Annotated in this window: 46 protein-coding genes and 1 tRNA gene (1 of these 47 cut by a window edge); 18 read left to right on the forward strand and 29 right to left on the reverse strand. The window is 53.5% G+C overall.

The features are described 5' to 3' along the window. Window positions 1-628: the 5' portion of a pyridoxal-phosphate-dependent aminotransferase family protein gene (locus ACQ4M4_RS15575; protein ID WP_430685355.1), read on the reverse strand. It extends 521 nt beyond the left edge of the window; 628 of the gene's 1,149 nt are visible here — the first part of the coding sequence; the start codon lies at window positions 626-628; its stop codon lies beyond the left edge, outside the window. A 274-nt stretch (window positions 629-902) separates the two neighbouring features. Between ACQ4M4_RS15575 and ACQ4M4_RS15580 the strand changes: the two genes are divergently transcribed. After that, the gene (locus ACQ4M4_RS15580) at window positions 903-1,268 is read left to right on the forward strand and encodes a hypothetical protein (RefSeq protein ID WP_430685356.1); all 366 of its coding nucleotides are present in this window, start codon (window positions 903-905) and stop codon (window positions 1,266-1,268) included. Window positions 1,269-1,543: 275 nt separating this feature from the next. On the opposite strand, the gene ACQ4M4_RS15585 is transcribed toward ACQ4M4_RS15580, so the two are convergent. Continuing rightward, window positions 1,544-2,014, reverse strand: a complete 471-nt coding sequence (locus ACQ4M4_RS15585) for a KGK domain-containing protein (protein ID WP_430685357.1) — start codon at window positions 2,012-2,014, stop codon at window positions 1,544-1,546. Window positions 2,015-2,723: 709 nt separating this feature from the next. On the opposite strand from ACQ4M4_RS15585, the gene ACQ4M4_RS15590 reads away from it, so the two are divergent. Further along, window positions 2,724-3,200 (forward strand): DUF4383 domain-containing protein, encoded by a 477-nt coding sequence (locus ACQ4M4_RS15590; RefSeq protein WP_430685358.1) that lies wholly within the window; start codon window positions 2,724-2,726, stop codon window positions 3,198-3,200. A 154-nt stretch (window positions 3,201-3,354) separates the two neighbouring features. On the opposite strand, the gene ACQ4M4_RS15595 is transcribed toward ACQ4M4_RS15590, so the two are convergent. The 3 genes from ACQ4M4_RS15595 to ACQ4M4_RS15605 all read right to left on the reverse strand — a co-directional run bounded on the left by ACQ4M4_RS15595 (window position 3,355) and on the right by ACQ4M4_RS15605 (window position 7,039). Further along, complete coding sequence (locus ACQ4M4_RS15595) at window positions 3,355-4,446, reverse strand: hypothetical protein (RefSeq protein ID WP_430685359.1); 1,092 nt, start codon at window positions 4,444-4,446, stop codon at window positions 3,355-3,357. 240 nt (window positions 4,447-4,686) lie between these two features. Continuing rightward, entirely contained in the window at window positions 4,687-6,717 is a 2,031-nt protein-coding gene (mnmG, locus tag ACQ4M4_RS15600; protein WP_430685360.1) for a tRNA uridine-5-carboxymethylaminomethyl(34) synthesis enzyme MnmG, read from the reverse strand. A gap of 10 nt (window positions 6,718-6,727) precedes the next feature. After that, window positions 6,728-7,039 (reverse strand): YkvA family protein, encoded by a 312-nt coding sequence (locus ACQ4M4_RS15605; protein ID WP_430685361.1) that lies wholly within the window; start codon window positions 7,037-7,039, stop codon window positions 6,728-6,730. A 390-nt stretch (window positions 7,040-7,429) separates the two neighbouring features. Here ACQ4M4_RS15605 and ACQ4M4_RS15610 point away from each other — a divergent pair, with 390 nt between their 5' ends. Further along, on the forward strand, window positions 7,430-7,768 hold the full coding sequence (locus tag ACQ4M4_RS15610) for a P-II family nitrogen regulator (RefSeq protein ID WP_430685362.1): 339 nt from the start codon (window positions 7,430-7,432) through the stop codon (window positions 7,766-7,768). 338 nt (window positions 7,769-8,106) lie between these two features. Here ACQ4M4_RS15610 and rdgB read toward each other — a convergent pair whose 3' ends face one another. The 7 genes from rdgB to ACQ4M4_RS15645 all read right to left on the reverse strand — a co-directional run bounded on the left by rdgB (window position 8,107) and on the right by ACQ4M4_RS15645 (window position 14,827). Beyond that, the gene (gene rdgB, locus ACQ4M4_RS15615) at window positions 8,107-8,688 is read right to left on the reverse strand and encodes an RdgB/HAM1 family non-canonical purine NTP pyrophosphatase (RefSeq protein ID WP_430685363.1); all 582 of its coding nucleotides are present in this window, start codon (window positions 8,686-8,688) and stop codon (window positions 8,107-8,109) included. Between the two features lie 283 nt (window positions 8,689-8,971). Continuing rightward, complete coding sequence (locus ACQ4M4_RS15620; RefSeq protein WP_430685364.1) at window positions 8,972-10,432, reverse strand: phosphoglucomutase/phosphomannomutase family protein; 1,461 nt, start codon at window positions 10,430-10,432, stop codon at window positions 8,972-8,974. Between the two features lie 398 nt (window positions 10,433-10,830). Then, window positions 10,831-12,444, reverse strand: a complete 1,614-nt coding sequence (locus tag ACQ4M4_RS15625; RefSeq protein WP_430685365.1) for a diguanylate cyclase domain-containing protein — start codon at window positions 12,442-12,444, stop codon at window positions 10,831-10,833. Between the two features lie 66 nt (window positions 12,445-12,510). After that, the gene (locus ACQ4M4_RS15630; protein WP_430685366.1) at window positions 12,511-12,717 is read right to left on the reverse strand and encodes a hypothetical protein; all 207 of its coding nucleotides are present in this window, start codon (window positions 12,715-12,717) and stop codon (window positions 12,511-12,513) included. Window positions 12,718-13,067: 350 nt separating this feature from the next. After that, complete coding sequence (locus tag ACQ4M4_RS15635; protein WP_430685367.1) at window positions 13,068-13,568, reverse strand: hypothetical protein; 501 nt, start codon at window positions 13,566-13,568, stop codon at window positions 13,068-13,070. Between the two features lie 222 nt (window positions 13,569-13,790). Beyond that, on the reverse strand, window positions 13,791-14,543 hold the full coding sequence (locus ACQ4M4_RS15640) for a hypothetical protein (protein ID WP_430685368.1): 753 nt from the start codon (window positions 14,541-14,543) through the stop codon (window positions 13,791-13,793). A gap of 210 nt (window positions 14,544-14,753) precedes the next feature. Further along, a tRNA-Pro gene (locus ACQ4M4_RS15645) sits at window positions 14,754-14,827 on the reverse strand. A gap of 158 nt (window positions 14,828-14,985) precedes the next feature. On the opposite strand from ACQ4M4_RS15645, the gene ACQ4M4_RS15650 reads away from it, so the two are divergent. Then, window positions 14,986-15,462, forward strand: coding sequence for a DUF4332 domain-containing protein (locus tag ACQ4M4_RS15650; RefSeq protein ID WP_430685369.1), 477 nt, complete (start codon window positions 14,986-14,988; stop codon window positions 15,460-15,462). Here the strand turns inward: ACQ4M4_RS15650 and ACQ4M4_RS15655 are convergent. Next, a complete protein-coding gene (locus ACQ4M4_RS15655; RefSeq protein ID WP_430685370.1) occupies window positions 15,434-15,955 on the reverse strand; it encodes a GNAT family N-acetyltransferase in 522 nt (173 codons plus the stop codon). The two genes, ACQ4M4_RS15650 and ACQ4M4_RS15655, sit on opposite strands and share 29 nt — an antisense overlap. Window positions 15,956-16,175: 220 nt before the next feature. Between ACQ4M4_RS15655 and ACQ4M4_RS15660 the strand changes: the two genes are divergently transcribed. From ACQ4M4_RS15660 to ACQ4M4_RS15685, 6 genes are all read left to right on the forward strand, one after another. Next, entirely contained in the window at window positions 16,176-16,916 is a 741-nt protein-coding gene (locus ACQ4M4_RS15660) for a hypothetical protein (RefSeq protein WP_430685371.1), read from the forward strand. 161 nt (window positions 16,917-17,077) lie between these two features. Beyond that, complete coding sequence (locus ACQ4M4_RS15665) at window positions 17,078-18,520, forward strand: phospholipase D-like domain-containing protein (RefSeq protein WP_430685372.1); 1,443 nt, start codon at window positions 17,078-17,080, stop codon at window positions 18,518-18,520. A gap of 255 nt (window positions 18,521-18,775) precedes the next feature. Next, window positions 18,776-19,969, forward strand: coding sequence for an NAD(P)/FAD-dependent oxidoreductase (locus tag ACQ4M4_RS15670; protein ID WP_430685373.1), 1,194 nt, complete (start codon window positions 18,776-18,778; stop codon window positions 19,967-19,969). A gap of 247 nt (window positions 19,970-20,216) precedes the next feature. Continuing rightward, window positions 20,217-20,879, forward strand: a complete 663-nt coding sequence (locus ACQ4M4_RS15675; protein ID WP_430685374.1) for an HAD-IA family hydrolase — start codon at window positions 20,217-20,219, stop codon at window positions 20,877-20,879. A gap of 50 nt (window positions 20,880-20,929) precedes the next feature. Beyond that, entirely contained in the window at window positions 20,930-21,325 is a 396-nt protein-coding gene (locus ACQ4M4_RS15680; protein ID WP_430685375.1) for a VOC family protein, read from the forward strand. A gap of 180 nt (window positions 21,326-21,505) precedes the next feature. Beyond that, entirely contained in the window at window positions 21,506-22,150 is a 645-nt protein-coding gene (locus tag ACQ4M4_RS15685) for a class I SAM-dependent methyltransferase (protein ID WP_430685376.1), read from the forward strand. A gap of 122 nt (window positions 22,151-22,272) precedes the next feature. Here ACQ4M4_RS15685 and fni read toward each other — a convergent pair whose 3' ends face one another. Continuing rightward, a complete protein-coding gene (gene fni / locus ACQ4M4_RS15690; RefSeq protein WP_430685377.1) occupies window positions 22,273-23,367 on the reverse strand; it encodes a type 2 isopentenyl-diphosphate Delta-isomerase in 1,095 nt (364 codons plus the stop codon). A 213-nt stretch (window positions 23,368-23,580) separates the two neighbouring features. Here fni and ACQ4M4_RS15695 point away from each other — a divergent pair, with 213 nt between their 5' ends. The 3 genes from ACQ4M4_RS15695 to coaE all read left to right on the forward strand — a co-directional run bounded on the left by ACQ4M4_RS15695 (window position 23,581) and on the right by coaE (window position 27,149). Then, on the forward strand, window positions 23,581-24,384 hold the full coding sequence (locus tag ACQ4M4_RS15695; RefSeq protein ID WP_430685378.1) for an E3 ubiquitin ligase family protein: 804 nt from the start codon (window positions 23,581-23,583) through the stop codon (window positions 24,382-24,384). Between the two features lie 504 nt (window positions 24,385-24,888). Beyond that, entirely contained in the window at window positions 24,889-26,496 is a 1,608-nt protein-coding gene (gene cobA, locus ACQ4M4_RS15700; RefSeq protein WP_430685379.1) for a uroporphyrinogen-III C-methyltransferase, read from the forward strand. Next, window positions 26,493-27,149, forward strand: coding sequence for a dephospho-CoA kinase (coaE, locus tag ACQ4M4_RS15705; protein WP_430685380.1), 657 nt, complete (start codon window positions 26,493-26,495; stop codon window positions 27,147-27,149). Before cobA ends, coaE begins: the two co-directional genes overlap by 4 nt. Before the next feature lie 144 nt (window positions 27,150-27,293). On the opposite strand, the gene infB is transcribed toward coaE, so the two are convergent. The 5 genes from infB to ACQ4M4_RS15730 form a co-directional block, all read right to left on the reverse strand. Continuing rightward, window positions 27,294-30,290 (reverse strand): translation initiation factor IF-2, encoded by a 2,997-nt coding sequence (gene infB / locus ACQ4M4_RS15710; RefSeq protein WP_430685381.1) that lies wholly within the window; start codon window positions 30,288-30,290, stop codon window positions 27,294-27,296. Window positions 30,291-30,836: 546 nt separating this feature from the next. After that, window positions 30,837-31,106 carry a YlxR family protein gene (locus ACQ4M4_RS15715; protein ID WP_430685382.1) on the reverse strand — a complete coding sequence of 90 codons (270 nt, stop codon included), beginning with the start codon at window positions 31,104-31,106 and terminating at the stop codon, window positions 30,837-30,839. Between the two features lie 115 nt (window positions 31,107-31,221). Then, on the reverse strand, window positions 31,222-32,643 hold the full coding sequence (gene nusA, locus ACQ4M4_RS15720; protein ID WP_430685383.1) for a transcription termination factor NusA: 1,422 nt from the start codon (window positions 32,641-32,643) through the stop codon (window positions 31,222-31,224). A 190-nt stretch (window positions 32,644-32,833) separates the two neighbouring features. Then, complete coding sequence (rimP, locus tag ACQ4M4_RS15725) at window positions 32,834-33,301, reverse strand: ribosome maturation factor RimP (protein ID WP_430685384.1); 468 nt, start codon at window positions 33,299-33,301, stop codon at window positions 32,834-32,836. 97 nt (window positions 33,302-33,398) lie between these two features. Then, window positions 33,399-33,665, reverse strand: coding sequence for a hypothetical protein (locus tag ACQ4M4_RS15730; protein WP_430685385.1), 267 nt, complete (start codon window positions 33,663-33,665; stop codon window positions 33,399-33,401). Between the two features lie 45 nt (window positions 33,666-33,710). Here ACQ4M4_RS15730 and ACQ4M4_RS15735 point away from each other — a divergent pair, with 45 nt between their 5' ends. Further along, complete coding sequence (locus ACQ4M4_RS15735) at window positions 33,711-34,856, forward strand: hybrid sensor histidine kinase/response regulator (RefSeq protein WP_430685386.1); 1,146 nt, start codon at window positions 33,711-33,713, stop codon at window positions 34,854-34,856. On the opposite strand, the gene ACQ4M4_RS15740 is transcribed toward ACQ4M4_RS15735, so the two are convergent. Further along, the gene (locus ACQ4M4_RS15740) at window positions 34,837-36,300 is read right to left on the reverse strand and encodes a RecQ family ATP-dependent DNA helicase (protein WP_430685387.1); all 1,464 of its coding nucleotides are present in this window, start codon (window positions 36,298-36,300) and stop codon (window positions 34,837-34,839) included. The two genes, ACQ4M4_RS15735 and ACQ4M4_RS15740, sit on opposite strands and share 20 nt — an antisense overlap. A gap of 102 nt (window positions 36,301-36,402) precedes the next feature. Further along, window positions 36,403-38,367: an ATP-binding protein gene (locus tag ACQ4M4_RS15745; RefSeq protein WP_430685388.1), complete on the reverse strand. Its 1,965-nt coding sequence runs from the start codon at window positions 38,365-38,367 to the stop codon at window positions 36,403-36,405. 313 nt (window positions 38,368-38,680) lie between these two features. On the opposite strand from ACQ4M4_RS15745, the gene ACQ4M4_RS15750 reads away from it, so the two are divergent. Continuing rightward, on the forward strand, window positions 38,681-39,562 hold the full coding sequence (locus ACQ4M4_RS15750; protein WP_430685389.1) for an ABC transporter ATP-binding protein: 882 nt from the start codon (window positions 38,681-38,683) through the stop codon (window positions 39,560-39,562). On the opposite strand, the gene ACQ4M4_RS15755 is transcribed toward ACQ4M4_RS15750, so the two are convergent. The 4 genes from ACQ4M4_RS15755 to ACQ4M4_RS15770 form a co-directional block, all read right to left on the reverse strand. Beyond that, a complete protein-coding gene (locus ACQ4M4_RS15755; RefSeq protein ID WP_430685390.1) occupies window positions 39,563-40,759 on the reverse strand; it encodes a hypothetical protein in 1,197 nt (398 codons plus the stop codon). Between the two features lie 109 nt (window positions 40,760-40,868). Then, on the reverse strand, window positions 40,869-43,592 hold the full coding sequence (locus ACQ4M4_RS15760) for a CHAT domain-containing protein (RefSeq protein WP_430685391.1): 2,724 nt from the start codon (window positions 43,590-43,592) through the stop codon (window positions 40,869-40,871). Further along, window positions 43,589-43,795, reverse strand: coding sequence for a hypothetical protein (locus ACQ4M4_RS15765; protein ID WP_430685392.1), 207 nt, complete (start codon window positions 43,793-43,795; stop codon window positions 43,589-43,591). Before ACQ4M4_RS15765 ends, ACQ4M4_RS15760 begins: the two co-directional genes overlap by 4 nt. A 605-nt stretch (window positions 43,796-44,400) precedes the next feature. Continuing rightward, entirely contained in the window at window positions 44,401-45,672 is a 1,272-nt protein-coding gene (locus ACQ4M4_RS15770; RefSeq protein ID WP_430685393.1) for a lipid-A-disaccharide synthase, read from the reverse strand. 410 nt (window positions 45,673-46,082) lie between these two features. Between ACQ4M4_RS15770 and ACQ4M4_RS15775 the strand changes: the two genes are divergently transcribed. Together ACQ4M4_RS15775 and ACQ4M4_RS15780 are read left to right on the forward strand one after the other, a co-directional pair. Then, window positions 46,083-47,768, forward strand: coding sequence for a glycosyltransferase family 39 protein (locus ACQ4M4_RS15775; RefSeq protein WP_430685394.1), 1,686 nt, complete (start codon window positions 46,083-46,085; stop codon window positions 47,766-47,768). 621 nt (window positions 47,769-48,389) lie between these two features. After that, complete coding sequence (locus tag ACQ4M4_RS15780; RefSeq protein ID WP_430685395.1) at window positions 48,390-52,391, forward strand: magnesium chelatase subunit H; 4,002 nt, start codon at window positions 48,390-48,392, stop codon at window positions 52,389-52,391. 108 nt (window positions 52,392-52,499) lie between these two features. Here the strand turns inward: ACQ4M4_RS15780 and ACQ4M4_RS15785 are convergent, their stop codons facing one another. The 4 genes from ACQ4M4_RS15785 to ACQ4M4_RS15800 all read right to left on the reverse strand — a co-directional run bounded on the left by ACQ4M4_RS15785 (window position 52,500) and on the right by ACQ4M4_RS15800 (window position 54,914). Further along, a complete protein-coding gene (locus ACQ4M4_RS15785; RefSeq protein WP_430685396.1) occupies window positions 52,500-53,543 on the reverse strand; it encodes a dipeptide epimerase in 1,044 nt (347 codons plus the stop codon). Window positions 53,544-53,578: 35 nt separating this feature from the next. Beyond that, a complete protein-coding gene (gene purQ, locus ACQ4M4_RS15790) occupies window positions 53,579-54,277 on the reverse strand; it encodes a phosphoribosylformylglycinamidine synthase subunit PurQ (protein ID WP_430685397.1) in 699 nt (232 codons plus the stop codon). A 125-nt stretch (window positions 54,278-54,402) separates the two neighbouring features. Next, the gene (purS, locus tag ACQ4M4_RS15795; RefSeq protein WP_430685398.1) at window positions 54,403-54,684 is read right to left on the reverse strand and encodes a phosphoribosylformylglycinamidine synthase subunit PurS; all 282 of its coding nucleotides are present in this window, start codon (window positions 54,682-54,684) and stop codon (window positions 54,403-54,405) included. Window positions 54,685-54,791: 107 nt separating this feature from the next. Next, window positions 54,792-54,914 (reverse strand): hypothetical protein, encoded by a 123-nt coding sequence (locus ACQ4M4_RS15800; protein ID WP_430685399.1) that lies wholly within the window; start codon window positions 54,912-54,914, stop codon window positions 54,792-54,794. A 129-nt stretch (window positions 54,915-55,043) separates the two neighbouring features. Here ACQ4M4_RS15800 and ACQ4M4_RS15805 point away from each other — a divergent pair, with 129 nt between their 5' ends. Next, window positions 55,044-55,445, forward strand: coding sequence for a Fur family transcriptional regulator (locus ACQ4M4_RS15805; protein ID WP_430685400.1), 402 nt, complete (start codon window positions 55,044-55,046; stop codon window positions 55,443-55,445). Window positions 55,446-55,527 lie beyond the last annotated feature (82 nt).

Consider the following 55,527-nt stretch of genomic DNA (forward strand, 5'->3'; position numbering starts at 1 on the left):
CCTTTTGGCTAACGGCAACAAATCCTAGACCAGGCGGCAGCATAAAGCCCTTTTGCGAACCAGAGGCAATCACATCCAGACCCCACTCATCCATCGGCACGCTGGTTGCTCCTAGGCTGGTCACTGCGTCCACAATCATGAGCGCACCATGGGCTTTGACATAGCCGCTAATGGTTTTTAGGTCGTTGAGGACACCCGTCGAGGTTTCGCTATGGGTGACGATAACGGCTTTAATTTCTTTGTTGGTATCGGCTTCTAGCTTGGTGCGAAACTCCTCCGCATCCAGCGCTTTGCCCCACTCAGCGGTGATTTTTTCGACATTTAGGCTGTAGGCCTGAGCCACTTTGGCCCAGCGATCGCCAAACTTACCGTTGCAACCAACCAATACGCGATCGCCTGCACTCAAAAAGTTGATAATGCCTGCTTCCATTGCGCCAGTGCCGCTAGATGCCAAGATCAGCACATCATCCTGAGTTTGGTGCAGCCATTTTAAGCCTTCGGTCACCTCAGCCATGATTTTGCTGAACTCCCCACTGCGGTGCCCAATGGGGTGCTTGGCCATCGCCAAAAGAACCTGTTCCGGAACCGGTGTCGGTCCGGGAATCATCAGCATTAACTTGTTATCCATTACTTCGTCCTGCCTGTCTGCAAATGCTCTCTACAAAAAGTATGTGGCGAAACCAATGCATGATCCAGAATGCCACAAGTAGATGCAGAATATGTGAGCCAGTGCAAGTTCACAATGACAGAACCGCATTTGAGCTTCGCAACTTTTGCCCATGCAAGTTCCTCCAGCTCAACCTGCGGGCTAGGCGAAGCAACATATCGCTCACTTTTTGGCACAGCAGGCTGACCAAAAAAGAAACATATTTATTGTTTTGTTATGCCGCCTAGCCTATCGTATGTTGAAGTGGAATCAGCACGAGTTTATTGAGTGTCTCGAAGTCCTTCCCGAAATCGAAGAGGACGGGACATCGCATCTTTTCCGGGTGGCAAAAGATGGCTTGCGGCTGGAGCTTGCCGTGTTCCAGTATGAGGCAGACATCTGCGTTGAGATTTACAAAGAGGGCTTGGAGTCGCCGCTGTTTCATGCGCAAATCATGTCCTGCCCCAGCGCTCGGTACTTGGCCGAGAAGAACGGGAGGGAGTGTTTAGAATTTGAGGGGCTGTTCGGCTACACCATCGGGGATGAAGATAGGAGCTTGGTGCCGGTCGTGGTGAGGGTAACGGTTAATCCCCAAATCAGAGTTGAGTTATCCTTGGCATGAGCGGCATAACAACGGCGTGCAGCGGACGCGCAAATCAGCTAGTCTTTCATCCTCAAAGATTCGTGCGCGCCGCTGATACCGGGCGTTAAACGCCAATGATTTAAGGATGGGCGGTACATCCTGACTGGAATTGACTTGAAAGATAGAGTTGAAATTTTTAAACAGTATGGCTTGCTTGCGATTGGTTGGCCCGTATTCAGTCTAGAGGCCAGTCTAGAGGCTGCTGTTGCCTAAGAATTGACTACCTCAGGGCCAGCTTGCATGGATGGCAGCCCCTAGTGCACGTTGTTGAGATTGAGATAAACCCCATTGCTGCCGTTGGTGCCATGACTGCCGCTTGTGCCATTGCTACCGTTGGTGCCATGGGTGCCATTCGTAGAGCCGGGATGATGCCGCAAATGTTCGGCATCTCCAAGGATCTCAAAGGGATTGTCTAAGTCATTATCGGGAACAAATTCCACTACAACGCGCAGTCGAATTTTGCCTTTTTGCCATTGGGGTGCACTTAAACGCAGAGTCTCACAGTCAATTCCGTCTTGAAACCAGCGGCGATCGCGCACGGTCCAAGCGCCGCTTACCCGAAATTGCCGTTCTGAGCTGAGATGCAGCTTTTGGGTACTGAGCGAATCCGCCAGTGCATCTGGCACTTTAGAACTCAACGCAATATCGAGCGCCTGCTTAAATTTTGCAAATCGCACTGTGCCATCGTGAAATGACAGCACGTCGTCATCATTGAAGTTCGGCACGTCAATATTGTTGTCGGTTACCACTTGCATTTCCCCCGATGTAAAACAACTTGAGAGTCTTCCAACGACGGACTCCAAACCAGATCAATTTCCCCTGAATGACCAATTTCGATGGTTGGCAACAGGTTCTTTTTTGCAGAGTATTTATATAGACTCTGATCAAAAACAATTGAGTTGTAGCCAGAATCAAAAAACGGGCAAGAACCTCGTTGGGGCTAGTTTGGTCTTGCAGCTACAACGGTTTGTGAGCAGCCTGATTCCCATTTGATTGCGAATGGTTGAAGCTCTTCCCTCTCTTACGGTGGCTAATATGCCCTATCAGGGTAATCTGCTGGTTTCTTTGGCTGAGTTGGGTTAGAAAAGCTGGGTTTGTACTTTATCTGTTGAGGAATGGAGCGGAAAAAGGTTTTGCGATCGCACGCAGTGTCCGGTTGCGGATGGTTATTTTTATTACTCTGAATGAGTTGAGTTTCCCAAAAATTGCTGAACCGAGCTCAACAGACGTTCGCTCTTATTTGTTAAACGTTCGTTGAAAATAATTTATTGCTTCTTATCGTTCTAGATAGGTGGATTTGCATACATTTATCTGGGCTAAAGCTCACACTCTACCTTTAGACGGCGTTACGTTTTGGCTGGATTGTCTAGCTTAAGCATGTAATGGATCGGCCTAAGCGTTCAATGATGAACCCGTTAGGACAAGGAGAGAGATATGAAAGGTGGACAAATTTTTGCCCTAGCAACGGGCGTTATTTTTCTGTTGATTGGAATTATGGGATTCATCCCCAGTTTGGTGACTCCGCCTGAAATGATTCCTGGCTATGTCGCAGCCAATGGTACCGAGGTTGGATATGGCTACTTGATGGGACTGTTTCCAATTAACGTGCTGCACAACTTTGTGCACATTGCGATTGGTGGCTTTGGTATTTTTAGTGCGATCGCCCTCGACAGTTCGCGATACTATGCTCGGTTTGTAGCGGTGTTCTATGGTTTGTTGGCTGTGTTGGGTTTTATTCCCATTGCCAACATCATGTTTGGTTTGGTGCCTATTTACGGGAATGATGTGTGGCTCCATGCCCTAACCGCTGGGATCGCGGCCTACTTTGGCTTTGTGGCACAGCCTGGAATTCAGCAGGCCTATGCCAGTTCCGAAGATCGGGCCAATCGAGAAGCAACGCAGTCTCGCTAATGCTGGGTTGTTGAAGCTGGTCGCTAACATGAAAATCCCTGGAACGTCTGCCGATGCTGGCATTCCAGGGATTTTCGTTTGCTGAAAGGGGCGATGGTGATTAGAGATTTAGAGTTGGAGTTAAAAAGCGGTGGACTTGTCTACCGCTGCTGGGCTAAAACTTTTGGCCTAAGTAAATCGACCGAACTTCGCCATTGCGCCGAATGACAGCTTCATCATTGCTGACGGATACCAGACTCCATCCACTTGATGCAATATTTTCGCCCAGCTGAATCCGCAAAGGAACGCCATCAATTTCAAACAGTGCAGCTGAGCGATCGCCCAATTCCAAAATACCGATTAGCACATGGTCAACGACGGGGCCAGGACTGGGCATGACTGCTGCCGTTTGAGATGGTGACTGTGCAGGAGATGCCGCAGTGGAGGGGGTTGAAGATGCCGTGTTGGGAATTGTGGCGGTTGCCGCGATGGGCTGCTGAGGCAACTGCTGTGGCGCTGGTTGCGGAGCCGATGCGACCGGGGGAGAGGCAAAGGTAGCGGTGCCCTGTGGTGGCTGATAGACAGGAATGTAAACGCGCTCTAGCACGGTTGCTGGGGTGTTGAGTGCGCCACTGGCCACCGAAACGTTGGGCAAATCATCAACATTTTGGCCTGCCTGAGCCAACTTGCTCTGCTGATCGAGCACTTCGATCGAACGCTGCAAGTAGGTCAAAAATTCGCGATCGCCGCTTGCGGTTGCATTCACCTCGGCGGGAGCAGGCGTTACCGTGGCCCGATGCTGCATCCACCACCACAATCCACCCGTGACCGCTACGGCTGCGATCGCGAGTGCCATTAGAAGTTGATCAAAGGCGCGACCGCTACTGTTGACTGTTGGCTCGGGTGCTGAAGTGGTACTAAGTGCAGTCAAGTCGGCATCGTCTTTGTCGGGTTCTACAGTGGGCTCTACAGTTGCCTCTGCGGTTGGGGCGGGCGATCGCCCAAAGGCCGATAGCACCAATCCCTGAATCGACAATGCGGGAATTTCTTCTGCATCAACTGTTTCGGTTGGGAGCTGTGGGCCTCCGCCTAGTACCTGCTCCACATCGCCTAGCAATTCATCCATTAGCCGAGTGGCAGCGTCATCGGCAAAGCGTTGCGACTCGGCAGACAGTACAGCGTCGGCATCATCCAGCAGGGGCGATGGTTCCATGAGGTCATCCGACAGATCCATCACGGTGGAAGCGGAATTGGCGGGTTGAGACATAAGCACCAACAATCTCGAAAGACGGGTTGTTAAAAACGCAATTTCGGGTGAACATCACCGAGGCGATCGCGCCAGTGGAGAAAGATTTCAAGCCCTTGGGCGATCTGTCACCTCAATGTATCGCATCTCTTTGAAATGCGATCACAAAAATTGTGTCTTTTCAAGCGGTTTAGCCATAACCTCCAGCGGATATAGGGATGTCCTATCCCCTCGCTCTATCTCGTGGTGACATCGGTCGATTCACGACTCGGCAATCGCCTTGGCCTCTGCCTTTTGCCGTGCCCGAATTTCTAGATACAAAATGAGGGCGTTGATGTCGGATGGATTCACTCCACCAATGCGGCTAGCTTGCCCAATGGTGAGCGGACGCACCTGCGACAGCTTTTCGCGGGCTTCTTTGGAAAGGGTGGCGATCGCGTGATAGTCCAGGTCGGGTGCTAGGGTGCGGTTGGCTTGTCGCGTTACCTGGTCGATCTGCGCCTGTTGTCGATGCAAATAGCCAGAGTATTTGATTTCAATTTCGGCAGATTCGCGCTCGTACTGCGCCAAATTGGGATTGCCCAGCCCAAACCGGATCAGGTCTCGGTAGTGGAAGCCAGGTCGCCGCAGCAAATCCGACAGAGTGATAGAACCCTTGATGGCTTGCTGCGTTTCTGCGGCAATTGCTTGGCCAACCAGCTCATGTTCTTTGATTCGGTTGCTGTGCAGGCGCTCTTTTTCGGCGGTAATGTTGGCTTGCTTTTGCTGAAAGAGATGCCAACGGCGATCGTCAATTAATCCAATGTCGCGACCGAGGGGCGTGAGGCGCTGATCGGCATTGTCCGATCGCAGCAATAAGCGATATTCCGATCGCGAGGTGAGCATACGGTAGGGTTCGCGCAAGTCTTTCGTACACAGGTCGTCAATTAGTGTACCCAGGTAGCTTTGCTCTCGCGGAAAGACCACCATCTCCTGCCCTCGCACCAGTCGTGCCGCGTTAATGCCTGCGACCAGTCCTTGGGCGGCGGCTTCCTCGTATCCGGTGGTGCCGTTAATTTGCCCCGCGCAGAACAGCCCTTGCACCATTTTGGTCATGAGGGTGGGGTAGCACTGGGTGGCGGGAATATAGTCGTACTCCACGGCATAGGCAGGCCGCAGCATGGCACACCGCTCTAATCCTGGGAGCGATCGCAACATGGCTAGCTGAATCGGTTCGGGCAAGCCTGTGGAAAAGCCCTGCACATAAATTTCGGGTGTGTCGCGGCCCTCTGGCTCTAGAAAAATTTGGTGACTTTCTTTATCCGCAAAGCGCACAATCTTGTCTTCGATACTGGGGCAGTAGCGCGGCCCTTTGGCATCTACCCAGCCACCATAAACAGGCGACAGATGCAAATTCTCCTGAATGATGCGGTGAGTTTCGGCGGTGGTGCGGGTGAGGTAGCAGTTCATGGGCTCTCGCTCGACCCATACCTCGGGGTCAAAGCTAAACCAGCGCACCTCGGGATCGCTCGGCTGCGGCTCCAGAATATCGAAGTTGATGGAGCGGCGATCGACTCGGGCGGGTGTTCCAGTTTTCAGCCGACCCGTCTCAAACCCCAAACGGTTGAGGGTGTCGGTAAGGCCAACCGCTGCAAATTCTCCGGCGCGACCTGCCTCCATGGACTTGTTGCCTACCCAAATGCGCCCACCCAAAAAGGTTCCGGTGGTGAGGATGACGGCTTTGCAGCCAAAGGCTACTCCAAAGTAGGTTTCTACCCCAATCACTTCATCGTTGTTGCCCAGTACCAAATCTGTAACCATGCCTTCACGCACGGTTAGGTTTTCCTGGTTTTCGACGATCGCCTTCATGACGGCGGCGTATTCGCGCTTATCGGTTTGTGCACGTAAGGCCCACACGGCAGGCCCACGGGAGTTGTTGAGGATGCGCTTTTGTAAATAGGTGCGATCGGCCATTTTGCCAATCTCGCCCCCTAGGGCATCCACTTCGTGAGTGAGCTGAGATTTTGCGGGCCCCCCGACCGCTGGGTTGCAGGGTTGCCAAGCAATTTTGTCCAGGTTGAGGGTGAGCAGCAGTGTGCGGCAACCCAAACGAGCCGATGCCAGGGCTGCCTCGCATCCGGCATGTCCTGCACCCACCACCACAACGTCAAATTCATCCAAAAAATCCACAGGGGCCATAGCAACTGGCGATCGCGCATACAGATTCAGCACTCCCCATTGTAGTGCGATCGCCCCCTTCGCAGAGTAGTTGTGGTTGTTTGCAAAGGGGGAAGCACTGGCTAGGGGGTACACAAGTGGAGCGCTACACCGTGCGATCGTCAACTTCGATCGCGTCTACATTGACGGTTCGGTCTGTCAGAGCGGTGTTTGCTTGGGTTTGGGCAAGCTTGGCTTCTTTGATAGCCTGTCGCCGTTCCAGGAGCACTTGGCTGAGTCCGGCGGCTACCAGGGTAATCAACACGCCATCGTCAATCCAGCCAACGATGGGCACTACATCGGGCGAAATATCGATGGGGCTGATTAAATAGGCAAGGGCCGCAATCAGCACAACCCAGCGATATTTGGGATGGCTCATGAGCCGTTTGAAAAAATGATGGACAAAGGGTACTTTCACCGACTTATCTCTACTTGGGGGATGCGCTAACGGATGATGTTTTTTGAGAATTCTGGCTCAGTCAGAGTTCTCAAAAAAACTTGTCCTCGTGAACCTGGCGATCGCCATACTCCCATTCTGCCGAGAGTTGTGAGCGAACTCCCACACAGACGTGCCGTAGAAATCACAATCCATCTCAAGGAATAGACAAAGTTTTCCTTCTAAAAAAGAGTTTTCATTAAAAAGTTTTGGAAAAAAACCGATTGATTAAACTCAACGGGTGACAGAATGAAGGGTGGTTTGAGAAAATTCGCGTAGCACTAGCTACAAACAGTATGCTCATGACGGTGATAGAACGAGTCATGCTGGTGTGCGGAAAGATAACCAACGCCCTGAGGAGTGTAGTAACAGATGAAAAAGGTTGAGGCGATTATTCGCCCCTTCAAACTAGACGAAGTAAAAATTGCCCTGGTCAATGCGGGAATTGTGGGAATGACCGTCTCGGAAGTGCGGGGCTTTGGACGGCAAAAAGGGCAAACTGAGCGGTACCGTGGCTCAGAGTATACAGTTGAGTTTTTGCAAAAGCTCAAGGTTGAAATCGTGGTTGAAGATGATCAAGTCGATATGGTCGTTGAAAAGATTATTTCTGCGGCTCGCACTGGCGAAATCGGTGATGGCAAGATCTTCATCACTCCTGTGGATCGGATCATTCGTATCCGGACAGGAGAAGTCAATATGGAAGCGATTTAACCATTAGCTTGATTCTTCAAATTTATATACGCATGAAGCCCCGCTACGGCGGGGCTTTTGTTGTGTGCCTGGTTTTTGTGGCTAGGTTGTGTGAGCTGAGACGTTTGGCGATCGCCTCGGTTTCGCTCCAGTGCCATGGGTGAATCCCTGGTTCTTGTAAACGTCAGTTTTGGTTAAGGGCTTTTCTGAGGTTTGCGCACCGCGCAAACCTCAGAAAAGCCCATTTTTGTGTGCGCGTCGCGCACACAAAAATGGGCACTTCAGCTTATCCAGAACTCAGGTTCTTGTAAGGGTTTACTCCTCTACACGGGGACTGCCCAGTTTGCTCTAGGCACAGGTTAGTCGTTGGGCAAGAGATCGGCGAGCTGGGGCAATACGGCTTCGAAGGCGCGACCGCGATGGCTAATCGCGTGCTTGAGTTCGGCTGGCATGTCGGCATAGGTCATGCCATGCTCCGGTACGTAAAAGATGGGATCGTACCCAAACCCACCCGTTCCTGATGGAGTCTGGGCAATTTCGCCAGGGCAAATGCCTTCGGTTTGCAGGGCAATGCTGCCATCGGGACGAGCGATCGCCACTGCGCAAATAAACTGAGCGGCCCGATTGGGGTTGTCTCCCAGTTCGGTCAGCAATCGCTGGATGCGATCGCCATCGGAACTGCCATACCGTGCTGAATACAGCCCTGGTGCCCCATTCAGTGCATCTACGGCTAAGCCTGAATCATCGGCGATCGCCCATTCCCCTACGGCAAGAGCAACCTGAGATGCTTTGAGGCAGGCATTTTCGAGAAACGTGCTGCCGGTTTCCTCAATCTCTAGTTCATCTGGTTTCAGCACCAGTTCCAGAGACGGATCAGTGAGGTAGGCTTTCATTTCGGCAACTTTGCCGGGGTTTCCAGTGGCGACAACAAGGCGAGGCATAGGTAGGAGGGGGTAGGGAATAGGGAGTCGGGAGTCGGGAAGAGCTAGGGGGAGGGAGGGGTCGAGTGTAAACCCCAATCCGCGCCCGTGTGGTACATCGCCCCAGCCCTAACCCGGTGGGTGGGTTGGCATGGAGCGGTTAACCCCTTGCGGGGGGTCTGGGGGAGTTGAGTCCCTCAGAAAGCGGGGGAACTGGGGGAAGTCCCCCGAAGCGGGGTTTTTGGACTTGGGAAGGGGGGTAGGGGCTAGGGTGGGCGGTGCCCACTGGATGAGTTAGGTGATCTCAAATATGGCTGGCCCAGTCTTTGGCCCAGGCGAGGTTTTCTTGGACGCGATCGCTGGTTGCCGCTTCGGAGTAGAGGCGCAGGACGGGCTCGGTGCCGCTAAAGCGCACGAGTAGCCAGCTTTGGTCTGCTAGTTGAAACTTGTAGCCATCAATGGAAAGAACATCGGTGACGGCCTGACCTGCAATGGTTTTGGGAGGGTTGGTTTGTAGTTGTTGAACGAGGCGATCGCGCGCATCCATGCCAGCCAGGGGCAAATCGATGCGATCGTAGCTGGAGTTGAAGCCCGTTTTTTGTTGGAGGTCGGCGTATTGCTCACTCAGGTCTTTGCCCGCCATGAGTACCGCCTCCAGCACATACAGCGCCGAGAGCAGGGCATCGCGCTCGGGAATGTGGTTGCCGTAGCCAATGCCGCCCGACTCTTCGCCCCCCAAAAAGACGTGAGATTCCAACATGCGATCGGCAATGTACTTGTAGCCGATCGGCGTTTCGTACAGGGATAGGTTGTGTAGTTTGGCTACCAGGGGAATTAGGTTGGAGCCGCTAATGGTTTTTACAATTTCGCCTGTAAAACCGCGATGGGTCGCCAAGTGTTGAATCAACACTGGAATGAGGACTTGAGAGCTAAGGAAATTGCCTTGCCCATCCACTGCAGCAATGCGATCGCTGTCTCCATCAAATACCAGACCCACCACCAGCTCGTTGCTCTGGCGCTGGTAGGTTTTGATTTGTGCGAGTAAATCTGGCAAGTAGCGGGGTAGCGGCTCTGGTGCGCCACCACCAAACAGCGGATCTGCCTCTCCATTCAATTCGTGAATGGGGGTTCCTAGCAGGCGCTCCAGCCCGCTAGCCGCCGCTCCATGCATTACATCGGCAAACACAACCAGGCTGCCGTCTTGAATGGCTTGGCGCAGTTGTCCCACGTCTACCTTGGCGCTTAGCCCTTCGCAATAGCTGTGCCAGGGATTAAAGGTTTGCAGGGAACCGGGAGTTTTGTCGGTTGGCAGATCTTGGCCCAACAAGGCTTCGACGTGCTTGGTTACCTCGGGCGGAACCGAGCCGCCAAAACCACCTTTGATCTTAAGACCGGAGTAGGCAGCGGGATTATGGCTGGCGGTAATGACGATCGCCCCTAGGGCATTTTCTTGCTTGGCTGCCCAGCTAAAGGCGGGTGTGGGGGCAAAGCACTCCGATAGCAGCACATCAAACCCAACGTTGCGAATCGATTCGGCTGCGACCTGCGCAAACTCTGGAGACAAAAAGCGGCGATCGTAACCCACGATGATCGTGCGGTTGGGCGTGGTGTTGCCATAAATTTGCTCAAGGGCGATCGCTGCTCGGGGAGCCACCTGCATTACCCGCTCAAAGGTAAAATCGGCAGCAATCATGCCGCGCCAACCATCGGTGCCAAAGATAATGGGCTTTTGAACAAACGATGCCGGAGAGAGTTTATCTGCCATATCAACTTGCCTTAGGGTTGGAAAGAAAACCGAATCGAACTGACGCTGGATCGAAGATGGATGGAAGCGTTATCTAGTGCCTCGTTTCCCAACGTGCCGTGGTGGATGCGCGATGGACATTATGGACACTGAATGTTGCCATCTTGAACAAACACAACGCGCGAAGCCCTAGGCCACTCAACCACCTAAGAGGCTTGGGCGGATGGATGCAACTCCCTTGCCATTTTAATCATGGTGAGTTGGGTCGCACCATGGCCGTTGTACAAGACATCCCTGAAATCATCAAAACTTTGCCAAATGGATAATTTAGTTTGGAAATTAGGGATTAGCGCAATTTTAGTCCTGTTTTCCCATTGCTCCGCAGGTGGCGAGGGGGCTATGAACAGCAGAGCTTCTTTTTATAGAGCTTTCACGCAATTCCGACCGTGACGTTTTGCGTCTAGCAATGCGGCTTCTGCCCGTTCCAATACGTCCCATGCGGTGGTGTCGCGATTGGGGTCTTGCTGGGCAACCCCTAGGCTAGTGGTGATTTGAATTGAGCCATGGGGCGCTGCAAAAGACACGCCACGGATTGATTGTTGCAGTCGTTCAGCAACCTCGACGGCCAGCTCTAAAGACGTATCGGCGAGTAGGATGACGAACTGTTCGCCGCCGTAGCGATAGATTGGGGTTTCTTTGCGGAGGTGGTGCTGGAGCCGAGCCGCTAAGGTTTTGAGCACGCTGTCGCCGACGGGGTAGCCGTAGCTATCGTTCACAAGCTTAAAGTAGTCAATGTCGCAGATGAGCAGGCTAAAAGGCGGTTGGTCGATCCAGAGGGCTTTGCTGCTGCGACGTTTCAGTTCTCGGTCGAGGGCTTCGCGGGCCAAACAGTGGGTAAGAGGATCGCGATCGCTCTCATACATCGTGGTGCCTGCGAGAACTCCGTTGCTGTCTAGCCAGGGGAGGGGAGTTTGGTAGCCCTGAAGCTGAGTGAGGGCGATCGCCACATAATCCATCGTTTGGCTAACGATTTGCACCGTTTCCAATGCGTAGGCGTGGGCGGCATCGGTTGTGATCAAGCACACCATGCCAAAAAACTTGGCCTGCAAAAATAGGGGAACCAGGAGCAGTGACGAGGCTTGCAGTTGATGCAGCAGCTTGCGCAAGCCTTCGGTGGTGTCGCTTAGGGGTTCAATCCATAGATAAGACACGCCATCCTGCACAAATAAATCGGCGGCATCTCGCCAGCCAGCCAGGGAGGATAGTGGTTCTGGATCGTTGGGCTCTGTTCGTGCCCAGTCGGCTACGACATCCACATGCTGGGTGAGGTGTAGCAGCAATACGCGATCGCTCCCAAATTCTTGTCCCAGTTCTGCCAACATTTCTTGCACTACGAGGTCGGGCACCAGTCGCGAGTTGAGCAAATGGGCCATGCGTCCCATCATGGCCATATGTTGACGCGACTGCTCAAGCTTGTCGTGCCAGTACACCATGCCGTAGGCTAAGCCCAGCTCTGCCATCCGAGCTTTGAGGGATTGTAGTTCTGCCTCTGTCCAGCCCTGAATGGTGGTGGAAAAGAGGGCAACCGCCGCGTCCGACGATTCCATCGATGGCGTAGGTTGTAGGGGGCGGCGTAGTTCCAGTACTAACTGCAGCGAACCCTGCCACCCCGGCGTTTCTAACTTGAGGGTAATTTCGGGAGACACGACAGGAACAATGAGCGAGCCGGATGCGAGCTGCACCATTTGAGGCGATCGCCATTGATCTGTTAGCCACAAGGGCAACTGCGTGAGTCGAAACAGGCGGGCCGATGTTTCGAAATCGGAGGAAGTTTCTGCGTCGCTGAGTTCAGATAGATTTGACGTGGATATTCCTTCGGCAAGCTCATCCCAAAATCCTGGTGTTGCATGAACTTGTGCCCTGCCAGCGCGCTGATCAATATGCGACCAGAGCGCACACTCGGCCTGGTAGGTTTGCGCGATCGCCCCCACCGCCTGTTCCAGTAGCCAATCTACAGAATCTAGCCTATCCACGGCATTGCCAAATGATTTGGACGTTCAGTCATCCCCTTGTTTCATGCACCCACCGTTGCCTGTTGGCTATTCGTCCGTCAAGCCAGGCAAATCTACCTTATCGGCAATGGCCGGATCCTGCTTGCGCTTTGGCTTCATATTATTCATTGCGACAGCCTGAGCCTGAGCCAAAATCTTTTGAATTTCGTCAGGCGAGAGGTTCCGCTCCGGTTTGGGTGCGGGAGGCGCACTCGCTTGGCCCTGCCGAGGTCGATCTGACCACCCGCATTTCATACAGACCTGGCGACCCGATGATTTTAGAGGAGGGCCCAGGCGATGGCTACACTTAGGACAAGTCTCTAAAGGCATGATTCTTACCGTTCAAACACAGTGGCCGTTAAACAAGAGGATGAAAAGGTGCAAGCCTTAGGTTGCCCTATTTGGCTCGCAATCTTGTCACACCTGTTTGCTGGTACTGCATTGCGATGATTGGGTTTGTTCCATTGTGCCTGAGTTCTCGCGTTTTGGGGCGATCGCCTTTGGCTGCATGACCACTCGGCTCAAATGCTCCAAGCGCCCCTAGGGTGGTTGTCAAACATTGGGGAAACGGCCTTCGCAAGATGGATAAGGGGGATTCAAACCGTTCATCCAGAATTGAAGCGCTCCATGAGCGATCGCAACCGAATCTTCATGGATACATACCAGGGAAACTGGTAATGCTCGGCCATCAGCCAGCCCATCATCAATAAGTGAATAACAAACGTGCCCAACACCCATACCACCGGAAACCAAGACAACGGACTGTTTGGCAACGGCGGAAAAGCATAGACCGACAGCCCAACAATCAACGGCGGCAACAGCACGATCGCGCCACCCATGAGCCACAGCACCGACTGAACTCGCTGATCCTCCCAACGAGTTGATTGCCAAGTGCGCCCGTTCCACCACCAGGAAATCGGTTGAGAACTATCTACAACCTCCACCGTTTGGGATTCTAGGTTGGTAGAAAACATGTGACGACAAAAATTGCAGGCAAAGGCATCCATCAGCACTAAGCTGGCAATGTCTCCATGTCGGCAGATCGGACATAGATAAGAGCCATCCAGGCTGAGGGGGCGATAATCCGGCGTGATGCGAGCCTTCATAGTTGAGAAGCAGGAGAGAGAGGGCGAGAACCAGATGGGCTTAGCAAACAGTCCAAACTCGGGTACTGGAATTTGTATCACTAAACCTGTGCATAAATCAGTGCGGCGTTCAACAGGGGCAACCTAACTCAGCCAATCAAAACTCAACCAATCGAATGCCATGAGTCTAACCTGTGCCCTGTTGAGATGTTGCACGACTGCTCTGGTACTACCCTATTCCTACTACAACATTCCAATTTCGGTTGCAGAACTTCCAATAGTCCTTATAATCTCTCGTCCATTTTCTTCCAGCACAACAACGGGTTCGGGGCCACTGCTGTCGATTCGCTTGACTAAGACTTGGCCTCCTGCGAGATAGTCACCTACGGTGGCGGTACGGCTGTTCGCTTCTCCGGGGACTTCGGCAATCAGGCTCAGGCGATCGCCCACCTGAATAAAGCCGCTAATTTGAATCCGCTCCGCCATGATGGGCAGGGGAGCCACCATCGGTACAGCGGGCACATTGGCTGTTGGTGCAGGCTGAAAAGCGCTCAGCGGCGGTGGTGGTGGCGCAAGGAGTGGCACGGTAGACACCACCGGAGCCGGTGGCGCGACGGGGGCCACGGCTGGTTTTGGCAGCACTTCTTCCTGTCGAGTTGGAATGCTAGGAGAGGGAATCACCACAGCTTGATCGGCAACGGAGACAAAGGGATCCGTTCTGCCAGAGGCAATGGATGCGCTTTGCCCCCCTGCCCCCCTGCTCCTGAGCAGCTCGTCGGGCAGGTTGCCTGTCACCGCCGATGTAGACCTCAAAGTGGCGGAGTCTGGTGGGGCGATGGGGCGCATCGTGGATGATGCCGTTGGTACTGTTGTGCCAGCAGCTTCTGATTGAGAGGATTCTGCTTGCGAAGGAGCTTGGGCCGATCGCCCACCGCAGCTAACCAATAGCCCACTCACCCCAATGATCATGAGTCCTAGCCAAATGCGGTTCGCCATGCCACTGCTCCCAATCCTGTATTAACCCGTGTTAGCTACCCAACAGGATACTCATACTCTTCAGAAGCAGATCACTTTTTTGGAGGATGTTTTTGGGATGTTGTTTTAACCCATCGCTCTGCTGAACGATGCATGGCCATCGCCGCATGGAAAAAGAAGGTAACCGGGAGCCATTCCACAGTTACCTTCCTTTCCATTATGAGGTTTGAGTCGGGATGACAGGATTTGAACCTGCGACATCCTGCTCCCAAAGCAGGCGCGCTACCAAGCTGCGCTACATCCCGTTTTCGCCAAACACCAGTATAGCCTGTTTTGGCAAAACGTTTGCTCAACTGTCATGAACTTCTGCTGTCATGAACTTCTGCGAATAGGACAATCCTGCAAAGCCAAGCGCCTGCGCCTATGATAGAGAGTGCTCCTTCGTCGAGTTGGTAAAATCCTTATGGCTGCTGCCTCCCGCCCACCACTGCACTTGCAATATTGGGATATTGACCACTTGCCTGGAGTGTCCGCAGCCTACCGTCAGCAATTGCGAGACTGTGGAATTCACAACACCCGCCAACTGTTGAGCGCTACAGCCACGCCGCAAAAGCAGCAGGCGCTGGCTGGCCAGCTACAGCTGCATTGGCATCATGTCGCCAAGTGGAGCGCGTTGGCCAACTTGGCACGCATTCCATCAGTGGGCGATCGCTACTGTGGGCTATTGCTCCACGCAGGTATTACCTCAGTGGAACAGTTGGCTCAGCTGCCGCCTCAACAGGTGTATCGACAGGTACTACGGTTAAACGTGGCAACCTTTCAGCGCAAAGATCTGTGTCCTTCGCTGGAGGATGTACTGCTATGGGCTCAGCAGGCCAAGTTGATCGAATCAGCCATTCAAGCGCGATCGCTCAATCGGGGTACCAAAACATTCCCTTAATGCCCTCTGGATCGGGCATAAACCCAAGTCCACGGTAAAAATCAATCACATGCGGATCGGCAAACAGCGTAATGTTGCTGATGTCTTCGCTGCGAAGTTTCTTAATCATATATTTCATCAGGGCTTTACCCATACCTTTGCCCTGGTAGTCGGGATGCACAACAACATCCCAAATCGTGGCATTAAAGGCGTGGTCCGACGTTGCACGGGAAAAACCAACCAAGCGGCGCTGGGCTCCTCGTTCTTCCCACATGGAAACCACCAAAAAGCTGTACTGAATTGCCTTTTTGACTTTGCGCAACGGACGACGCGACCAGCCTACGGCATCACACAGCTCTTCCAACTCGTACAGGTCAATCTCGCGATCGGTAGAAAACAGGATGCGAGAGCCCGAGCTGGTGGTCATGCTGGCAGCCGTTGTGCCTTCCGCCTGACCTGGCCTGGGTGTAGCGGCAGTGTCTGTTGTACTAAATAAGCTTTTCCAAAAACCCATGCCAATGCAGTGCAGACGATAATACGTTTAAGACGGTACTAGCTAGTATATCTGTGTATTCTCTACTCCGGTGGGCATGCTTAAGCCAATAGACTTGCAGCAATCCAGAGTTTTTTAGCAAGCTATGCGATTCTACTGCTATTTTTTGAGAAATTGATCACCGTTTTAGGGTTTTCTAGTAAGAAGAGATTTCGCCAGATCCTGCCCATCGGGGCTCCGCATGCAGACCTTACCTATGGCCTCGGGTTTAAAACCATCGACATTAGAACTGCTTAAGCGCTTCAATCGGGCGTTTCCCCAGTTTTATGAGCAGTTTGTGAGTAGTGAAATTCAGTTGCAAAATTTGCGGTTGGCATATCAGCTATACCGCACCAAGCAGGCTGTGATTGAGCTGAAGCCGGAAGGCACCAAGAGTGCCTTGCACTTTGCCTATCGCAACCAGTCGTTTTTGCTAAGCGATATTTTTGGGGTGTTGGCGGCCTATGGACTCACCATTCACAGCTTGAGTTTGTACGGGCAGATCTATCCTCCCATGCTGGTATTTATCAAGCTGGTGGTATCGCGTGGCGGCAAGGTGCTGACCGACAAAACAGCCGAAAATGTGTGCCGGGCGATTCGTGAGGCGCTAGCGGGTCGGTTTGAAGTGGAAGAAATGCTGGCGGTTGAGTTTAACCTGGATGCAGGCTTGGAGCAGGTTGAAACGGAGTTCTACGTTGATCCGGTGTTTCATTTGCCGGCGCTGCTTATTGAGGCCGATAACCAGCCGGGACTGTTCTACAAGGTGATGTATGCCATTTGGCAGGAAGATTTGCTGGTGGTGAATGCAAACTTGCTGGTGTGGCGGGGGCGCACGCGATTGATCTTGTACCTGTTGGGGCCAAACGAGAACCTGATTCCCGAATATTTGGGTCAAAAGATTGCAGAGAGTGTGCGCCAGCGCTTGTTGGGACGGCGCTTTTAAGCCTTGCGTTGGCTGTGGAGGGAGGGATATGTGGCTGCGATCGCCCTCCTCATGCCGCGATACTGCCGAGATGGAATAGAAATCGCCTACGGGCGTTTCATTTTATTCAAAATTGGGCTAACTAGGCCAAGACAGGCGTAACGTTAGTGGCGGTTTTGGCTATGGGCAGTTGGGCACTCCGGCGATCGCACTTAGGAATTTTGTCATTGGCAGCGTTGCTAGTGTGTGCTGGGCTGACGATGTGGCGGCGAGAGGCGGCCCAGTCATCGGAGGCAATGGCTCTGCTGGAGCCATTGCCCCAAGACTCACTGATTCAAAGTTTTTTCAATCAATCGCAGTCGTCGCTCTATCGCGATCCCTACCGACAGCAAGAGCGCTTGGGCGATGACCTGGAGCAAGTTATCGTCGATGCGATCTTGTCGGCTCAAATGTCGGTAGATGTTGCGGTGCAGGAGTTGCGCTTGCCCCGAATTGCCGAGGCGTTGCGCGATCGCGCTGAGGCAGGGGTGCGGGTGCGGGTGATTTTGGAGAACAACTACAGCCGCCCCACCAGTAGCCTGCGGCCTCAGGATGTGGCTCAACTGGAATCGCGCGATCGCGCCCGTTACGAAGAGAATTTACGACTAATTGACCAAAATCAAGACGGCACCCTATCGGCTCAAGAAATTGCCCGCAACGATGCCCTGGTGATTTTGCAGAAGGCTGGCATTCCCATAATTGATGATCGGGCAGATGGTTCACGCGGCAGCGACCTGATGCATCACAAATTTGTGGTGGTGGATGAGCGTACGGTGGTGGTAGGCTCGGCCAACTTTACCCTGTCCGATATTCATGGCGATTTTTCCTCACCCGAGAGCCGGGGTAATCCAAATCATGTGCTGCGCATTCACAGCGCAACGGTGGCTCAAGCCTTTACCAGTGAGTTTAATCTGATGTGGGGAGATGGGCCGGGGGGACAGCCCGACAGCCTGTTTGGTTTGCAGAAGCCAGCGCGATCGCCCCAATCGGTGCCCCTGGCTCCCGACTCGGCATTGATGATTCAGTTTTCGCCGCAATCTTCAACCAAAAATTGGTGGGAGAGCACCAATGGCCTCATTGGGCGATCGCTCTATAGTGCAGCGCACAGCATCGATTTGGCCTTGTTTGTGTTTAGCGATCAACGGTTGAGCTATGTGCTAGAGAGCAAGCAGAAAACGGATGTCAGCATTCGGGCGCTGGTGGATGAAAGCTTTGTGTACCGTCCCTACAGCGAAGCGCTGGACTTGATGGGGGTGGCGTTGCCCAACAATGCCTGCAAGTTTGACGCTGGCAACAAACCTTGGGAGACTCCCTTGCAGACCGTGGGTACGCCTCAGCTTCCGGCAGGCGATCTGCTGCATCACAAATTTGCCGTGGTCGATGGACACACGGTGATCATGGGTTCTCAAAACTGGAGCGAAGCTGCCAATCACCAAAATGATGAGAATGTGTTGGTGATTCGCAATGCCACGGTAGCGGCTCACTTTCAGCGAGAGTTTGAGCGGCTGTATCAAGATGCAGTGCTAGGGGTGCCAGAGGCGATCGCCACCAAAATTCAACAAGAGAACGCCCGCTGCAACCTGTAGCCGAACCTGTCGCAAAGCTGTGGTCAAACCGATAGCCAGAATCGTTGGAATGCCGACGTGAGCATCCAACCTTGAGGGCGATCGCCCGCTTGCTTTGTTTCCCATCTTTGGGTGTGTTTCAAATCTGTCGGTCTAGAACATCCCCAAATCTTCGTTATGCTGAAGGAGATTCAGCCTAGTGCTGAGAGCGTGTTTGGCTAAATGTAGCCTGAAACGCTGGATCAACTTTTATCCTTGGGCCTAACGTTCTGGTTTATGACTCAATCGACGCGCATTTGCATTTTGGGTGGGGGGTTTGGTGGCCTGTACACGGCCCTTCGCCTGAGCCAATTACCGTGGAGCAAGCAAGAAAAGCCTGAGATTGTGTTGGTGGATCAGCGCGATCGCTTCTTGTTCTCACCCTTGCTGTACGAGTTATTGACGGGTGAGCTGCAAACCTGGGAAATTGCACCGCCATTTAGCGAGCTATTGGCGGGTACGGGGGTGCGCTTTGTTCAGGCTGCTGTTCGCGGAATTGATGTGAACACGCGCACGGTGTATTTCGACGATGCGCCGGAACTGACCTACGACCGCCTAGTGCTGGCTTTGGGTGGCGAAACGCCCATGTCGATGGCTCCGGGTGTGGCTGAATATGCCATTCCCTTTCGCACCATTCAAGATGCGTATGCGGTGCAGGAACGGCTCCGGGTGCTGGAAGCTACGGATACCGACAAAATTCGGGTGGCAATTGTAGGTGCGGGCTATAGCGGTGTTGAGTTGGCCTGCAAGCTGGCCGATCGGTTAGGCGATCGCGGACGGTTGCGCCTGGTGGAACTCAGCGATCAAATCTTGCGCACCTCCACCGACTTCAACCGCGACGCTGCCCAAAAGTCATTGGAAAAGCGTGGCATTTGGGTTGATTACGAAACCAAAGTGACCTCGGTTCAGAGCGATTCCATTTCGCTTGAGTTTCGCGGCGAAGTTGACACCATTCCCGTCGATCTAGTGCTGTGGACGGTGGGCACCCAAATTAGCGACGCGGTGAAACAATTACCCTTGCAGCACACAACCCAAGATCGACTGGTGGTGGCTCCAACGCTGCAAGTCCCCGACCATGAGGAGATTTTTGCGTTGGGAGATGCCGCAGAATGCATTGATGCTGACGGTCAATTGGTGCCCAATACGGCTCAAGCCGCGTTCCAACAGGCTGACTACACCGGATGGAATGTGTGGGCCTCGCTAACGGGGCGACCTCTGTTGCCGTTCCGCTATCAAAGCATTGGCGAAATGATGACGTTGGGAACCGACAACGCCACGCTAACGGGCTTGGGCTTTAAGCTAGAAGGCCCATTGGCCCATGTGGCGCGTCGGGTGGCCTACCTGTACCGCATGCCCACCTTCGACCATCAGCTCAAGGTTGGGCTGAACTGGATTACAAAGCCGTTGCAGGATTTGCTCACATCCGGCTAATTGAGCCTAGTTTGAATTCGATTTACCTGGCGCAGTATCGGCATTGATGGTGCGCTTTTTTGCATAGCAGGACAGAACTCATGTCTCTTGCGATCGCCCTTCCACGACTGCTGCTCTGAAATGCGGCTACACAGCTAGGAGTGAAACGAATGCCCCCTCAGCCGACACTCTATGACACTCCTGTGATGTCAATGAGCCAAGGCTTGGGCATGGTGCTACAGTTGAAAATCATCCAACTGAAATGGGTATGAGCGATCGCAAACCAAGGGTCATCTTTTTCGATGCGGTGGGTACGCTGTTTGGCGTGCGGGGGAGTGTTGGGCAAATTTACGGCGACTTGGCGCGACAATTTGGCGTAGAGGTGGACGCCACCGCGCTGGATCACGCCTTCTTCACCAGCTTCAAGGCGGCCTCTCCGCTGGCCTTTCCGGGGGTCAATGCCGATGAGGTGCCTGAGCGAGAGTATGCGTGGTGGTGGGCGATCGCCGCAGAAACGTTTCAACATGTCGGCGTATTAAACCAATTTGGTGACTTTGCCACCTTCTTCAGCGCGTTGTACGATCACTTTGCCTCGGTCGAGCCGTGGTATGTGTATCCCGATACTGAAAAGACGCTGAACCACTGGCGCGAACAAGGGGTAGAACTGGGCATTGTCTCCAATTTCGATTCTCGAATTTATGCGCTGCTGCCGCTCCTGGGATTGGATCACTATTTCGACACCATCACCATTTCCAGTGAGGTAGGTGCGGCAAAGCCCGATACCAGGGTGTTTGAATCGGCCTTGCAAAAGCACGACTGCACGGCAGAGGTGGCCTGGCATGTGGGCGATAGCTTTCGAGAAGATTATGAAGGAGCCAAGGCGGCTGGTATTCGTGCCATTTGGCTAAAGCGTCCCGAACCCATTGGCTAAGGTTCTCTACAAGATTCTCGACAACGTGTGCTGGGGAGACAGAGAGCGAAATGGCCCTGGGTGTGGTTAGTCATGTGTCGCTAAGGGTGAGCGATCGCGATCGCTCTGAGCAGTTTTACAACCCGATTCTGCAATTTTTGGGATATCGCCCAGTAGCCCGCAATACCGAATTCACGCAGTGGTGGTCGCCGCAGGCTGGAGCGTTTACGCTCTCCTTTACGGCTGAGGCTGCCCATCCTGCCCCAGCAAAAGCGCTGGGGTTGCATCACCTGGCGTTTCATGCGGAGTCGCGTCAGCAGGTGGATACGCTGTACGAACTGCTGCAAGCCCTAAAGGCCCATGTTCTGAGCGCACCCATGGAAGCGAGTGCCCAGGCAGGTTATTACGCCGTGCTATTTGCCGATCCCGACGGCATTCAGCTAGAACTGGTGTTTGTGGAAGAGTAAGGTCAGAAGTTTGGGAAATGGGCGTTGCATCTTGCCCTTGCGCAGCGGTTTTCTGGGGAAATAGAGACGGTCGAATTGAGTCCAGCAGAAGCGCCATCACCAGAACTTGGAAACCCAAACCGACTTAATATTTCGCAAATTTTATTTACACTGAAAGGGTAGACCTGGAAGTTTGGTGTGATGTTGCATCCTACCCAACGCGCAAAGTTAGACGAGAGCGACGATACGCTGTTTTATGACGCGCCTCGGTTTGTCACTCATGTGGATGAGGGGTTTATTCAACAGCTGACGGATCTGTATCGCGATCGCCTCAAACCCAACACGCGCATTTTTGACATGATGAGCAGCTGGGTTTCGCACCTGCCGGATGACATTCCCTTTGACCATGTAGAGGGGCATGGACTGAATGAGGAAGAGTTGGCCAAAAATCCCCAGTTGGATCACTACTTTGTGCAAAATCTAAACCAAAAGCAGCTTTTGCCATTGGAAGATGCCTCGTTTGATGCGGTGCTGAATACGGTTTCGGTGCAGTACCTACAGCGGCCAGAGGCGGTCTTTGCCGAAATTTACAGAATTCTCAGACCGGGTGGGATTGCGATCTTTAGCTTTTCTAACCGCATGTTCTATCAAAAGGCGATCGCGGCTTGGCGAGAGGGCAGTGAGCAAGATCGGGTGGAACTGGTGAAATCCTATTTCAATGCGATCCCTGGCTTTCGCAAACCTGAAGTGATTGCCAAACAATCTAACGTGCCTAGCGTGTTGCAAATGCTGGGCTTTCCCGGTGGAGATCCTTTCTACGCAGTAATCACCCAAAAAGAGCCTTAACTTGCGAAGAAGCTTCCCCTGTTGCGTACGCGTGCGTACACGACAGGGGAGGATTTGAGGGCTGAGCCCGAAAAATAATCCAAAAGCGTAAGCCCTGTGGATGTTCGGTAGGGTGGGTAAGCTTAGCTGACACGGTACAGCACGTCGGGCTGGCGCAGTGCTTTGAGATCGCTGCATCCACTGCACAGCAAGGCCGTTGTTAGCTCTGCGATCAACATGGTGGCAAGTTCGTGTAAAACGGCTTCGGATTGCACGGCTGCTTGAAGGAACGGCAGGGCTAATCCACCCAAATCGGCCCCAAGCGCGATCGCCTTTGCGACATCCAACCCGTTGCGCAGGCCACCTGATGCAATGAGAGGAATCGTGGGCGCGATCGCCCGAATGCTAGTAAGGCAGTCCGCCGTGGGAATGCCCCATGCCGCAAACGTATTGCCCAAACGCCGCTGGATTGGGTCGGCGGCCCGTTCGCTTTCGACCCGTGCCCAAGAGGTGCCGCCAGCCCCAGCCACATCAATGGCGCTCACTCCGGCATCCAGCAAGCGTTGCGCCATTTTGGCAGAAATGCCGTTCCCAACTTCTTTAGCAATGACGGGAATGGGCAGGTGGCGGCACAGCGTTTCAATTTTGGGCAGGAGACCGCGAAAGTTGCGATCGCCCTTGGTTTGTACGCATTCCTGTAAAGGGTTTAGGTGCAGGATGAGCGCATCGGCCTCCAGCCAATCCACGACTCGTTGGCACTCCTCTAATCCATAGCTGTAATTGAGCTGCACCGCACCCAAATTGGCAAACAGCAAAACATCGGGGGCAATGGCCCGTACCGAAAAGCTAGGCACCACATCGGGATTTTCGATGGCGACCCGCTGCGACCCCACCCCCATGGCAAAGCCAAAAATCTGCGCTACTTCTGCCAGACGAGTGTTGATGGTACGAGCCAAGTCGGTTCCTCCCGTCATGGACGAAATTAACACAGGAGCCTGAAGTGTCTTGCCTAAAAACTGGGTTGATAGGTTGACTTCGTTGTAATCCAACTCAGGCAAGCAACAGTGGTTAAAGCGGTACCGTTCTAACCCACTGGTGGTGGTTTGAGTTTGCACATCGGCTTCCAGGCAAACGCGAATGTGTTCGGCTTTGCGGGCCTGGGTAACGGCGGCGGGCGCGATCGCCTCGGATTGGGCTTCGGTAAGCCAGTTGGAGGAATTAGCGACGTTTGCGTTCACCTGAATTCGTTTTGGTACGGGTCAATAAAAATTCATGCTTGTTTAGCTAGTTTCCCATGAGACGGAACCCCGCTTAAAACCTAGGCAACATTGCGCAACATGACTGGGCAGCAGGAGATGGATGTTGATATTTTTCGGAACATACCAAACGATAGCGGTAGCTACCTAAGTTGGCGTGGGAACGCTAAGTCTGTACGTTGGGCATGAACTGGTATGGGTTTCCTGATTGCGGGCTGTGTTGGATTGGTCGTTGGTGTGGCGCTGTTTTTTGTGCAGCGAAATTACAACCACAAAGCTAGAGCACTCAAAGGCGCACGTAGTGCCACCGTGGCTGAACTCAGCGCGATGGCAAAAGAAGTGGCGCAAGAAATTGGCGGCGGAAGCTGGCGCGATTATGTGAAGCTGGCGGGCGATGTTGTGTGCGATCGCCCTCTCACCTCGGAACTGAAGCAAGAACCCTGCGTGATATATCGCATGAGTGTTCGGCGGGAATATGAGGAGACAGTGACCCGCAAGGACAGCGAGGGTAAAACGGTGACCGAAACCCAGCGTGGCTCGGAAACGGTATCGAGCAATGAGCAGCGGACTCCGTTCATTTTGCGCGATCGCTCTGGCGATATTTGGGTTGATCCCGATGGTGCCCAGGTGGAGTTAACGACTGTGCTGGATGAATTTCGCCCTGAAAGCGCTGGAGGCCTCATTTCCTATGGCCGCTTCTCGCTGGCGATTGGCAATATTGGCGGTGGTCGGCGTACCTTGGGCTATCGCTACTGCGAGTCGGTGTTGCCGCTGCATCGTCGGGCTACGATCCTGGCGGCTGTGTCCGATCAGGGCGATCGCCTGACCCTATGCCGTCCCGATGATTCCACCAAGCCCTTTATGATTTCGCTCAAGTCGGAAGCCGAGTTAACAAAAGCGGCTGAGCAAGGAGCTAAGTATGCAACCTATGGGGCGATCGCCTCGGTTGGCCTGGGGGCTGTGCTGCTGCTCGTTGGCTTAGTGAAGATCATTCTCTAACGCCAGTTTCGGTTAAGGTTGTTCTAAGGTTTGCGCGCCGCGCAAACCTTAGAACAACCCATTTTTACGTACGCAACCCGCACACAAAAGTGGGCACTTCAGCTTATCCATGAAACTCACGTTATCGAAGGGTGGATCATGATCACAGCAGGAAGGGAGTGCTTCATGCTGTGGCTGCCAGAACGTTACTAAATTCCAAAAAATACGATTGCCATACGGCTTGTGGCGGCGTTTGGGTTCCCTTCCTTCTGTAACCGCGCCGCCTTTTGCTATATTCTGGCAACATTAATAGGGCTGATATGTTTGGGCTTCGGATGGGTGTGCCGTGCCCCATCCCTGCACGAACCCTTGAGAGTGAGTGGAGTTGTTTCAGTCCTAATTGTGGGAGTCGTGCCCTAGGCTAGCGTTTGCTCCCTTGCTCTGCTTCTTTGAAGGGCTCTATTTGAAGGGATCTAAGTGATCAGTACAGTTTGAGCCGACCTCAGTTAACCCAATGCGATGGTCATGGATACGGGCAAAGTTTACATTGTGGGAGCAGGCCCAGGAAGCCTGGAATATTTGACGGTGCGGGGCTACTCCTTGATTCAACGTGCCGAAGCCGTCGTGTACGATGCCCTGATCGATTCGGCGCTCTTGGATCTGGCTCCAGCCCATTGCGAAACTTACGATGTGGGTAAGCGCGGTGGTCGCCCTAGCCTAAAACAGCCAAAGATTGATCAACTGTTGGTGGATCTATGCCAACAAGGAAAGGTGGTGGTTCGGCTCAAGAGTGGCGATCCCTTCATTTTTGGTCGCACGGCATCCGAAATTCAAGCGCTGCGATCGCACAACCTACCTGTTGAGCTTGTTCCCGGCATTTCTTCCGCTCTGGCGGCTCCATTGTTTGAAGGCATTCCGCTCACCGATCCCACCATGAGTCGCTGTGTGGTACTGCTGAGCGCTCACGAACCAGACCGGCTCGATTGGGAAGCGCTAGCCCGCATGGATACGCTGGTGATTCTGATGGGGGCGCAGCAGCTTGGTACGATTGTGCAGCAGTTGATGAACCGAGGGCGATCGCCCCAAACCCCTGTGGCAGTTACCCGCTGGGCGGGGCATCCCCAGCAGCAAACCTGGACGGGGACCCTGCAATCGATTCAGCAGGTCACGGCACATCAGCCGTTGTCGCCTGCCATCATTACAATTGGTGAAGTTGTGAGCCTGCGTCCCTATCTAATTCCGGCCTCCCCATCACACAATAGGTACACAACGTTTCATTCTTCTGCCGACGTTTCTTCCTTGCCTGTGTCTGATTCCATCCGTTCTGCCTCTTCTGCGCCTGCTCCGTCTGCCTCGCTTCCACTCCATGGTAAAACTGTCCTCATTACCCGGTCGGCGGGTCAGTCAAGCCAGTTTGCCGAACTGCTGATGGCGCAGGGTACCCATGTGCTGGAAATGCCAGCAATCGAGATCGGCCCTCCCTCAAGTTGGGCTGCGCTGGATGATGCGATCGCTCAGATCCACCGCTTCCAGTGGCTTGTGCTAACGTCCACAAATGGGGTGGATTATTTCTTTGAGCGTTTGGCTCAGCAAGAAAAAGATGCGCGGGCCTTGGCAGGGATCAAGTTGGCTGTTGTGGGCAAAAAAACTGCCCAACGGCTTCATGACTATGGCCTTCGTCCTGACTTCATTCCACCGGATTTTGTTGCAGATTCACTGGTGGAGCATTTTCCTGATTCGCTGGTGGGCTGCTCCATTCTGTTTCCTCGGGTCGAAACGGGCGGACGCGATGTGTTGGTGAAGTTGTTTCGAGACCAGGGTGCAGCGGTGTCGGAGGTATCTGCCTACCAATCGGACTGTGCTACGACCTTGCCAAACGAGGTGCGGACTGCCCTAGAGCAACGTACGCTGGATGCGGTCACGTTTGCGAGTTCCAAAACGGTGAAGTGCTTTCAGCACATTTTGCATCAGGCTAATGTGTCATTGCCTGATTCCTGTGCTGTGGCATCGATTGGCCCGCAAACAACGACAGCATGTCTTGCTCATTTGGGTCGTGTTTCAGTTGAAGCAGAAGAATATACCCTGGAAGGACTCACGCTAGCCCTAGTGCGTTGGGCTACTGCACAATTATGATGAGCGATCGCAAGTCTTCTTTCACAATGCCGCCGAGGGTGATTGGCCTGACGGGTGGCATTGGCATGGGAAAAACAACAGTGTCTAGCTATTTGGCTTCGGCGTATCACGTTCCTGTTTTGGATGCAGATGTGTATGCCCGTGAGGCCGTGGAGCCCGGTGCGCCCTTATTGGCCGAAATTGTTGAGCGTTATGGCCCTGGTGTGTTAGTGCCTCGTACTGGAGAACTGGATCGGGCTCGCCTCGGAGAGATTGTGTTTGCCAGTCAGGCTGAGCTCATTTGGTTGGAACAACGCATTCATCCCTATGTGCGCGATCGCATTGCCAACGAGCTTCAGCGTTTAGCGACAGAAGCTTGTCCTGTGGCGGTTGTGGTTGTGCCTCTGTTATTTGAAGCACGCATGACCGACCTAGTGACCGAAATTTGGGTGGTTCGCTGTAACGCAGCCCAACAGGTGCAACGTATCCAAGAGCGCGATCGCGACGGCCGCCTCACCCTAGAGCAAATTCACGCCCGCATCGAAAGCCAAACCCCCATAGACGAAAAAGCCAAGCTAGCCAATGCCGTCATCGATAACTCCTCTACCACCAGCGATCTGTATGCTCGTATTGATGAAGTGCTCATGCAGCATCCTCGGCCTTGTTTCAGATAGGGCTCAGGTGAGTGGGAAACCCAGCCCAGGATGAATCCTCGAACTGCCCATAGCTTGCTCATTTCAAAAGAGCCATCTTTGCCCAAGCAAAGATGGCTCTAGATTTAGTGGCTTCATGCATGACCGAAGTCATGAATTGAAGTGTTAGGCACTTAGGGTACGACGCTTCGTGGCCAAGCGGTAGGTTTCCACCATGTCGCCTTCTTGCCAGTCTTTAAAGTCATCGCAGCCCAAACCGCACTCGTAGCCAGCATTCACTTCTTTCACGTCATCTTTCATCCGCTTCAGGGAATCGAGAGTGCCGCTAAAGATTTCTTGGCCACCTCGGCGTACCCGGATCTTACAGTTCCGAATCGCCTTACCAGACTTCACATAACAGCCTGCGACCGTACCATTGCCCACCTTGAACACGGCACGAACTTCCACTTCGCCCAAGGGCTCTTCCACAAGTTCAGGATCGAGCAAGCCTTCCATGGCACCCTGCACATCATCCAACAGGTTGTAGATGATGGTGTAATCTCGAACGTCAACATCGGCTTCATCGGCAGCCTTGCGGGCACCACTGGCAAATGTTGTGTTGAAGCCCACAATAACAGCGTTACTGGCGGCGGCCAAGTCCACATCCGTTTCGGTGATCTCACCGGGAGCTGCCAACAAAACTCGTACCTGCACCTCTTTTTGAGGCAGTTGTTGCAAAGCACCCAAAATGGCCTCTACGGAACCTTGGACGTCTGCCTTAAGAACCAAATTGAGTTCCTTCAGGTCACCCTCTTGGGCCTGAGCAGAGAGAGTATTGAGACTGACTCGGCGAGAAGCCATTGCCTGCTGTAGGCGCGACTGGCGCTGCTGATCCATGCGCTTATCGGCAATCGAGCGGGCTTCCTTCTCCTCACGGTACACTTCAAACTCGTCACCCGCTGCTGGTACGTCGCTTAAGCCCAGCACCTCCACCGCAAATGATGGGGAAACGCTATCGACTCGATGTCCACGATCGTCAATCATGGCGCGGACTTTACCGAAGACAGAGCCAGCGACCAGCACATCGCCAACACGGAGGGTTCCGTTTTGAACCAACAGTGTGGCAACAGGCCCCTTGGACTTGTCGAGGTTGGCCTCGATCACGGTTCCTCTAGCAGGGCGATCGGGGTTGGCATGCAGGTCTTCGACCTCGGCTACCAACAGCAGCATCTCTAACAAGTTGTCCAAATTGTCGCCCGTGAGTGCGCTCACAGGAACCATGATCGTGTCGCCACCCCATTCTTCTGGAACAAGGTTGTGCTCCATGAGTTCTTGCTTCACGCGATCGGGGTTAGCTTCTTCCTTGTCAACCTTGTTGATAGCTACCACCACCGGAACCTCGGCGGCCTTGGCGTGGCTAATTGCTTCAATGGTTTGAGGACGAACTCCGTCATCTGCCGCAACCACAAGCACAGCAATGTCGGTGACCCGAGCGCCACGAGCCCGCATTGCGGTGAACGCTTCGTGACCAGGTGTGTCTAAAAAGACAACCTGTTCGCTCTTGCCGTTGTGTTCCACATCAACGTGGTAGGCCCCAATGTGCTGGGTAATACCACCTGCTTCCCCTTGAGCCACCTTCGTTTTACGGATGCTGTCCAGGAGGGTCGTTTTACCGTGGTCAACGTGTCCCATGATCGTCACCACAGGTGGGCGACGCTGCAAGTGCTGGAGGTCGTCGGCACTGATCATTTCAGTGACTTTCTTAGCCTCGGCCTCTTGGGCTGCAGTATCCACCAAAACTCCCAATTCCTCGGCCACGATAGTTGCGGTAGGAATATCCAGAATTTGGTTTACCGAGGTCATAATGCCCTTGGTAAACAGAGTTTTGATGATCTCGGTGTCAGGAACTACAAGCTGCTCTGCTAGCTCAGCAACTGACAAGCCGCCCGTAAGGGTAATGAGTTCGGGACGTTGCTTGCTGGCTTCTTGTTCACGGCGCTCACGGCGCTGATAACGCGATTCGGAGGGACCAGATGGCTTTTTACGAGCGGGTGCCGAAGCAGCTGGTTTTGCGGCAATAGGACGTCCCTTAGGCTTGGGAGGACGAGCCAACGAGAGGCTAACCATCGATGCTGACGACTCATCATCCTGATCGCCGTCCAGCAGATCATCAAGGTCGAGATCTTCTTCTTCAACCACGACGGTACGTCGCTTGCCTTTGGGAGCAACCTTGCCTGCTTTTGCGCCTTCGCGCTCATCGTCCTCTTCTTCCCAGTCTTTACCGCGCTTGACCGCTTTGGCTGGAATAGGACGCTCGGGGCGCTTCAACTCAACTTCCGGCACGATGTTGATGGCTGGATTGGTGCCGCTTGCACCCTCTTCAGCTTCGGATGGGCGAGTGGGGCGGCGGCGCAGCTCAATTACTGGCTTTTCGCGCCGTGTGGGTGGCTCATCTACTTCAGTAATGGAAATGCGGCCGGATGGGGCATTTGAACGACTACCATCTCCTGCTGCACGAGCAGCCGTGCTTTTGCGAATGGGAGGCTCGGCTTTCCGTAGGATTGGGCGATTCACGCCAGAGGGAGTTTCTCGTCGAACAACGGGTTTGACGGGAGGCCCAACGAGTGACGGGGCTTCCGGTTCTGTTTCAGTAATAGATATGGGTTTCTTCTCTGGCTCGGGAGTAGAGTGTTGCGGAGCAGGTTGCACTGCTGCTGCAGGCTCTGCCATCGGTTCCGCAGGTTGCGCTTTGATAGGCCGATTGGGCGACGCAGGACGGGATGGCGGCTCGACGCTAGCAGGACGCGCAGGAGTGGGTGCTGCTGTTGCCTCGGGCGCGGGAGCCGATGGAGCGGGTGCTTCTGGTCGCTTGGGCGGTTCTGCAGTTGAGCGATGTCTACGAACCTCTAGAATCTGCTGCTTTTTGACAGGAGGCTGAGACAATCCTTTTTTCGGCTGGGTCATAGAAGAATGAGACGAAGAGGTCGGCTTACCGGAAGAGGGTGAGGGGTTTTGAATGATTTTCGCGGCGGCAGAACGAATCTGAGCGGCTTCAGCTTCTGAGATGGTGCTGCTATGACTTTTTACGGGAATGTTCAATTGTTCACAAACGTCCAAAATTTCTCGGTTATCCAGGTTCAATTCTTTTGATAATTCGTAAATTCTAACCTTGCCGTTGTTCATCCACTCTAACCTCGTTTGCACCGACCGATTGTTACATAGAACAACCCACTTTTTTTCTAAAACGACACGTGTTGGTTTCGCTTCGCACTCGGTTGATTATAGCGATTCGATCTGTCAACTGGTGTTTGGAGATGAGCAATACGCATTCAGTGCGATCGCGCTGAATGTGTCTTCTCTTAGTTTCGCGACTTGTTTGCGTCTCTGGTTTGTCTCTACCGTTTGTCATCTGTGCCTGCACGTTGGTCGTTTTGGAGAAGCAATAGATGGGCAGTGTTGAGCCTACTAGCCTTGCTCTCGTGCAGGAAGATCCCACAACGGTTTGACGAGATACCGAGATATCGAAATTCGCGAATGGACACCACTGAGCGGAAACAACCGTGGAAACTGAGCACCAGTTTCTAAATTGGGAGGTGATTTAACCTCACGTTATATGACTGATTGCTGCAATTTCCTCCTATTTACCTTTATTTAATGACCGTTTACTGAAGCTACAGCACAGATAAAAGTGCTGTATTGCGGAAACCACAGTTCAGTATATCGTTTTGCTCACGGGGATTCACGATTTCCTGTAGAATTTAGCTTTTGCCACAACGTTTTATAAATTTCATCGGGCACAGAAGCTTTGAGCGATCGCCCCAGTCGATCCTTTTTCTGCGCAGCTTGTAAGCAGCTTTCGCAGCGGCATAGATAGGCTGAGCGACCCATCCCCTGTTCTAATTGTATCGTCCGTGATGGATGAACCCGGACAATCTTCCAAAAGTTGGATTTGTGAGCGATCGTTCGACAGCTAATACAGCGTCGATAGTTGGGTTCCATAAGCCAGGACGGATGAACAACTGTGGATGAGATGCCTTTCAATGCTGTGTGAGACCCGAATGGTCAGGAATCTCACACAGCACCGGGCTCATCATTGTTGCGATCGCGATCGCAACTATTCTGGGCGCTGGAGTGCCGCTTCAGCCGCCTCACCTAAGCCATCGTCAGGTTCTGCCGAAACGCTAGCGGCGTCTTCCTCCTCCAGCTCATCGAGATCGGATTCGTTCGCTATATCAACCTCGGCAGAGACTGGAGCGATCGCCTCTTCGTCCTCTTCCTCTTCATCATAATCTTCGGCATATTCGGCTTCTTCCGCGGCTAGCTCAGCCGCGTAGCGCTCTTCCTCCTCCTGAGCGAGGCGACGCTGTTCGGCCAGCTCGGCCATCTTCTTGCCTTCCGCCTCAAAATCATACTTCGAAGCATCTTTGATGTCGATCTTCCACCCGGTCAAACGAGCTGCTAGGCGCACGTTTTGGCCTTCTTTGCCGATCGCCAAGCTCAGCTGATCATCCGGCACCAGCACATGGGCCTGCCGCTCTTCGGGATTGACCAGAATCACCTGCTCTACCCGAGCCGGACTTAGCGCATTCGAAATATACGTGGCTGGATCGGGTGACCATCGGATCACGTCAATCTTTTCGCCGCGCAGTTCGTTCACGACAGCTTGAATACGAGATCCCCGAGCACCAATGCACGCCCCCACGGGATCAACATCCCGTTCCAGCGTGTCTACCGCAATTTTGGTGCGCGGCCCCACCGAGCGCGAGGGAGGATTAGCCTCGCGAGCCACGGCTACAATCCGTACAATCTCGTCTTCAATTTCGGGCACTTCCGTCGCAAATAAATCGACCACTAGGCCAGCATCAGCCCGAGAAACTAACAGCTGAGGACCACGGTGCGACCCTTCAGACACGCGCTTCAGCAACACCCGGAAGGTCATGTTGGCGCGATAGTTGTCGTTGGGGAGCTGATCTCGCTTGAGCAATTCGGCTTCCACTTCGGGCTGACCAAAGCCGCTATTCACCGCCATGATGATGGACTGACGCTCAAACCGTAGAACCCGCGCTTGCAGAACCGTCCCTTCAAGTTCTTGAAATTCTTCTTGAATGAGCTTGCGCTGTTGGTCGCGCAGCTTTTGGGCGAGGACCTGCTTGGTTTGAATGGCGGCCATCCGCCCAAATTCGTTTTGATCGGGGGTCACATCCAGCACCACGGTGTCGCCCAATTGTGCCTCGGGGGCGACTTCTTGGACCTCTTGTAGCGAAATATGGTGGTCGGGATTATCGACGGTTTCGACGATGGTTTTGGTGGCTAGGACTCGGAAGCCTTCATCGTCAATGTCGAGCTCAACCTCAAAGTTGTTGAAATATTCTTCGTCAAATAGGTTGCTTTCGGGTCGATTGGTGCGGCGGTAGCGCTCGTATCCTTTAAGCAATGCTTCTCGCAACGCTGCTTGTACCGCGTGCTTGGGTAGGTTCCGTTCCCGGCTGATGCCGTCTATCAGCTCTTGCAAACCCGGCAGAGTGACCATGGACATATTTGGTTTTAGCCTCCGTAGCTATTAAGTTGTTGCAGTAGGCAAATCGCGCAGCTCGTAGCGGGATGCCTGGGTTGGTTGGATGCAGTGCCTGACCATGCCCTGGGGTTTCACGAAAACTCTGTGTGAAGAATAGGCACGAGAGTTTTTCGCTCCATCGCTCCATCGAAGGCAGATGAGGACTGCCAATTTAGGGCTGGCGATCGCTCAGTTCTACGGTATGAAGCACGGCACGAGGAATGGCGATCGCCCGCCCCTTTTGGCTAAGATACACAGCTTCCTCATCGCGTCGAATGAGCTGGCCTGCAAACGACTGGTGCCCATTGATGGGCTCAGTAGTTGTTACGATGACAGGAAACCCCTTGAAGGACACAAACTCTCGATCGGTGGAGAGCCAGCGAGAAATGCCAGGGCTTGAAACTTCCAAAATATAGGAATCTGGGAGGTCTTCGGCGGCGGCATCCAGGGCAGCTTCCAGAGCATGGGTCATGCGTTCGCAATCGTTCAAACTGGTGTCTTGTTGTAGATTGCGAATATCTATCCTCAAAACGGGAGGACTTTGGTTGGTATGAAACACCACAGCCACGACTTCAAGCCCAAGAGGTGCTGCTACGGGAGCCGCGATCTCTAGAATGTGAGGAACGAGCGGGTGAGTCATTGTTTCAGATTAGAGTTTCAGAAAGTAAACCGTTACAGGTGGGAAAAATCGAAACAAAAAAAAGCGGGTTGGCCCCACTTCCGACAACGTTGCTGAATCACGTAGTGTCTTGAAGCATGTGCTGGCTCGTGGAACCAGCACTCATCAAGTGTAGCGTATGGCCTGAGGATTGGGTCACAAACCTGATGGCGATCGCGCTGGCGGTCTTCCACTGCACGTCAGGGTTGGAATGTGGGGAGTGAAGATAGGGCTGGAAGCTGGATTTGGCGATCGCTGCTCGATAAACCCAAGTGACAGCCTGGGCAGGAAACCCGCAGGTAGCGAGAAACACCCGGTAGAGTGAGGTCGGCTGGAAAAGGCCCAAACTAAGATGCAGAAGTAAGCCCGTGGAGAGTCTTAGACGCAAAGCATGAATACGGAGGCAGACCTGTCAGCGGCGGTATTGATAGTAGCGGCTTCGGCACCAACCCAGGATGTTTTGATCCAGGCCTCACAGATGGAATCTGCACAGCCGATTTTGGTGACAACGGAAGTCGGTGCGATCGCCTCCCTTGCTACGCAATCTCCAGCCCTCATCGTTGTGGGCAGCCATTTAGAAGATACGTCGGGGGTCGCCTGCTGTCGTCGGTTGTGGGAGCAGGGCATTTCAGAAGCGATTCCTGTGTTGTTGGTGTTGAACGAAGCTACCTCTTCTGCGGTGGATGCGGCCTTTGACGCTGGAGTGACGGATGTGTTGCTGTCCCCGTTGCATCCTCGGCTCGTGGCTGCTCGACTTTCGGCCTATCTCACGGCTCAGCATTTGCAGCATCAGTTACATGAGCAAACCCAGCATTTGCAGGAGGTGCAGCACTCTCTTCAGCTGATGCTGCATGCAATTTCTCACGATTTGCGCAACCCGGTATTGGGAATGCAAATGGTGTTGCAAAACTTGTTGCAAGGCATTGGATGCTGCGCCCATGCCACGGGTGAGCAAATTTTGGTCTCGCGCTCCTTTGTGGAACGTATGGTGGAGGGGGGCGATCGCCACCTGAGCTTGATCGAAGCCCTGCTGGATGTGTATGAGGGCAATGCTCGACCCATGCCCCTCAAGCTAGAACCCCTGGCTTTGCATGATGTAATTCCCCACACAGTGCACCAATTACAGAGCTTGCTCGACAAAAATCAGGCGAGCCTTGTGGTTGATGTCGCTTCGGATTTACCAACGGTAATGGCCGATGCTGTACAAATTGAACGCGTGTTTGAGCACTTAATTGGCAATGCGCTGAAGCATAATCCCCCCGGTGTGCACATCGTTTTGGCGGCGGTTGTGGATGGCAGTGTGATTCGGTGCAGTGTACAGGATAATGGGATTGGCATTCCTGCCGATCAGCGATCGCAGCTCTTTAGTTTATTTGAGCGAGGGGCTAATACCGGCCATACCCACGGACTGGGGTTGGGGCTCTACTTATGCCAGCAAATTGTGCGCGCTCACGGCGGCGAGATTGGAGTCATGAGTACGCCCGTATCGGGGGCGCAGTTTTGGTTTACCTTACCGCTTAAGTCGATCGCCGCTTAGCCCGACAGCGATCGCACGTACCGCAGCGTAGCGTCTTGGCCTCGGCTGCAAATCCAAAAGCAGCCAAAATAGCTTGCCAGCGGCAAGTTGGCCTTGCAAGATATGCCGCCATGGCAGAAGCGTTTTGCCTGTTGCGCCATTGCTTGCCCACTGGATTAGCGGCAATGAGCCGATAGTGAAATGGGCCAACCCACTCGACATAGCCTTGGCGATGCAGCCATGCCAGCACCAATTCTCCGTCGGTGTGCTGGTGCGCGATCGCCCGAATCTCTCCTTCGGATGGGATGCGGCGATGCAAGCGATGGGCCAACTGCTGAAGCGATCGCTCCCGTTGAGCAAAGTAGCGACCCATTTGCCGATCGGTTGGGTCAAACCATCCGGTTGGCTCGCTTATCAGCGTTAACGCTTGGGCTGGCTGGCCGTCGCGTCCGGCGCGACCCACTTCCTGCACATATTCCGATAGCAACGCGGGCGCTTGAAAATGCATCACCCAGCGCACGGCACTGTTGTTAATCCCCATGCCAAAGGCCGAGGTACATACCACAAAGGGCAACTCGCCACCCAGCCATGCGGCTTCGATCCGCCTTCGTTCTTGCGGACTCAATCCAGCGTGATAGGCCACGGTGCGATCGCCCTGTTGGGTTAGCCACTCGGCTAGGGCCTCGGTTCCCCGGCGTGTGCGCGCATACACCAATCCCGATTCCCCTCGGTGCTGCTGTACAAACTGGTGTACTCGCTTTCGTCGGCCCCTGGGCGTCCATACGGTTTGAACCGATAAGGCCAAATTGGGGCGATAGGGATTCACACAGATTTGCTGAGGATGCTGCAATTGCAGTACAGATTGGATGATCTGCTGGGTTTGGGGATCGGCTGTGGCAGTAAAAGCGGCGATCGCCATACGAGATCCTGCTGGCTTGTGGGCAAGCAATGCCTCGCGCACCATTCCCAACCGCCGATATGCCGGACGAAACGAATCTCCCCACTGCGCCAAACAATGCGCCTCATCCAAAACTAGCGCCCGAATGGATACCTGTGGCTCGCACAGCACATTCCACACAGCTGGATTCAATAAGGTTTCGGGAGAGAGATAGAGCAACCTGAGCTGCTGCTGCTGAATTTGCCACAGCACTTTCCGGCGCTCCGATTTGCCCAGTTGACTGTGCAGCACTGCGGCAGGCACTCGCCGCTCTCGTAGCTCCTGTACCTGATTCTCCATCAGCGCCACCAAGGGAGACACCACCAGCGTCAGCCCCCGCTGCAGCAAGGCTGGCAGCTGAAAACAAATGGATTTACCACCGCCCGTCGGCATGACGACTAACGCATCCCGTCCAGCCAGCAAACACTGCACAACTTCGCCCTGCGGCGCCCGAAAGTCGTTGTATCCCCAAATTTCTCGAAATCGCTGTCGTACCTGCTCCCACTCTGTCGTCGATTCCAGATGCATCCTGTCTCTCCGGACTTTGTCCCAGAATTCCCAGGAATCATGTAATTCTCAAACACTAAATTGACAGGAAATGACAGGAAAGCGGCACCGTAGCCTGTTCAATTAGGCCAGTGCTGATTGCGTGGTGGGAATGCGGATAAGGAAGGTGGTGCCAACCGGGGGTTGAGAGGTACATTCCAATGTGCCGCCGTGTTTTTCGGTCACAATTTGGTAGCTAATCGACATCCCCAACCCGGTGCCTTTGCCGATGGGTTTGGTTGTGAAAAAGGGGTTGAAAATTTCTTTTTGAATGCCTTCTGGAATGCCTGGGCCGTTGTCGGCGATCGCCACGGTAACCCAGCCAGATTCGTCGATGCTGGTGCGGATGGTGATTTGGGGGCCAGGAACTGGAGCCTGCCGTTCGGCCGCTAGTTTGCTTGTGCCAGGTGCGATCGGGCAACTGGCGCTTACACTGATTGCTTCAGTTGGGATGAGTTGCCTCAACGGTGTCGTCCACACTTCTTCTAAGGCGTCGATCGCATTGCTCAAAATATTCATGAATACTTGATTCAGCTGGCCTGCATAACACTGCACCAGCGGCAACGTTGCATACTCTTTGACCACCGCTATTTCTGGGCGGTGGGGTTGGGTCTTTAGTCGGCTATGCAAAATCATGAGTGTGCTATCGATCCCCTGATGGAGATCGACTGCTTTAACCTCGGCCTCATCCAATCGTGAGAAGACGCGCAGGGCATGCACAATATCACGAATTCGATCGGAGCCTATCTGAATCGAGTTCAACAGCTTGGGCAAATCTTGTTGGATAAACTCCAGGTCAATGTCATCAATTTTTTGCTGAATGTCGGGATCTACTGAATTGGGAGAGGCTTGATAGAGGTTTAACAGGCTGAGCAGATCTTGAATGTATTGATTGGCGTGGTGGATATTGCCGTGAATGAAATTGACCGGGTTGTTAATTTCATGGGCAATGCCTGCGACTAGTTGACCCAGACTCGACATTTTTTCACCCTGTACGAGTTGCGCCTGAGCTTGCTGAAGTTCGCAAAGGGCTCGTTCTAGCTGATGTGACTTTTCTCGCTCTTTGTGTTCGCTTTCCAGTAGAACTTGCTCTGCCTGTTTGCGCTCCACAATCTCTCGTTGCAGGTTTTGGTTATTACAGCTGACCTCGCGATGCACATTCACATAGTTCAAAATTAGGCCAGCTAAAGGCACGAAGTAAGCCACGATTTTGAGAAAATGGGCCACGTTGAAGTGGTTGTCGAATAGGGCTGTGGAGCCAAAAGCCATGTGTAGCTGGGTGGCCACATTGGGAATGGTGCTTACCACCAGCGCATGGGAAAAAATGCTGGGGTTGTGTTGATAAAATTTGGGATAAATCCATAGGCCCGACACCAAAAAGAGCACGAGGGGAATGACATCCCACGGGCGGGTAATAAGCGAGTTTGGAAAGAGGGTTGTGGGAAGGCTTTGGCGAGTTGCACAGATTTGGATGGTGGCGTAGGCGATCGCCCCCAGGCTAATGCTAGCCGCCACTACAAAGGATGTGCTGCGGGTCCAAGTGCGGGGTTTAAGCCAAATGAAAAAGCCCACACCCACCATCGTGAGTAGGGCATTGCCCATGCGGCAGAGTGCCCAGGTAAACGGCACAAGATTGGGATCGTTGCCGGATGCCCCAATTAAGCGATCAGCTGCCAAGGTGTGAAATGCATCCATAACCCCGGCGCACAGCAGCGTCATGCCGATAATGGGGGTTGTGGCATCGCGCTGAATGCCAAAGTAGGCGAAGGCCAAAATGACGGTAAAGATAGCGCTGCAAAAAGCACTCCATTCCAGTATGGTGTGCACAAAGCTACCGGCTAAGGTGCGGTGCAGCAGGTTGGTGACGTGATCGGAGGGAAGTGAGGCTACGGTCGAGAAATCAATGGACGATTCCGCGATGCCAAAGTTGAGCCCAATCAGGTTAAGACTCAGGGGCAAGATGCAAATGATGATCACAGCCCAGATTAACCGTCGGGGCAGTTTGATTTGCCGCACATCTGAAGTGAGGCCGCGATCGCTAGAGACCATTGAATGCTGAGTTAGGTGAAGTAGGCAGGTGAGAGGGTGCTGTCAACCAGCTGTCAACCAAAGGCCAACGATCGCACTGGTCAGTTTTTCTATCATTCCCGTAAAAATCCGTAACATCCCACGGTGTTGGTAGGCGATCGCGACAGACACAGCAAGACACAGCATCTTGTTTGCCAATCTTGTTTGCCAGTTAGATGCCGACGGATGGTGAACTCTGCGCGATCGCCGGAGCAAGGTTCCTCACATCAAGATCACCCTCAGTGTTACCTTATGTAAAGAAGACAATTTTCAGGCTTGAGTTCCCCAATTAGCTATGGCAGCGGCGGTTACGCTTCAAAATGTGTTTAAGGTTTACAACAACACTCCGGTTGTGAATGATTTGTCGCTTGCCATTCAGCCAGGAGAAATTTTTGGATTGCTGGGGCCAAATGGTGCAGGGAAATCCACGACCATTCGCATGATCACCACGCTGACTCAACCTAGCCAGGGGCAAATTTTTATTGAAGGCTTTGATGTGATGAAGCAGCCCGTGCTGGTGAAACAGCAAATTGGGGTGGTGCTTCAGCAAATGAGTGTGGATGTGGATCTCACGGTGTGGGAGAACATGGAATTTCATGGGCGCATGCACCATATTCCCAATCCGCGTCGTCAACGTGAGATTGCGGAATGGCTGGAGTATGTGGAGCTGAGCGATCGCCGTGATGACTATGTGAAGACGCTATCGGGTGGAATGAAGCGGCGGTTGCAAATTGCTCGCGCCCTGCTGCATCGGCCTCGCATTCTGTTTTTGGATGAGCCGACCGTTGGCCTCGATCCCCAAACGCGACGGCGTCTTTGGGAAATTATTAAGGGCTTAAATCAGCAGGGCATGACGATTTTGCTGACGACGCATTATATGGAAGAGGTGGAGTATCTCTGCGATTCTAACTTTAGTGGCTCTGGCATTCCCAACCGAATTGGCATTATGGACGGGGGTAAGCTGATTGAGTTGGGTACGCTGCAAGAGATGCGTCACAAGTACGGTGAAGGCTTGCTCATGAAGCAACAGGGCGATCGCTGGGATTACCATTTCTTCCCTACGTTGGCCGAGGCCAATGCCCACTTCGAGCAACAGCCCAATAAAGCGGGTATGATGGTGCGTCCGTCTAACCTAGAAGATATTTTTGTTGAGCTGACAGGTCGCAATCTAGATTAATTAAGCTAAGCGCTGAGTAATTTCTAAACGATTTAGCAAGCGCAGTGCATTGATAACAAACTGCCGATTTCCCCGCTCCCAGTACGGAACTTGAATTAAATCAACTCCGTGCTTAGAGCATAGCTTTAGCTTAAGTGCATCATTCTTTTGAACTTCTTTAAGTGAGCGTTGTTGGTGATGCATAGGAACATCCATATAGTGATATTCTCCTTGATATTCAAAGGCAAGCTTTAGCTCCTCATTGTATCCGTCCAGCTCTAGGCGCTGCCCTTTCGAAGATCTTAGCCACTCTGGTCTAGTCTTTTTGAAATCGAGCTTAAAGATATCTTGAAAAATACTGCGGGTTTCTTGCTCTGCTCTCCAAATAAATTCGTCACTTAGTGGCTCAACAGAAAACCCATTCAAAAAATGCTCAATTTGGCTTTCTGTTGACCAACGATGAAACCGCTCATAGTAATCAATGTAAGTTGTTTCACCCCTACACATTCTGGTGAAACTATCAAATAAGGGAAAAGCCGCTGCACCAACTATGACTAGACTTGCAAGCCCAGCAAAGGTTGCTTCGATTGGATTGATCGGATGAAAAAGTACCTGAGCCTCTCCATCCAAAAATGCTGTATCGCATGCTGTGACTTTCGGATTATCAGGATTGTAGCTTAGTAAATAACCAAACTTAGCCTCGTCGATAAGATTAAATACTAGTTCAAAGAGACGCTGGCTTTGGGCTAGTTCTACAAACTGATCCCGGACACTTTGGTCATAGTTAAAGTAAACATAAGGACTAAATAAAATTGCTAACCTAATCCCTAAATTTTCTTGTAGGTAACTGCAATCACCGATAGAAATACCAAATAAAGCAAAGTGGCGGTTTGTTACTTTTCCACTCTTCAGGAGAATTTGTGCATCTTTGTGCTTTGTTCTAAGGCAGACTCTCGCCTCATAGGGATCGTTCGCGGCGAGGCTATATTCTTTATCTCGCCGAACCTTATTGTCCCATCCACAAGGATTTAGGGATGAGGTAGGAGTAGAGGAAATATTGTAGTGTTCTGAAATATTGATTCCATATATCTCGTGAATCAGGGTGTTCAGTTTGGCTTGCAATGCTCCAAGTTTTGGGAAAAAGACATCTCCCAAAGCATCATTCCTGTCCCACCCAATGGGTAGATTGAAAACTTCTAAATCTTTGGGATTAAACATAGGGCTGAAGCCGCAGAAGAACTAGCTCTTGTTAGCATTCCCCGGTTAAAAAAAGGATGCTCCAAAAAGCCTAATTTCTCTATTAACTATCTTGGGCAAATACTCAGCCCTACTGCAAAAGCTGAGTTGACAATTGTTCCCATTCCTCAATCATTTGAGGGGTCCACAGCCATTCGTTTTGCAGTTCAGTGGCTTGAAAGGCGATCGCATCGGATAGCATGACCAGCTGATATAGATTGGCTGCTCGACTTAGGAGTGTCGTGCGTTGCTGAGTGTACTCGGGTAAGTCGGCGGCAGCCTGCAACGCAAGGGCATAGCCAGCGATCGCCGTTAGGGCTTCTGGTTCGGCAATTGGCTGAGTTGGGACTGGGCACTCCATGGTTTCGGGAGTGGATGCTCCATTGGTCGCCGTTGAGGCGGCAGACATCATGGCCCGTGTGAGAGCAAGCGACTGACACCACGCTTCAGAGGCTTCGCGCGGCCGCCCAGTGGAATGGTAGGCAAATCCCAGCGCATTCAAATACAACACCGAGTTCGGCTGCTTTTCAACAGCCGTATTCCAATAGCGCCACGCATCATCCTCGCTAAAGTCGGAGTTGCCTTGTTTGGCCGATTGCCATGCCAGTCTTCCACGCAAAAAGCTAATACCTGGCGACCCCAGCTGATCGTTGGGAACATTATCGAGAGCGGCCTTTGCCGCAGAAAGGGCACCCCGATCCAAGAGTTCTGCCACGGCCGCCTCACCCTCGGTGAGGTTGTTGCGGTTGAACTGCATGGTGGCTGTTGCGGTAACGGTGCTGCTATCGGCGGTTTCCAGGTTTACCGTATTGGGATTAAGCAAGGGAACAGAAGGACTAGGCGATGCGGCTGGCAAAAGATCGGCCGGACGGGGCCGTGAGCTTAGCCACGAGTTGGGCATTGTTTGCAGCACCAGCGCTGTGATCGCTGCGATGCCTGCTCCTAACAGGGGCAGCCCAATATACAGTCGCTTAATGGGCGGCGTTGAAACGGTAGATGATTTGGAATCGGTAACATTTGCGTTGGAATCGGCCCCGGTTTCGGATGCGATCGCGCGGGGTTCGAGTGCCAGCTTTGTGGTTGGGGTTGGGGGCAGTGCAGAGGTGGGAGCCTCTGTAGAAGTTTGGGCGGTTGAGCCATCGTTGGATGTAACCCCCAAGTCCCCATTTCGATCGGGAACGCCGGGGCTTGCTGATGAGGGATGATCAAGGAGATCCGGCGATCGCACCATGCCGATAGCTGATTCTGTAGGCGAATCTGTAGGCGAAGCAGCCGATTCGGGCATTAACTGCTTCACTAAATCGGCTACAACTTCCACATCTTGCTCATAGCTGAGGTCGGTGCCTGCTTCCAGTGCCTTCAAAGCCGTTGACAGATCCAGTGCAGGAAAAGCTTCGTCATCGTCTTCTAGCAAGACGGCACGGGAAATCATTTCTAGCTCATCATCCAAATCAACATTGGGTGACAATGCTCCATAGTCGAGCTCTTCGCCAGCGAGCATGGGTGGCGCATCGTAGGCTTGGGGCAGCAGCAGCAACCGATCGGCAGGATTGACCAGAGCGCGATCGCTCGGCAGCAAATACCCGTCGCATTCAGGATGCAGGTAAAGCACCGGCAACGCCCAATACAGCTGATGCGAGCCATAGGCCGAAATGAGCCCTTGTCGTGCCCGGCTCAAGCTGAGATCGATGGGATAGCCCTGCTTCAAATTGCGATAAAACAGGCGCGTCAGCGTCAGCGCTACATCATCGGGAATTTTTTCGGCCATGGCCAGCACCGCAGGAATTCCTCGGCTTACCAAAGCTTCGGCCAGGTTTCGCTCAGGCTGATCCAGCGAAGTGCCGGGATCGCTGGCGGCGGTGTGTGTACCTCGGCACGAATTGAACACCACCATACGAATGCCGTTGTTGACTAATAGGCCAGCGAGGTCGTCGCCGCTGAGCACTTCAGTGAGGCCCGTTTTTTGATTGACGAGATACAGGTTGCCACCGGAAACTCCCAAATTGCTGTGGCCTGCGTAGTGCAGAACATGATAGTGGCCTTGCTCTAGCGCCTGGGTAAGCTGCTCGCGACCCGGTTGATCGAGTACCGTTACTTCAAAATCGGGGCTGGGAGCGCGGTTACCCTCAACGGTTGACGCAGCTGTGCGCTGCAGCTCTTGCTGCAAGTTCAGGGCTTCATGCCGTAGTTCTAGCCGTTCTTGGTCGGTTGGGGCGGCGATCGCCATCAAAATGCGAATTGGTTGCTCGGACTGAATGGCCGCGAGGGGATGTTCGGCTGTGATGCCAATGCCGGGTTGGTAGCGCGAAAACACCACATCGGTGCCGGTGGCAATGGGGCGACGCATGGCTGAACCGTCGCGATCGCTGGCGTACATCACTTCCCATGGCAGCCGAGGTAGCAGCGTTCCCTTAAGCCCCAATCGCAGCCGCAGCATTTCGCCCTTGTGCTGGGCAATGCCTTGAGCGGTCATCCAGCTATCGCGCAGAGTGCCTTGAAAAAGGCTGTTATATAACGTTTGCCCTAGCCCTACCAGCGAGGTCGCCGGTGGCATGGTTTGCACAGGAGACTGGTTGCCATAGGCTTTGTCTGATGGGGATGGAGCCTCAAAGCTGCCAACTCGGCTGCGGCTTTCGCTCTGGAGCAACCCCAATAGGGGGTCGCCCATGAGCTGACGCGCCTGCATCAACCAATCATCCACGGCCCAAACAATTTGTTCTTCCGCAAGGGGAACCCCCGGTGCAACTCGCTCGGTCCGCACCAGATATTCTTGGCTCCCAACTGGGGTCACTGAAATGTGAAACTCCTGAGTCACGGACGTAGCGCACTCCTCTCACATAGGGTCTGGCTGGTTAGGTATGCCAACGCCAACACACCGAACGGCTGGCCTGCTCTATCCGAAACGGCAATTGTGCAGCAGCGCTGTAAGCTGGCAAGTTTGCCATTTGGGGCGATGAATAGGGTGGTGATAACTGTAGCGATCGCCTGTTGGGTAGAATGCGTTCCTAATGCCAGCATAGCCTTATTCCCAGTGTGTCGTGCTGAGGCATTCCCGGATCTTGAGCTGAGTTTCACCTAACCTTTACATAACTCTTATATGGGGCGATCGTAACTCCGTAGAAACACGGCTTTTTTACATGATGAAAAAATGAACCATTACTCCGTAGCTCTGCCTTAAGGAGGGGAAGCGCTGTCTCAGCGATCGCCAAATCGTCATCTTCAATTTCAGAGTCAGAATTGGACGCTCTTGGTACAAAATGTTCGTGGTTTCAAATACTTGGGTGAGCCAAGCCCACGAAAACTGTTCAACTGCTTCAGTGCTAAAGCCATCCGGAAACATGGGTCGATTCGTAGCAAACCTTTATTGCTTGACCCGGCTGCTTGTATAAAGGTTTCCCAATTTCGCGGTTTGCTCCTCAGTTTTTCCGGATGCTGCTGCCCCCTCTAGGAAGAATGGAATGGTAGATGCACCCTGATTCTAAGCCCTCCTTCACCCCTCGGGGTGGGGGAGGGCTTTCCTTTACTAGAGGGACGTTCACTGCTACAGGACTTACGCAGTTGACTGGTGTTTGGGGATGACGTGCGTAAGTCCTAAAGCTGTTCGTTTGAGTTGCCTGTGAGCTTTATGCAGAGGGATGCAAGTGCAGCTCTTCCATCAGAATATGGACGATCTTCTGGGCGGCTCCACGAGTGCCACGTGCTTGGCGCATGCTTTCTCGCATGGTGGCTAGGGCTGTGGGGTCGTCCAGCAGATCTAACGCTTGCTGGGCGACTTCTTGGGGGTCGAGCTTGCCAATGAGTTCTGGCACAATTTTGCGGCCTGCCCAAATGTTGGGCCATGCCAGCAGCCGCGATGAGCGCAGAAACCAACTGTTGATGGCCCAAGCCAAGACTGAGCCAATGCCAGGTAAATTGGCTAACAACCCAGGAATGCCATCCCATGCGCGCATGGCATCGAGCTGTTGGGTGGGAATGAGTACCAGCATGGGCACCGCCAAAGCCCCCAGTTCGGCAGTATTGGCTCCAACGGTGGTGATGCACAAGGTGCATTGCGACAGCAAATCGTAGGCTGGGAACTGGGTATACAGCTCAAACTGGGCTCCGTTTGAGGTTTTGAGCTGGGGGCCGGTTTGGGTGGTTACCAGACGGGCGCTAGGATTGCCAAAGTAACGAGCGATCGCATTGTGCTCGGGGTTGGCAAATTGGGCTAATGTTTCAGGCTCTAGCGTGGGGGCAACCGGAATGACGAAGCGAATCTGGGGGCGGTGGGCATGGATATAGTTGGCGATCGCTGTAATGAGGGGCATCCCTTGCGACAGCTTGGCCGATTTTGACCCAGGCAAAAAGCCAATGATGGGTGAGCGAGACGAAGTCGTAGACGAGCCAACCGCAGGAGCAAGCTGCTGGGCATCGTCAATTTCGCCCATGAGGTCGCCCACCACCGTGAACTTGTGGGCATAGCGTGGTTTGGCGCGCTCGGCAACGGTGGGATGCATCACAGCAAAACGGTTGACCCAACGGTGCCAGCGTGCTTCCCACTCGGCGTAAATGACAGTGGAATAGCCCAACCGCTTGCCAATGATGACGGGATAAATTTGATCGCCGCCTAAAAATAAAACAACGCCGCGATCGCGCCAAGCCCAGTTCTCTTCTGTTTTGCCAAACAGCAAAAACGAGTAGAAGTGTTGTGCCCCTTGAATGCGGTCAATTTCGGGATAGCGGCGAGCGACGGCAACTTCTTTGCCACTGGCATTCGGGCAGGGTGACAAAATGAGCGAGATGCGCACCTGGCTGCGATCGTGACCGAGTTGCCGTCGCAGCTCTTGCACCACAGGACGCACCCACGTTGTGATTTCGCCTGGACCATTCGAAAGAATCAGAATATCAATCGCCACAGAATGCTCTCCGCTCCGCCTTTTTCAGAATACAAGTCTGTGTCGTTGTCCAGTGATGTGGGGAAGTTTGGAGCAAAAATTGTGTGAACCTGTGGATGCGGTTTGCGGAAAGTGTAAGGACTCCAAGGGCGATGCTTCAGCGGGTTCTGCCGAGTTTTGCCCCGCCGGGTTGCAGCGATCCCTTAATTGAGATACCTTGATTCAGTTCAATTGACCCAAGGCAGGATTGACTCAATCGTGCCTTGGCGCATGGTTTACCGCACGCACGCTTCTATGCAGGTTGTGCGGCCTGTGTTCCCAGACTTGGCAAACTTGTCGGATTTTTTCCAGGATTTGTGAAGATCCGCATAATGGGGTGTGACCTTTTCGTCAGCAGGCTCAAGTAGGTAACTGGGACCGTGAGAAGCAGCATGTTTTCTGAAAAAGGCGCCGTGGGCGTCACCTACCAGCAACTTAAGGTGGTGTTGCTGGTGTTGATTGCGGTGGGCGTGATATTCCGCTTTGTGAACTTGGCGGGCAAGGTGTACTGGCACGACGAAACCTACACCTCGCTGCGAGCAGCAGGCTACACCCGACAGGAAATTGATGATGCGGTCTTTCAAAATCAGACCCTGCCTGCGGCTGAGCTGCAACGATTTCAGGACTTAAAGCCCGATAGCACTGTGAGCGATACCGTGCGATCGCTCATGCTTGAAGATCCCCACCATCCGCCGTTCTACTTTGTGATGGCCCGAGGATGGATGCATGTGTTTGGTGGCTCGATGCTGGCATCGCGGTTCTTTCCGGCGTTGTTGAGCTTGCTATCTCTGCCGTTGATGTACTGGCTGGGGATGGAGCTGTTTGCGTCTCCCCTGGCGGCTTTATTAGCGACAACGCTGTTGGCCCTGTCTCCGTTTGATGTGCTGTTTGCCCAAACGGCTCGGCAGTATAGTTTGCTAACGGCGCTGACGATTGCCGGTAGTTGGCAACTGTTGCGATCGCTCCGTAGTTCGAACTGGCCAAACTGGTTGGGCTATGGGCTTATCAATGCGATCGGGCTGTATACCCATCCTTTTTTTACCTTTGGGGTGGTGGCTCAGGGGGCTTATGTGCTACTGCGGCAGTTTGTTGTGCCTCCTGCCCAAGTTCGCATGATGGGCGGGGTGCGAAAGCTGGTGGCTCCCTGGTTGGGCTATGCAGGGGCGATCGCCCTTGCCCTATTGCTCTACGCACCGTGGACCTGGGTCATGATTGCCAACAGCCAGCGGTTAACGGCAACCACTGACTGGGCTAGGGTTTCGCCAGGGTTTGGAGTATTGGCTCGGCTATGGAGCTTAAGTTTCACATCGTTGTTCTTTGATTTGGATGTTGGGTTTGACGATCCCGTCACCTATCTATTCCGACTGCCATTCTTAATGGCGATCGCCCTTGCGTTCTATACCCTATTGAGAAAAACGCATCCTGCCATGTGGCTGTTTCTGCTGCTGTCATCCACGATTCCATTCCTCATGCTGGTGATTCCAGATGTGATTGTGGGTGGCAAGCGATCGGGCTCAACGCGATATTTGCTGGCGTGCTTCCCTGCGATTCAGCTCGCGGTAGGCTTTTGGCTATCAGTTCATCTGTCGCAGTTCAAGGCATGGTGGAGGCGTGTGGCCTTGGCCCTGTTTTTTGCGGCGAGTGTGGCGTCGCTGTCGGTGAGTGCGCTAGCTACCACTTGGTGGTGTAAGGATCTCAGCTATTTCAATGGAGAAATTGCTGAGCAAGTCAACGGTTTGTCGGCTCCAGTTTTGGTGAGTGATGTGGGCGATGATTTTACCAACACGGGCGATTTGCTGTCGCTGAGTTATGAGTTGAGCGATCGCGTCGTTTTGCTTGCGCTGCAACAGCCGATTGATTTGGCCATCATTGAACGCAACTGGAGCCCTGATATGCGACTGTTCCGCCCATCGGGAGCAATGTTTGAAGCGCTACGGGCAAACGGCTGGACGGTAGAAGCCACCCATGGCGCCGGTCGATTGTTTTCACTTCAACGGCCGCCTCGCCCGCAAGCGCCACCACCGCCCGCCCAGCCTGGAACACCATCGTCGCAGCGTAACACCTTGTTTCCGGCCTAGCGGCTGCCGATGGGTATTCAGTAACCGCTCGGCAGTGACCACTCTAAACCGTGTCAGCGGGTCCCCGTTTGGACATTGACTGTAGGGGACGGCATGACAAATTTCCCAAAAAACTGTAGCCCCTACCCACGGCACGCCAATCTGAGAGGGGGGAATGTTCTAATGAGTGCCAATGAGTGAATCCAATGAGCAAAATGCCCCTGACCGATTCTGAAATGCATATGAACTGGCAAAAGTACAGTAAATTTTCTGGCAATTTTTTGGCAAAACTGGCGGTTTTTAATGAATAAATTCAATTAAGTAAATTAGGGATATTTATCAATTGTGAAAGCATTGACTTTCTCCTGAGTCAAGAAGTGTGAATAAATATCTCTTTCTTCTTATCAAATTGTGTCATCCAGGGTCTAGAAACTCCATTTTTCAAGGGTTTTCTGGTTTAATCAAAACTTGTAGCACTGTTACAACGTTGCTCAACTTTGGTTTGTTCATGCAGTTGGGTAGTGCGTTCTTACTTGTTGGGAGGGCGCTCTATCGAGTTGGTAGCCGAGTTGTGCTGCTTGTTGTAGTGCATCTGATGCAAAAAGTGGATGATAACCCCCCTTTGAGAAGGAGCCTAGCTGAATGTTCACTAACGTCAAGCCTACGATCCGGCATATCGCACCTGACGATTTGCAAGGACGTGGATTGGTGAAGGTGGTCTATGTCGTGTTGGAGCCACAGTACCAGAGTGCTCTTTCTGCGGCAGTTCGATCCATCAATGAGAACAACCCTAATGTCGCAATCGAAATTAGCGGCTATTTACTGGAAGAACTTCGGAATGCCGAGAATTATGAGGCGTTTCAGCAGGATGTTTCTGAAGCCAACATTTTTATCGCATCGCTCATTTTTATCGAAGATTTGGCCGAAAAAGTGATCGCGGCGGTAGAGCCCGTGCGCGATCGCCTGGATGCGGCGGTGGTGTTTCCCTCGATGCCTCAGGTCATGCGCCTGAACAAGATGGGCAGCTTTTCGATGGCACAGCTGGGCCAGTCCAAGAGTGCGATCGCCCAGTTCATGAAAAAGCGCAAGGAGCAGTCGGGCGCGGGCTTCCAGGATGCCATGCTGAAGCTGCTGAACACCTTGCCCAAGGTGCTGAAGTACCTGCCCATGGACAAGGCGCAGGATGCTCGTAACTTTATGCTCAGCTTCCAGTACTGGCTAGGGGGCTCGTCCGAAAATCTGGAAAACTTCTTGCTGATGCTGGTGGACAAGTACTGCTCGGCCAACGCCAGCTTTGCTACGCCCCAAGCGCTGCAATATCAGGAGCCGGTGACCTATCCCGATATGGGCATTTGGCACCCCATGGCCCCTCAGATGTTTGAGGACATCAAAGAATATTTGAACTGGCATAACTCCCGCCGCGACCTGCCCGAGGAATCCAAAGATCCCCTGGTGCCCAGCGTTGGTTTGGTGCTCCAGCGCACTCACTTGGTCACGGGCGATGATGCCCACTACGTGGCGATGATCTCGGAGCTAGAAGCCATGGGCGCACGGGTGATTCCCGTGTTTGCTGGCGGTCTGGACTTTTCCAAGCCCGTGGATGCCTTCTTCTACGACCCCATTAGCAAAACGACGCCCATTGTGGATGTGGTGGTATCGCTGACGGGCTTCGCGCTGGTGGGTGGCCCCGCTCGTCAGGACCATCCCAAGGCGATCGAGTCGTTGCAGCGATTGGCTCGCCCCTACATGGTGGCGTTGCCCCTGGTGTTCCAAACGACCGAAGAGTGGCAGGAAAGTGAGCTGGGTCTGCACCCAATTCAGGTGGCGCTGCAAATCGCTTTACCCGAACTGGATGGCGCGATCGAGCCCATCATTCTGTCAGGTCGGGATGGCGCAACCGGAAAGGCGATCGCCCTGCAAGACCGAGTAGAAGCGATCGCTCAGCGGGCCATGAAGTGGGCCAATCTGCGCCGTAAGCCCAAGCTCCACAAGCGGGTTGCCATTACCGTTTTCAGCTTCCCACCAGACAAAGGAAATGTAGGAACTGCCGCGTATCTCGACGTGTTTGGCTCCATCTACAAGGTGATTGAAGCCCTACGCGATAACGGCTACGACGTGCAGGGTCTGCCTGAGAAGCCAGAAGACCTGATGCTGGAAGTGCTGCACAACGCACAAGCCCAGTACAACAGCCCCGAGCTGAACATCGCCTACAAGATGTCCGTGGAAGAGTACGAGCGGCTGACGCCCTACTCCAAGCGGCTGGAGCCCTCTTGGGGGCCACCGCCAGGACACCTCAACACCGATGGCCAAAACCTGCTGGTGTACGGGAAGTCCTTTGGTAATGTGTTCATTGGCGTCCAGCCCACCTTTGGCTACGAAGGCGACCCAATGCGGCTGTTGTTCTCTCGTTCGGCCAGTCCGCACCACGGTTTTGCCGCCTACTACACCTACCTGGAGAAAATTTGGGGCGCAGATGCGGTGCTGCACTTTGGCACCCACGGTTCGCTGGAGTTTATGCCGGGTAAGCAGATGGGCATGTCTGGCGAGTGCTATCCCGATAGCCTGATTGGCACCATTCCCAACCTCTATTACTACGCGGCCAACAACCCCTCGGAGGCAACGATCGCCAAGCGCCGCAGCTATGCGGAAACCATTAGCTATCTGACCCCTCCCGCCGAAAATGCCGGGCTGTACAAGGGGCTGAAGGAACTGAGCGAACTCATTGGCTCCTACCAAACCCTGAAGGATTCGGGGCGCGGGGTGCAGATTGTGGACACCATTATGGACAAGGCCCGCATCTGTAACCTGGATAAGGATGTGGCATTGCCGGAGTGCAACGCCGCTGACCTCAGCCAGGATGAGCGCGATAGCATTGTGGGCAAGGTCTACATCAAGCTGATGGAGATTGAGTCTCGCCTGCTGCCCTGTGGTCTGCATGTGATTGGTAAGCCGCCCACTGCGGAAGAGGCGATCGCCACGCTGGTCAACATCGCCGGATTGGATCGCGAAGAAGACGGCATCATCAGCCTGCAGCGCATTATTGCCAACAGCATTGGCCGCAACCTGGAGGAGATTTACCAAAATAGCGATCGCGGCGTTTTGGGCGATGTGGATCTGTTGAACACCATCAACATGGCCACTCGTGCTGCGGTGAGCGCCACGGTTCATTCCCAAATTGATGCCGAGGGCCGCGTGTCCCGTACCTCGTTGCTGGGCAATCTGTTCAACTTTGGCAACAACGGTAAAAAAGAACCCTGGGTTGAATCCCTGCACGAGTCGGGCTTCCCCAATGTGGATACCGAAGTGCTGAAGCCGCTGTTTGAATACCTCCAGTTCTGCCTCAAGCAGGTGGTGGCGGATAACGAACTGGGCGCACTGTTGACTGCATTGGAAGGGCAATACATTACCCCTGGCCCTGGCGGCGACCCTATCCGCAACCCTGATGTACTGCCCACCGGCAAGAACATCCACGCGCTGGATCCCCAATCCATTCCCACGGCGGCGGCGGTCAAGTCAGCCAAAGTGGTGGTGGATCGCCTGATTGCCCGCCAAGCGGCAGACAATGGTGGAGCCTACCCCGAAACGATCGCTTGTGTGCTGTGGGGAACCGACAACATCAAGACCTACGGCGAATCGTTGGCCCAAATTCTGTGGATGGTCGGTGTCAAGCCTCTGCCCGACTCGCTGGGTCGAGTCAACAAGCTGGAGCTGATTCCGTTGGAAGAGCTGGGTCGTCCCCGCATTGACGTAGTGGTGAACTGCTCGGGCGTATTCCGTGACCTGTTCATTAACCAAATGGCCCTGCTCGATCGCGCGGTCAAAATGGCGGCTGAAGCCGATGAGCCTGTGGAAATGAACTTCGTGCGCAAGCACGCCGTGCAGCAAGCGGAAGAGTTGGGCCTCAGCATTCGTCAAGCTGCGACTCGCGTGTTCTCTAATGCATCGGGTTCCTACTCCAGCAACATTAACCTGGCGGTGGAAAACGGCACCTGGGAAAACGAAGAGGAACTGCAAAACATGTACCTCGCGCGCAAGGGCTTTGCCTTCTCGTCCGATAATCCGGGCGTGATGGAGCAAAACGAAGACCTGTTCCGCGCCAGCCTGAAGACAGCAGACGTGACCTTCCAGAACCTAGATTCGTCGGAAATTTCGCTCACAGACGTGTCGCACTACTACGACTCTGACCCAACCAAGATCGTGTCGCGCCTGCGGGATGACGGCAAAAAGCCCGCCTCCTTTATGGCAGACACCACTACGGCCAACGCGCAGATCCGCACGCTCTCGGAAACGGTGCGGTTAGATGCCCGCACCAAGATGCTGAATCCCAAGTGGTATGAGGGCATGCTGAGCCACGGCTATGAAGGCGTGCGCGAGCTGTCAAAGCGGTTGGTGAACACCATGGGCTGGTCGGCCACGGCAGATGCGGTGGACAACTGGGTTTACGAAGACACCAATACCACCTTCTTTAAGGATGAGGAGATGTGTAAGCGGTTGATGGATCTCAACCCCAACTCCTTCCGCAAGATGGTGACCACCCTGCTTGAAGCGAATGGTCGCGGCTACTGGGAAACCAGCGAAGACAACCTCGATCGCCTGCGTGAGCTGTACCAGGAAGTGGAAGACCGTATCGAAGGGATTGAATAACGTTTGTGTGGCTAGGCTAGCCCTAGCCGTTCACTAAAAGATCCCATGGCAAAAGCCCGCACTATGGTGCGGGCTTTTCTGCGTGACTGGAGGCTGCTTGCGATCGCATCAAGCGCAAGTCACGCCCAGACCCGGCAAATCATTAGGCTTGAGATACCCATCAACCATCGTTGCCCCAACGAACGGATCGTCGATAAGGTTGAGGTGACTATCGAGATCGAGATGGGTGGCGAAGGGGGCGAGGTGACTGGCGGCAGTGTTGGAAAGGGCACTGTCGGAGTAGCAACCAAACATGAGTTGCAAGCCGTAGGTTTGAGCAGTATGAATCATGCGCAGGGCTTCGCTCAGTCCGCCCGATTTCATCAGCTTGATGTTGATGCCGTGGACGCGATCGCTCAATCCTGGAATGTCTCGACGATCGAAGCAGCTTTCGTCCGCAAATAACGGTAGGGGCGATCGCTCGTATAGCGGCAACAAATCCGCTTCCTGGCCCTGGGGCAACGGTTGCTCCAGATAGGTAACCCCACGATCCGCTAACCATTGGCTCATGGCGATCGCTCCCTCCAGCGACCAGCCCCCATTGGCATCCACGCTCACCTTGGTCCCGGACGGCACCTTTTCCATCACCGCCTCAAACATGAGCTGATCCGCTTCTAGCCCCGTTGGACTTCCCAGCTTAATTTTGACGGCCTTGACGGTGGTAACCTCCAGCCATTGCACCAGTCGATGCTGTGCAGCTTCGGGCGTGTTGATGCCAATCGTGACGGACGTTGGCCCAATGCGGCTGAGGTCGAGTCCCCATAATTTCCACAAGGGAACCCCAAAGGCTTTGCCGAGCCAGTCATGCAGCGCCAGGTCAATTGCGGTGCAAGCAGCGGAAGGCAATTTGGCCTGCGCACACAGCTCCTCAATTTTCTGGCGATTGAACGGGGTGAAAGATTGAAGTTGGGGCGCGATCGCACTCAGGGATTGGGCGATCGCCTCGGTTGTTTGCGGGACACCGCGTACCGAAAAGGGCGAGGCTTCTCCCCACCCCTCAATGCCATCATGCTCCAGAACCAGCCACAGATTGGTGGTTTCGGCGGTGGTGCCTCGGCTAATCGTGAGCGGCACCCGCTTGTGAACCGTGAACGGCTCCACCCGAATTTGCATGGTTTATCCCAATTCTGCATGAACCGTTGACGTAACTAAGCGGCTCCCACCATGGCTTGCAGCACGCTTTCAAACAATCGGAACCCGTCGGTGTTGCCCAGCATGGGGTCAGAGGCGCGCTCGGGGTGGGGCATCATGCCCAGCACATTGCCGCGCTCGTTGCAGACTCCGGCAATGTTGTTGAGGGAGCCATTGGGGTTGCTGTCGGGCGTGGTTTCGCCGTTGGTATCACAATAGCGGAACACCACTTGCTGATTGTCTTCCAATGCTTTAAGGGTGTCAGCATCGGCAAAGTAGCAGCCTTCGCCATGGGCAATGGGAATGGTGACCACTTCCTGGGGCTGGTACTTTTGAGTCCAGGGCAAATTCGTTCGCTCGACACGCAGGGGCACGCGATCGCACACAAAGTGCAGGTCTCGATTCCGTACCAGCGCACCGGGCAGCAGTCCTGCCTCGGTCAATACCTGGAAGCCATTGCAAATGCCCAGAACTAAACCGCCCTTCTCAGCATGTTCAATGGTGGAGCGCATGGCTGGAGAAAACCGAGCGATCGCCCCACAGCGCAAATAATCCCCATAGCTAAACCCACCGGGCACAATAATCACATCCAATCCCGACAGGTCGCTGTCTTCGTGCCACACCATGCGGGTGGGCTGGCCCAACAAATCGCGCGCCACCATTGCCGCATCGCGATCGCAATTGGAGCCCGGAAACACAATGACACCAAAGTTCATACGTTTAAGTGAAGAGAGTAAGGGAAACGGGTAGCCCAATCCTAACGAAACTCAAGGCGAAGCGAAACTTAAGGTGAACAGTAGACCTGACCCTGGCCCGTACGTGTTCTTCTAACGGTTGGCCTTTAAACCTTGGCTTCAGCAGGAGCTTCAGCAGGGCTCAGTTCCACTCGGTAGTTTTCAATCACAGGATTTGCCAAAAGCTGATCACACATATGGTCAAGCTGCTGACGTGCTGCGGCCTCATCGTCGGCCATTAACTTGACTTCGACATACTTGCCAATGCGCACCTGTTCAACGTTGTCATATCCCATGTGGCGCAACCCCGACTGTACGGCAACCCCAGCAGGGTCGAGTACCGAAGGACGCAGCGTTACAAAAATTTTGGCCTGATACGTTTGACTCACCGACTTTAACCAGCAGCAACGAATCTCATTCTATAGCAATCCCCGATCCCGTTGATTTACCAGTCTCAAAACCCGCAAATGACAACGGTATGATGAAATTGGATCTCCTAGCCATGCATGTTTGCAATCAAGGGCGATCGCCCTTTAGCCCCAATGGCTGTTAAGGCTGCTTTGAGAGAGGGCACTTGCTCAAAAAAACCTTCAAGAGTCGTCAGATGTGGGGGATTCATCAACCTCTAGCCTGACAGACAACTGGATTGTTGTAGATGTAGGCGATCGCAGCACTCCTCCCAAATGCCCTCCCGCATGTATGTGCTCCTCTGCCTAAGCTGAACCCAGCACACCCGTGACCTAACCTTATGAACGTACGCCGAACCCGCAATCAAGCAAGGATTTTAGAGTTGCTAAAAGCCACGAACCGCGCCTTTTCAGCTCAAGAAATCTATCTTGAATTGCGAAACCTCGGACAAACCATTGGCCTTGCCACCGTATATCGAGCCCTGGAGTCTCTCAAAATTGAGGGTGTGGTTCAGGTGCGAACCCTGGCTAGCGGCGAATCGCTCTATAGCTCCATGCAGGAAGATCGCCACCACCTGACTTGCGTACAGTGTGGAGACTCGATTGCCATCAGCGAATGCCCCGTCCACCAGCTAGAAGAAGAACTCAACCGTTCTTACCGATTCAAAATTTATTACCATATGCTGGAATTTTTTGGGCTGTGCACCCGTTGCCAAATGGCCAATACCCAATCTGAGTCATAAGTCATCCGCTACAGGGCGCGATTCAAATCCAACAATTTCTAGACTTACGTATTGGTGTCGTGGGGGGGGGGGGGGGGGGGGG

This window comes from Leptolyngbya sp. AN02str (assembly GCF_050565595.1).
GTDB lineage: Bacteria > Cyanobacteriota > Cyanobacteriia > Elainellales > Elainellaceae > Kaiparowitsia.

Excerpts from the sequence above, each read along its gene's own strand:
- ACQ4M4_RS15580 (WP_430685356.1), top strand. The coding sequence starts at position 903 with ATGTTGAAGTGGAATCAGCACGAGTTTATTGAGTGTCTCGAAGTCCTT.
- ACQ4M4_RS15590 (WP_430685358.1), top strand. The coding sequence starts at position 2,724 with ATGAAAGGTGGACAAATTTTTGCCCTAGCAACGGGCGTTATTTTTCTG.
- ACQ4M4_RS15595 (WP_430685359.1), bottom strand. The coding sequence starts at position 4,446 with ATGTCTCAACCCGCCAATTCCGCTTCCACCGTGATGGATCTGTCGGAT.
- ACQ4M4_RS15610 (WP_430685362.1), top strand. The coding sequence starts at position 7,430 with ATGAAAAAGGTTGAGGCGATTATTCGCCCCTTCAAACTAGACGAAGTA.
- rdgB (WP_430685363.1), bottom strand. The coding sequence starts at position 8,688 with ATGCCTCGCCTTGTTGTCGCCACTGGAAACCCCGGCAAAGTTGCCGAA.
- ACQ4M4_RS15620 (WP_430685364.1), bottom strand. The coding sequence starts at position 10,432 with ATGGCAGATAAACTCTCTCCGGCATCGTTTGTTCAAAAGCCCATTATC.
- ACQ4M4_RS15630 (WP_430685366.1), bottom strand. The coding sequence starts at position 12,717 with ATGAAATGCGGGTGGTCAGATCGACCTCGGCAGGGCCAAGCGAGTGCG.
- ACQ4M4_RS15635 (WP_430685367.1), bottom strand. The coding sequence starts at position 13,568 with ATGAAGGCTCGCATCACGCCGGATTATCGCCCCCTCAGCCTGGATGGC.
- ACQ4M4_RS15640 (WP_430685368.1), bottom strand. The coding sequence starts at position 14,543 with ATGGCGAACCGCATTTGGCTAGGACTCATGATCATTGGGGTGAGTGGG.
- ACQ4M4_RS15650 (WP_430685369.1), top strand. The coding sequence starts at position 14,986 with ATGGCTGCTGCCTCCCGCCCACCACTGCACTTGCAATATTGGGATATT.
- ACQ4M4_RS15655 (WP_430685370.1), bottom strand. The coding sequence starts at position 15,955 with ATGGGTTTTTGGAAAAGCTTATTTAGTACAACAGACACTGCCGCTACA.
- ACQ4M4_RS15660 (WP_430685371.1), top strand. The coding sequence starts at position 16,176 with ATGCAGACCTTACCTATGGCCTCGGGTTTAAAACCATCGACATTAGAA.
- ACQ4M4_RS15665 (WP_430685372.1), top strand. The coding sequence starts at position 17,078 with ATGGGCAGTTGGGCACTCCGGCGATCGCACTTAGGAATTTTGTCATTG.
- ACQ4M4_RS15670 (WP_430685373.1), top strand. The coding sequence starts at position 18,776 with ATGACTCAATCGACGCGCATTTGCATTTTGGGTGGGGGGTTTGGTGGC.
- ACQ4M4_RS15675 (WP_430685374.1), top strand. The coding sequence starts at position 20,217 with ATGAGCGATCGCAAACCAAGGGTCATCTTTTTCGATGCGGTGGGTACG.
- ACQ4M4_RS15680 (WP_430685375.1), top strand. The coding sequence starts at position 20,930 with ATGGCCCTGGGTGTGGTTAGTCATGTGTCGCTAAGGGTGAGCGATCGC.
- ACQ4M4_RS15685 (WP_430685376.1), top strand. The coding sequence starts at position 21,506 with ATGTTGCATCCTACCCAACGCGCAAAGTTAGACGAGAGCGACGATACG.
- ACQ4M4_RS15695 (WP_430685378.1), top strand. The coding sequence starts at position 23,581 with ATGGGTTTCCTGATTGCGGGCTGTGTTGGATTGGTCGTTGGTGTGGCG.
- cobA (WP_430685379.1), top strand. The coding sequence starts at position 24,889 with ATGGATACGGGCAAAGTTTACATTGTGGGAGCAGGCCCAGGAAGCCTG.
- coaE (WP_430685380.1), top strand. The coding sequence starts at position 26,493 with ATGATGAGCGATCGCAAGTCTTCTTTCACAATGCCGCCGAGGGTGATT.
- infB (WP_430685381.1), bottom strand. The coding sequence starts at position 30,290 with ATGAACAACGGCAAGGTTAGAATTTACGAATTATCAAAAGAATTGAAC.
- ACQ4M4_RS15715 (WP_430685382.1), bottom strand. The coding sequence starts at position 31,106 with ATGGAACCCAACTATCGACGCTGTATTAGCTGTCGAACGATCGCTCAC.
- nusA (WP_430685383.1), bottom strand. The coding sequence starts at position 32,643 with ATGTCCATGGTCACTCTGCCGGGTTTGCAAGAGCTGATAGACGGCATC.
- rimP (WP_430685384.1), bottom strand. The coding sequence starts at position 33,301 with ATGACTCACCCGCTCGTTCCTCACATTCTAGAGATCGCGGCTCCCGTA.
- ACQ4M4_RS15735 (WP_430685386.1), top strand. The coding sequence starts at position 33,711 with ATGAATACGGAGGCAGACCTGTCAGCGGCGGTATTGATAGTAGCGGCT.
- ACQ4M4_RS15740 (WP_430685387.1), bottom strand. The coding sequence starts at position 36,300 with ATGCATCTGGAATCGACGACAGAGTGGGAGCAGGTACGACAGCGATTT.
- ACQ4M4_RS15745 (WP_430685388.1), bottom strand. The coding sequence starts at position 38,367 with ATGGTCTCTAGCGATCGCGGCCTCACTTCAGATGTGCGGCAAATCAAA.
- ACQ4M4_RS15750 (WP_430685389.1), top strand. The coding sequence starts at position 38,681 with ATGGCAGCGGCGGTTACGCTTCAAAATGTGTTTAAGGTTTACAACAAC.
- ACQ4M4_RS15755 (WP_430685390.1), bottom strand. The coding sequence starts at position 40,759 with ATGTTTAATCCCAAAGATTTAGAAGTTTTCAATCTACCCATTGGGTGG.
- ACQ4M4_RS15765 (WP_430685392.1), bottom strand. The coding sequence starts at position 43,795 with ATGCTGGCATTAGGAACGCATTCTACCCAACAGGCGATCGCTACAGTT.
- ACQ4M4_RS15775 (WP_430685394.1), top strand. The coding sequence starts at position 46,083 with ATGTTTTCTGAAAAAGGCGCCGTGGGCGTCACCTACCAGCAACTTAAG.
- ACQ4M4_RS15780 (WP_430685395.1), top strand. The coding sequence starts at position 48,390 with ATGTTCACTAACGTCAAGCCTACGATCCGGCATATCGCACCTGACGAT.
- ACQ4M4_RS15785 (WP_430685396.1), bottom strand. The coding sequence starts at position 53,543 with ATGCAAATTCGGGTGGAGCCGTTCACGGTTCACAAGCGGGTGCCGCTC.
- purQ (WP_430685397.1), bottom strand. The coding sequence starts at position 54,277 with ATGAACTTTGGTGTCATTGTGTTTCCGGGCTCCAATTGCGATCGCGAT.
- ACQ4M4_RS15800 (WP_430685399.1), bottom strand. The coding sequence starts at position 54,914 with ATGAATCCCCCACATCTGACGACTCTTGAAGGTTTTTTTGAGCAAGTG.
- ACQ4M4_RS15805 (WP_430685400.1), top strand. The coding sequence starts at position 55,044 with ATGAACGTACGCCGAACCCGCAATCAAGCAAGGATTTTAGAGTTGCTA.